Annotated in this window: 57 protein-coding genes, 1 tRNA gene and 1 riboswitch (2 of these 59 running past the window's edge); of the genes, 34 read left to right on the top strand and 24 right to left on the bottom strand. The window is 65.0% G+C overall.

Going from position 1 to position 55,296, the window contains the following annotated elements; all coding sequences use genetic code 11:
* Positions 1-994: the 5' portion of a homoserine O-acetyltransferase MetX gene (gene metX / locus GN330_RS02490; RefSeq protein WP_156711064.1), read on the bottom strand. Its footprint begins 188 nt before the window's first position; 994 of the gene's 1,182 nt are visible here — the first part of the coding sequence; it begins with the start codon at positions 992-994; its stop codon lies beyond the left edge, outside the window.
* Positions 995-1,065: 71 nt separating this feature from the next.
* Positions 1,066-1,143: riboswitch (SAM riboswitch) on the bottom strand.
* Positions 1,144-1,222: 79 nt separating this feature from the next.
* Here metX and hisC point away from each other — a divergent pair.
* Both hisC and GN330_RS02480 read left to right on the top strand, forming a co-directional pair.
* The gene (hisC, locus tag GN330_RS02485) at positions 1,223-2,323 is read left to right on the top strand and encodes a histidinol-phosphate transaminase (RefSeq protein WP_156711062.1); all 1,101 of its coding nucleotides are present in this window, start codon (positions 1,223-1,225) and stop codon (positions 2,321-2,323) included.
* A 3-nt stretch (positions 2,324-2,326) separates the two neighbouring features.
* Entirely contained in the window at positions 2,327-3,292 is a 966-nt protein-coding gene (locus GN330_RS02480) for a prephenate/arogenate dehydrogenase family protein (protein ID WP_197435001.1), read from the top strand.
* Here the strand turns inward: GN330_RS02480 and GN330_RS02475 are convergent.
* Positions 3,285-4,301: a DUF2125 domain-containing protein gene (locus GN330_RS02475; protein ID WP_156711060.1), complete on the bottom strand. Its 1,017-nt coding sequence runs from the start codon at positions 4,299-4,301 to the stop codon at positions 3,285-3,287. The two genes, GN330_RS02480 and GN330_RS02475, sit on opposite strands and share 8 nt — an antisense overlap.
* 45 nt (positions 4,302-4,346) lie before the next feature.
* On the opposite strand from GN330_RS02475, the gene GN330_RS02470 reads away from it, so the two are divergent.
* Positions 4,347-4,862 (top strand): gamma-glutamylcyclotransferase, encoded by a 516-nt coding sequence (locus GN330_RS02470; RefSeq protein WP_156711058.1) that lies wholly within the window; start codon positions 4,347-4,349, stop codon positions 4,860-4,862.
* A gap of 18 nt (positions 4,863-4,880) precedes the next feature.
* On the opposite strand, the gene GN330_RS02465 is transcribed toward GN330_RS02470, so the two are convergent.
* The 5 genes from GN330_RS02465 to ftsE all read right to left on the bottom strand — a co-directional run bounded on the left by GN330_RS02465 (position 4,881) and on the right by ftsE (position 9,270).
* Entirely contained in the window at positions 4,881-5,588 is a 708-nt protein-coding gene (locus GN330_RS02465) for an HAD family hydrolase (RefSeq protein ID WP_156711057.1), read from the bottom strand.
* A 29-nt stretch (positions 5,589-5,617) separates the two neighbouring features.
* Positions 5,618-6,424 (bottom strand): lysophospholipid acyltransferase family protein, encoded by an 807-nt coding sequence (locus GN330_RS02460; protein ID WP_156711055.1) that lies wholly within the window; start codon positions 6,422-6,424, stop codon positions 5,618-5,620.
* Between the two features lie 426 nt (positions 6,425-6,850).
* Positions 6,851-7,537 (bottom strand): YdcF family protein, encoded by a 687-nt coding sequence (locus tag GN330_RS02455; protein ID WP_156711053.1) that lies wholly within the window; start codon positions 7,535-7,537, stop codon positions 6,851-6,853.
* A gap of 112 nt (positions 7,538-7,649) precedes the next feature.
* Positions 7,650-8,618, bottom strand: a complete 969-nt coding sequence (locus GN330_RS02450; RefSeq protein ID WP_156711051.1) for a cell division protein FtsX — start codon at positions 8,616-8,618, stop codon at positions 7,650-7,652.
* On the bottom strand, positions 8,611-9,270 hold the full coding sequence (gene ftsE, locus GN330_RS02445) for a cell division ATP-binding protein FtsE (RefSeq protein WP_343040187.1): 660 nt from the start codon (positions 9,268-9,270) through the stop codon (positions 8,611-8,613). Before ftsE ends, GN330_RS02450 begins: the two co-directional genes overlap by 8 nt.
* A 179-nt stretch (positions 9,271-9,449) precedes the next feature.
* Between ftsE and GN330_RS02440 the strand changes: the two genes are divergently transcribed.
* From GN330_RS02440 to GN330_RS02415, 6 genes are all read left to right on the top strand, one after another.
* A complete protein-coding gene (locus GN330_RS02440; protein WP_156711050.1) occupies positions 9,450-10,097 on the top strand; it encodes a hypothetical protein in 648 nt (215 codons plus the stop codon).
* Complete coding sequence (gene hpt / locus GN330_RS02435) at positions 10,097-10,645, top strand: hypoxanthine phosphoribosyltransferase (RefSeq protein ID WP_156711049.1); 549 nt, start codon at positions 10,097-10,099, stop codon at positions 10,643-10,645. The genes GN330_RS02440 and hpt overlap by 1 nt, the downstream gene beginning before the upstream one ends.
* Before the next feature lie 46 nt (positions 10,646-10,691).
* Positions 10,692-11,054 (top strand): response regulator, encoded by a 363-nt coding sequence (locus tag GN330_RS02430; RefSeq protein ID WP_156711048.1) that lies wholly within the window; start codon positions 10,692-10,694, stop codon positions 11,052-11,054.
* A gap of 102 nt (positions 11,055-11,156) precedes the next feature.
* On the top strand, positions 11,157-12,461 hold the full coding sequence (gene pncB / locus GN330_RS02425) for a nicotinate phosphoribosyltransferase (protein ID WP_156711047.1): 1,305 nt from the start codon (positions 11,157-11,159) through the stop codon (positions 12,459-12,461).
* 215 nt (positions 12,462-12,676) lie between these two features.
* Complete coding sequence (locus GN330_RS02420; RefSeq protein ID WP_246188471.1) at positions 12,677-13,774, top strand: GGDEF domain-containing protein; 1,098 nt, start codon at positions 12,677-12,679, stop codon at positions 13,772-13,774.
* A 222-nt stretch (positions 13,775-13,996) separates the two neighbouring features.
* Positions 13,997-14,728 (top strand): GGDEF domain-containing protein, encoded by a 732-nt coding sequence (locus tag GN330_RS02415; RefSeq protein ID WP_197435000.1) that lies wholly within the window; start codon positions 13,997-13,999, stop codon positions 14,726-14,728.
* A gap of 30 nt (positions 14,729-14,758) precedes the next feature.
* On the opposite strand, the gene GN330_RS02410 is transcribed toward GN330_RS02415, so the two are convergent.
* From GN330_RS02410 to GN330_RS02380, 7 genes are all read right to left on the bottom strand, one after another.
* A complete protein-coding gene (locus GN330_RS02410; protein ID WP_156711042.1) occupies positions 14,759-15,634 on the bottom strand; it encodes a 3-hydroxybutyryl-CoA dehydrogenase in 876 nt (291 codons plus the stop codon).
* A 117-nt stretch (positions 15,635-15,751) separates the two neighbouring features.
* Entirely contained in the window at positions 15,752-16,681 is a 930-nt protein-coding gene (locus GN330_RS02405) for an electron transfer flavoprotein subunit alpha/FixB family protein (RefSeq protein WP_156711040.1), read from the bottom strand.
* A 163-nt stretch (positions 16,682-16,844) separates the two neighbouring features.
* Positions 16,845-17,594 (bottom strand): electron transfer flavoprotein subunit beta/FixA family protein, encoded by a 750-nt coding sequence (locus GN330_RS02400; RefSeq protein WP_156711038.1) that lies wholly within the window; start codon positions 17,592-17,594, stop codon positions 16,845-16,847.
* Between the two features lie 187 nt (positions 17,595-17,781).
* The gene (locus GN330_RS02395) at positions 17,782-18,549 is read right to left on the bottom strand and encodes a rhomboid family intramembrane serine protease (RefSeq protein ID WP_156711036.1); all 768 of its coding nucleotides are present in this window, start codon (positions 18,547-18,549) and stop codon (positions 17,782-17,784) included.
* Between the two features lie 16 nt (positions 18,550-18,565).
* The gene (locus GN330_RS02390; RefSeq protein ID WP_156711034.1) at positions 18,566-19,147 is read right to left on the bottom strand and encodes a cob(I)yrinic acid a,c-diamide adenosyltransferase; all 582 of its coding nucleotides are present in this window, start codon (positions 19,145-19,147) and stop codon (positions 18,566-18,568) included.
* A gap of 57 nt (positions 19,148-19,204) precedes the next feature.
* On the bottom strand, positions 19,205-19,396 hold the full coding sequence (locus GN330_RS02385) for a twin transmembrane helix small protein (RefSeq protein ID WP_156711032.1): 192 nt from the start codon (positions 19,394-19,396) through the stop codon (positions 19,205-19,207).
* Between the two features lie 39 nt (positions 19,397-19,435).
* Entirely contained in the window at positions 19,436-20,269 is an 834-nt protein-coding gene (locus GN330_RS02380) for an SDR family oxidoreductase (RefSeq protein WP_156711031.1), read from the bottom strand.
* 95 nt (positions 20,270-20,364) lie between these two features.
* Between GN330_RS02380 and GN330_RS02375 the strand changes: the two genes are divergently transcribed.
* Positions 20,365-21,216, top strand: a complete 852-nt coding sequence (locus GN330_RS02375; protein WP_156711029.1) for a YihY/virulence factor BrkB family protein — start codon at positions 20,365-20,367, stop codon at positions 21,214-21,216.
* Here GN330_RS02375 and GN330_RS02370 read toward each other — a convergent pair.
* On the bottom strand, positions 21,183-22,073 hold the full coding sequence (locus tag GN330_RS02370) for a DMT family transporter (protein ID WP_156711027.1): 891 nt from the start codon (positions 22,071-22,073) through the stop codon (positions 21,183-21,185). The two genes, GN330_RS02375 and GN330_RS02370, sit on opposite strands and share 34 nt — an antisense overlap.
* A gap of 178 nt (positions 22,074-22,251) precedes the next feature.
* On the opposite strand from GN330_RS02370, the gene GN330_RS02365 reads away from it, so the two are divergent.
* The gene (locus GN330_RS02365) at positions 22,252-22,539 is read left to right on the top strand and encodes a hypothetical protein (protein WP_156711025.1); all 288 of its coding nucleotides are present in this window, start codon (positions 22,252-22,254) and stop codon (positions 22,537-22,539) included.
* Here GN330_RS02365 and gluQRS read toward each other — a convergent pair.
* Positions 22,523-23,437 (bottom strand): tRNA glutamyl-Q(34) synthetase GluQRS, encoded by a 915-nt coding sequence (gene gluQRS, locus GN330_RS02360; protein WP_156711023.1) that lies wholly within the window; start codon positions 23,435-23,437, stop codon positions 22,523-22,525. The two genes, GN330_RS02365 and gluQRS, sit on opposite strands and share 17 nt — an antisense overlap.
* 195 nt (positions 23,438-23,632) lie before the next feature.
* Between gluQRS and GN330_RS02355 the strand changes: the two genes are divergently transcribed.
* Both GN330_RS02355 and GN330_RS02350 read left to right on the top strand, forming a co-directional pair.
* Positions 23,633-24,301, top strand: a complete 669-nt coding sequence (locus GN330_RS02355; RefSeq protein ID WP_343040178.1) for a DNA-3-methyladenine glycosylase family protein — start codon at positions 23,633-23,635, stop codon at positions 24,299-24,301.
* Between the two features lie 116 nt (positions 24,302-24,417).
* Complete coding sequence (locus GN330_RS02350) at positions 24,418-24,975, top strand: HNH endonuclease (protein ID WP_343040176.1); 558 nt, start codon at positions 24,418-24,420, stop codon at positions 24,973-24,975.
* Positions 24,976-25,004: 29 nt separating this feature from the next.
* Here GN330_RS02350 and GN330_RS02345 read toward each other — a convergent pair whose 3' ends face one another.
* The 3 genes from GN330_RS02345 to GN330_RS02335 form a co-directional block, all read right to left on the bottom strand.
* Positions 25,005-25,454: a PACE efflux transporter gene (locus GN330_RS02345; RefSeq protein WP_156711021.1), complete on the bottom strand. Its 450-nt coding sequence runs from the start codon at positions 25,452-25,454 to the stop codon at positions 25,005-25,007.
* Positions 25,455-25,606: 152 nt separating this feature from the next.
* A complete protein-coding gene (locus tag GN330_RS02340; protein WP_156711019.1) occupies positions 25,607-26,134 on the bottom strand; it encodes a disulfide bond formation protein B in 528 nt (175 codons plus the stop codon).
* Between the two features lie 4 nt (positions 26,135-26,138).
* Entirely contained in the window at positions 26,139-26,720 is a 582-nt protein-coding gene (locus GN330_RS02335) for a YqaA family protein (protein ID WP_156711017.1), read from the bottom strand.
* Positions 26,721-26,914: 194 nt separating this feature from the next.
* Between GN330_RS02335 and GN330_RS02330 the strand changes: the two genes are divergently transcribed.
* Together GN330_RS02330 and GN330_RS02325 are read left to right on the top strand one after the other, a co-directional pair.
* Positions 26,915-26,999, top strand: a tRNA-Leu gene (locus GN330_RS02330).
* A 122-nt stretch (positions 27,000-27,121) separates the two neighbouring features.
* Entirely contained in the window at positions 27,122-28,765 is a 1,644-nt protein-coding gene (locus GN330_RS02325; protein ID WP_156711015.1) for an AMP-binding protein, read from the top strand.
* 18 nt (positions 28,766-28,783) lie between these two features.
* On the opposite strand, the gene GN330_RS02320 is transcribed toward GN330_RS02325, so the two are convergent.
* The 3 genes from GN330_RS02320 to GN330_RS02310 form a co-directional block, all read right to left on the bottom strand.
* Entirely contained in the window at positions 28,784-30,067 is a 1,284-nt protein-coding gene (locus GN330_RS02320; RefSeq protein WP_156711013.1) for a GNAT family N-acetyltransferase, read from the bottom strand.
* Position 30,068: 1 nt separating this feature from the next.
* The gene (locus GN330_RS02315; protein WP_343040175.1) at positions 30,069-31,478 is read right to left on the bottom strand and encodes a lipopolysaccharide biosynthesis protein; all 1,410 of its coding nucleotides are present in this window, start codon (positions 31,476-31,478) and stop codon (positions 30,069-30,071) included.
* Between the two features lie 103 nt (positions 31,479-31,581).
* On the bottom strand, positions 31,582-32,454 hold the full coding sequence (locus tag GN330_RS02310) for a methyltransferase domain-containing protein (RefSeq protein WP_156711011.1): 873 nt from the start codon (positions 32,452-32,454) through the stop codon (positions 31,582-31,584).
* 112 nt (positions 32,455-32,566) lie between these two features.
* On the opposite strand from GN330_RS02310, the gene GN330_RS02305 reads away from it, so the two are divergent.
* From GN330_RS02305 to GN330_RS02290, 4 genes are read left to right on the top strand one after another with little or no spacing between them, the layout of a single operon-like run.
* The gene (locus GN330_RS02305) at positions 32,567-33,331 is read left to right on the top strand and encodes a ComF family protein (RefSeq protein ID WP_343040350.1); all 765 of its coding nucleotides are present in this window, start codon (positions 32,567-32,569) and stop codon (positions 33,329-33,331) included.
* Between the two features lie 22 nt (positions 33,332-33,353).
* Entirely contained in the window at positions 33,354-33,620 is a 267-nt protein-coding gene (grxC, locus tag GN330_RS02300; protein WP_156711009.1) for a glutaredoxin 3, read from the top strand.
* Positions 33,621-33,629: 9 nt separating this feature from the next.
* On the top strand, positions 33,630-34,496 hold the full coding sequence (locus GN330_RS02295) for a carbon-nitrogen hydrolase family protein (RefSeq protein ID WP_156711007.1): 867 nt from the start codon (positions 33,630-33,632) through the stop codon (positions 34,494-34,496).
* Positions 34,493-34,918 carry a DUF1178 family protein gene (locus GN330_RS02290; RefSeq protein WP_156711005.1) on the top strand — a complete coding sequence of 142 codons (426 nt, stop codon included), beginning with the start codon at positions 34,493-34,495 and terminating at the stop codon, positions 34,916-34,918. The genes GN330_RS02295 and GN330_RS02290 overlap by 4 nt, the downstream gene beginning before the upstream one ends.
* A gap of 70 nt (positions 34,919-34,988) precedes the next feature.
* On the opposite strand, the gene ubiG is transcribed toward GN330_RS02290, so the two are convergent.
* Positions 34,989-35,744: a bifunctional 2-polyprenyl-6-hydroxyphenol methylase/3-demethylubiquinol 3-O-methyltransferase UbiG gene (gene ubiG / locus GN330_RS02285; protein WP_156711003.1), complete on the bottom strand. Its 756-nt coding sequence runs from the start codon at positions 35,742-35,744 to the stop codon at positions 34,989-34,991.
* Positions 35,745-35,990: 246 nt separating this feature from the next.
* Between ubiG and GN330_RS02280 the strand changes: the two genes are divergently transcribed.
* The 15 genes from GN330_RS02280 (at position 35,991) to GN330_RS02210 (ending at position 54,054) form a co-directional block, all read left to right on the top strand.
* Positions 35,991-37,244 carry an aspartate kinase gene (locus GN330_RS02280; RefSeq protein WP_156711001.1) on the top strand — a complete coding sequence of 418 codons (1,254 nt, stop codon included), beginning with the start codon at positions 35,991-35,993 and terminating at the stop codon, positions 37,242-37,244.
* 75 nt (positions 37,245-37,319) lie between these two features.
* Positions 37,320-39,596 (top strand): phosphoenolpyruvate--protein phosphotransferase, encoded by a 2,277-nt coding sequence (gene ptsP / locus GN330_RS02275; protein WP_156710998.1) that lies wholly within the window; start codon positions 37,320-37,322, stop codon positions 39,594-39,596.
* A 3-nt stretch (positions 39,597-39,599) separates the two neighbouring features.
* Entirely contained in the window at positions 39,600-40,679 is a 1,080-nt protein-coding gene (gene prfA, locus GN330_RS02270) for a peptide chain release factor 1 (protein ID WP_156710995.1), read from the top strand.
* Positions 40,672-41,553, top strand: coding sequence for a peptide chain release factor N(5)-glutamine methyltransferase (gene prmC / locus GN330_RS02265; RefSeq protein WP_156710993.1), 882 nt, complete (start codon positions 40,672-40,674; stop codon positions 41,551-41,553). Before prfA ends, prmC begins: the two co-directional genes overlap by 8 nt.
* Before the next feature lie 306 nt (positions 41,554-41,859).
* The gene (locus GN330_RS24065; protein ID WP_156710992.1) at positions 41,860-42,603 is read left to right on the top strand and encodes a DUF4167 domain-containing protein; all 744 of its coding nucleotides are present in this window, start codon (positions 41,860-41,862) and stop codon (positions 42,601-42,603) included.
* 231 nt (positions 42,604-42,834) lie between these two features.
* A complete protein-coding gene (clpB, locus tag GN330_RS02255; RefSeq protein WP_156710989.1) occupies positions 42,835-45,462 on the top strand; it encodes an ATP-dependent chaperone ClpB in 2,628 nt (875 codons plus the stop codon).
* A gap of 196 nt (positions 45,463-45,658) precedes the next feature.
* Positions 45,659-46,498 (top strand): transporter substrate-binding domain-containing protein, encoded by an 840-nt coding sequence (locus tag GN330_RS02250; RefSeq protein WP_156710987.1) that lies wholly within the window; start codon positions 45,659-45,661, stop codon positions 46,496-46,498.
* Positions 46,499-46,552: 54 nt separating this feature from the next.
* Positions 46,553-47,233, top strand: a complete 681-nt coding sequence (locus tag GN330_RS02245) for an amino acid ABC transporter permease (protein ID WP_156710985.1) — start codon at positions 46,553-46,555, stop codon at positions 47,231-47,233.
* Positions 47,234-47,243: 10 nt separating this feature from the next.
* Positions 47,244-47,909 carry an amino acid ABC transporter permease gene (locus GN330_RS02240; protein ID WP_156710983.1) on the top strand — a complete coding sequence of 222 codons (666 nt, stop codon included), beginning with the start codon at positions 47,244-47,246 and terminating at the stop codon, positions 47,907-47,909.
* Between the two features lie 4 nt (positions 47,910-47,913).
* Entirely contained in the window at positions 47,914-48,699 is a 786-nt protein-coding gene (locus GN330_RS02235; RefSeq protein ID WP_156710982.1) for an amino acid ABC transporter ATP-binding protein, read from the top strand.
* 8 nt (positions 48,700-48,707) lie between these two features.
* On the top strand, positions 48,708-49,652 hold the full coding sequence (locus GN330_RS02230) for an aminotransferase class IV (RefSeq protein WP_156710980.1): 945 nt from the start codon (positions 48,708-48,710) through the stop codon (positions 49,650-49,652).
* Positions 49,645-50,364, top strand: a complete 720-nt coding sequence (locus GN330_RS02225; protein WP_156710978.1) for a GntR family transcriptional regulator — start codon at positions 49,645-49,647, stop codon at positions 50,362-50,364. The genes GN330_RS02230 and GN330_RS02225 overlap by 8 nt, the downstream gene beginning before the upstream one ends.
* 86 nt (positions 50,365-50,450) lie before the next feature.
* Positions 50,451-50,813, top strand: a complete 363-nt coding sequence (locus GN330_RS02220) for an MmcQ/YjbR family DNA-binding protein (RefSeq protein WP_156711899.1) — start codon at positions 50,451-50,453, stop codon at positions 50,811-50,813.
* A gap of 123 nt (positions 50,814-50,936) precedes the next feature.
* Positions 50,937-52,346, top strand: a complete 1,410-nt coding sequence (locus tag GN330_RS02215; RefSeq protein ID WP_156710976.1) for a L,D-transpeptidase family protein — start codon at positions 50,937-50,939, stop codon at positions 52,344-52,346.
* A 136-nt stretch (positions 52,347-52,482) separates the two neighbouring features.
* Positions 52,483-54,054 (top strand): MFS transporter, encoded by a 1,572-nt coding sequence (locus tag GN330_RS02210; protein ID WP_156710974.1) that lies wholly within the window; start codon positions 52,483-52,485, stop codon positions 54,052-54,054.
* Positions 54,055-54,072: 18 nt separating this feature from the next.
* Here the strand turns inward: GN330_RS02210 and GN330_RS02205 are convergent, their stop codons facing one another.
* Positions 54,073-55,296: the 3' portion of a M23 family metallopeptidase gene (locus tag GN330_RS02205; protein ID WP_156710972.1), read on the bottom strand. The gene runs 714 nt beyond the window's last position; only the last 1,224 of its 1,938 coding nucleotides appear in the window; its start codon lies off the right edge, out of view; its stop codon occupies positions 54,073-54,075.

Below are 55,296 nucleotides of genomic sequence, written 5' to 3'. Positions count from 1 at the left end.
ACAGCCAGTCCGAAGTGAAGGAGACGAGGCAGAAACGGGTCTCGGTGTTGCGGAAGGCGTCGGCCAGCCGCCCGCCACGATCGGCGGCGAGGTCGAAATAGTCCATCGCCCGCGTCATGTAGAGATAGGAATTGGCGTCGAAGCGGTCGACGAAGGTCATGCCCTGGTGGCGCAAATAGCTTTCGATCTGGAAATCCGCGTCGAACCCGAAGGTCAGGGTCTCGCGATCCTGCAGATTGCGGCCGAATTTGCGGTGCAGCGCGGTTTCCGACAGATAGGTGATGTGGGCGGCCATGCGCGCGACCGCGAGGCCTTTTTCCGGCCGGCGTCCCTCGTCGATATAGCGCCCGCCGCACCATTCGGGGTCGGCCATCACCGCCTGGCGGCCGACTTCGTGAAAGGCGATGTTCTGGGCGGAATGTCGCGCCCCTGCCGCGATCGGCAAAGCGGTGAACACCCTCTCGGGATAGCTCGCCGCCCATTCCAGCACCTGCATGCCGCCCATCGAACCGCCGATGACGGAAAACAGTCGGTCGATGCCGAGTTCGTCGACCAGCATCGTCTGCGCGCGCACCATGTCGCCTATGGTGACGATCGGCAGGTCGAGGCCGTAGGCGCGGCCGGTCTCGGGGTTGAGCGAGGCGGGGCCGGTGGAGCCCAGGCAGCCGCCGATGACGTTGGAGCAGATGACGAAAAAACGGCCGGTGTCGATCACCTTGCCCGGGCCGACCAGGCTTTCCCACCAGCCCGGCTTGCCGGTGATGGGATTGCGGCTGGCGACATATTGGTCGCCGGTCAGCGCATGGCAGATCAGGATGGCGTTGCTGCGCGCCTCGTTCAGCGCGCCATAGGTCTCGTAAGCGATCTGGAACGGCGACAGCACCTTGCCCGAATCGAGCGACAGCGGCCTGTCCGGTCCGAAGCGCGCGACCCGGCTCGACGGGTCGGTCGCCTCGTTAGTTGCCTTCAGCTTTCGGGCCCGCCGTGCGGCCATCCACATTACCTCATGCGGCCGGCCTTGCTCGAAGCACAAAAAAACCGGCATTGCGCGCTCGCAAAGCCGGTTACCTGATGCAAACGGCCCTTTAGCGACTTGTTTTACGTGGCTGCAAGCCGACCGGCCAAATCACCACGGGAGGCCGGTTATAATCTTGCGCAAGCCTTTGCGTCAACGGCAAAGCTTTGCTAGTCGGAAGGCGATCATCCGCGAAGGAACCCCGCCATGAGCCTGCCCGTCCGCCCAGAGCCGAAACCTGGCATCATGGATATCGCCGCCTATGTGCCCGGCAAGAGCGCGGCGCCGGCGGGCGTGGCCAAAGTCCATAAGCTGTCGTCGAACGAAAACCCGCTCGGCGCGTCGCCCAAGGCGGTCGAGGCCGTGCGGTCGGTGGCCGCCTCGCTCGAGTTCTACCCTGATGGTGCGGCGAGCAGGCTGCGCGAGGCGATAGCGGAAGTGCACGGGCTCAACCCGGACAACATTCTGTGCACCAACGGCTCCGACGAGGCGCTCGGGCTGTTGGCGCAGGCCTATCTGCAGCCGGGCGACGAAGGTGTGTTCACCGAGCACGGCTTCCTGGTCTACCGGATCTACATCCAGGCGGCGGGCGCGGTGCCGGTGGTGGTAAAGGAAACCGAGGAGACAGCCGATGTCGATGCGATCCTGGCCGCGGTGACCGACAGGACCAGGATCGTCTTTCTGGCCAATCCCAACAACCCGACCGGCACCTATGTGCCGTTCGAGGAGGTGCGGCGCCTGCATGCGGGGCTGCCGAAAAACGTGCTTCTGGTGCTCGACGCGGCCTATGCCGAATATGTGCGCCGCAACGACTACGAGACCGGCATCGAGCTCGTATCCTCGTTCGATAATGTGGTCATGACCCGGACCTTCTCCAAGGTGTACGGCCTCGGCGGCGCGCGTATCGGCTGGATCTACGCGCCGGCGCATGTGATTGCCGCGCTCAACCGCATTCGCGGTCCGTTCAACGTCAACGCGGCGGCGATCGAGGCCGGGGTGGCTGCGATCCGCGACCGCGGTCATGTCGAGAAATCGGTCGCGCATAACGACCAATGGCTGCCGTGGCTGACGGAGAAACTGACCAAGCTTGGTCTCAGGGTCACGCCGAGCATCGGCAATTTCATCCTGATCCATTTTCCCGACGAGCGCCGCTCGGCGGCGCTGGCCGACGAGTATCTGACGGCGCGGGGCTATATATTGCGCCGTGTCGCCGGCTACGGATTCCCGAATGCGCTCAGGATGACGATCGGCACGGAAGAAGCCAACCGGGGTGTGGTCGCCGCGCTCTCGGATTTTCTGAAAGACTGAGCGATGTCCGATCCGATGTTCGATCGCGTTGCCCTGGTGGGCATCGGCCTGATTGGTTCGTCGCTTGCCCATGTGATACGCCGCGAGGGGCTGGCTGGCACGATTGTGGTCTCGACACGCTCGGCCGCGACGCTCGAACGGGCCGCGGAGCTGGATCTGGGCGACGTCTATGAAGGCGACCCGGCCAAGGCGGTCGAAAATGCCGATCTTGTCATCGTGTCGGTGCCGGTCGGCGCGTCCGGCGCGGTGGCGCGCGCGATCGCGCCCGCGCTCAAGGCAGGGGCGATCGTCACCGATGTCGGCTCGACCAAGGGGTCGGTCGTCAGCCAGATGGCGCCGGAATTGCCGTCTTCGGTCCATTTCATCCCCGGCCATCCTATCGCCGGTACCGAACGGTCGGGGCCGGATGCCGGGTTCGCCGACCTGTTCGACGGGCGCTGGTGCATCCTGACGCCGTTGCCGGACACCGATCCCGACGCGCTCGCGCGGCTGTCCGGTTTCTGGGAGGCCTGCGGCTCGAAGGTGGATGTGATGGATCCGGCGCATCACGACATGGTGCTCGCCATCGTCTCGCATCTGCCGCACATCATCGCCTATAATATCGTCGGCACCGCCGACGACCTGGAAGCGGTGACCAAGTCCGAGGTCATCAAATATTCGGCGTCCGGTTTTCGCGACTTCACCCGCCTGGCCGCGTCCGACCCGACCATGTGGCGCGACGTGTGCCTGCACAATCGCGAGGCCATTTTGGAGATGCTGGCGCGGTTTTCGGAAGATCTGTCGGCATTGCAGCGGGCGATCCGCTGGGGCGACGGCGACAAGCTGTTCGACCTGTTCACCCATACCCGGGCGGTGCGGCGCTCGATCATCGAGGCCGGCCAGGACATCGACGTGCCCGATTTCGGCCGCCACGTCGTCGCCCATCCGCCACGCGATGCCAGGGAGCCGGAAAAATCCGGCTCTAGTTGAGTGGGGGTATCCGGCCGAGCGTGATGAAGGCGATCCGCGCCTGCCCCTTCGTCACGGTGAGCGGCAGGCTGGGATTGTCGCCGAGAGCGGCGAGCCCGGCGGCCACCGAGCGGATCTGATTGCCGTTTTCCGGCATGATTTCTGCCAAAAGCGCGGCAATTTCTTGCGGATTTCGCGCCGAAATCTGCAATTTTGCGTCAATAAATCCGTCCATATCGACAGAAAATGGGCCGGAAAGCGCGAAACCGGCCTTATCGGCCAGGGTAATGGCGAGATCGCGAATGACGAGGCTGATGCCGCGCAGGCTTTGCGGCCGCTCCATGGCGAGCCGCACGCCGTCGGCGACGGTGAAATCGGCCTGGAACCGCTCGGCACGGATCTCACGGCCAATCTGCGGCGGAAGGGCGGAGATCGCCTCGGCGCTGACGGCAAGATCCAGATCGGCGCCATTGCGGCGCGCATGGGCCTCGACGTGCCCGGCCTCGAACAGGACCGACGCCACGCGGCCCTCCGGGGTTGCGTCGAGCTTGACCTGTTGGGCTGTCACCGAGGCGCGCTCCGGCAGCGGGTCGGCGAGCCTTGCGCTGAAACGAATATCGCCGGCGCGGGCGCCAACCGGGTTTGGCGCGGCGAGCAGGTCGAGCCGTATCGTGTCCAGTTCGCCGACGATTTGGGCGGGGTTATAGATTTGTGCCGCCGAGCGCAGCCCGGCGGCCCTGATGGCGAAACGGCCCTCGGCGTCCTCGATTGCAGCCTCGCTGCAGAAAAGCCCGATGCGGAACGGATAGCCGCGCGCCTCGCGCTGTTGGCAGCTCGCGGCGGCGCCGCGTTCGCCCATGCGCGCGAGCCAGGTGTCGGTTGCCCGTTCCAACGTGTTCGCGGCGTAGAACCAGCCGCCCGTATAAAGCGCGATCGCGGCGACGATGCCCGTAGCGAGCCAGAAGAACCGGCGGCTGGTTCCGCCTTCGCGTTTACTTGACGTCACGCCTTCGGCCTCGCTACCCATCATGCTGCCGGTCGTTCCGGCGCATTCCTATCAGACTGGCTTGGCGATATGGGCGATTTTTGGGTGTTTGGCTACGGTTCGCTGATGTGGCGGCCCGGATTCGCCCATGTGGAGACCCAGCGCGCGCGACTGCACGGTTACCGCCGGGCGCTGTGCGTGCGCTCTTTCGTGCATCGCGGCACGCCCGCGCGACCGGGGTTAGTGCTCGGCCTCGACCGGGGCGGATCGTGCGTCGGGCTTGCCTTTCGGGTGCCGGGCGACCTGCGCGAGGAGGTGCTCGACTATCTGCGTGCCCGCGAGCTCGTCACCCATGTCTATCTGGAGCGCGTGCTGCCGGTCACGTTTGCCTCCGGCACGCGCGGCGATGCGCTGTGTTATGTCGTCGACCGCGCGCACGACCAGTATGCCGGGCGGCTCGACGCCGCGCACGCGGCCGAGGCGGTGTGCGGCGCCGTCGGCCAGTCTGGCCCGAACGAGGATTACGTGCTCAACACGGTCGAACACCTGGAGGCGCTCGGCATTCGCGACCATTGGCTGGAAGAGGTCGCGCGGCGGATCCGGTGAACCCGGCCGCCAGGTACATCAGCCGATCTCGGCTACGATGCCGGGCAGGTCGCGCAATGTGTCGATAACCCGAAAGCGCGGATCTTCGGCCGGAGGCTCGACGTGCTCCAGCACCCATGTCAGTTCGTGCGGGACATGTACGCCCCAGCTTCCCGCCGCGATCGCCGGCACGATGTCGGATTTGAGCGAATTGCCGACCATCATCGCGCGTTCGGGCCCGTCGCCTACCGCCGAGAAGATCCGCTGGTAGGTATTGCGCTTCTTGTCGCTGACGATTTCGACCGCGTCGAAAAAGTCACCGAGCCCGGACTGGGCGAGTTTACGCTCCTGGTCGAACAGGTCGCCTTTGGTGATCAGCACGATGCGGTGCGTCGCGGCCAGCCGCTCGAGCGTGTCGGTGACATGCGGCAGGGTTTCGACCGGATGGTCCAGCATCTCGCGCCCGGCGGCAAGAATCTGCTCGATGACACGCGCCGGCACGCGCCCGTTGGTGACCTCGATCGCGGTTTCGACCATCGACAGCGTAAAGCCCTTGATGCCGAAGCCGTAGCTGCCGAGATTGCGCTTTTCGGCCGCGAGCAGCCGCTCGCTCAGGCGGTCAGGTTCGGCGTGATCGGCGAGCAGTTCGGCAAAACGTCGTTCCGTCAGCCGGTAGAACTGTTCATTTTGCCAAAGCGTGTCGTCGGCGTCGAAACCGATCGTCGTCAGATTGGCGGATTTCGGCATGGTTCCTCCCTATCCGGCCGGTCGCCCGATCAAGCCGGCACGGAAGCGGGCGGATCGCCCTTCAGCTTCTCGAGCCGCCGGCGCGCGGTCTCGGGCAAGGGCGGGGCGTCGCGCGAGCTGGCAGCCTCGACCAGCAATTCGTCGACGGCCTGTTCGGTCGTGGAAATCAGGCGGTGCATGAATTCCTCCTTGCTGAGGCCCGTGGGGATCGGCGCGAGGAAGCGCGCCTTGATCGTGCCGGGATAGCGCAGGAACTTGCGGCGCGGCCAGTAGAGGCCGGCGACATGGGCGACCGGGACGACCGGCAGGCCCAGTTCGGTGTAAAGTTCGACGATGCCCCATTTATAGGCCGGGTCGTCGCCGGGCGCACGGCGTGTGCCTTCGGGATAGATGATCAATTGGCGCGGATTGCGCGCCAGTTCGGCCTTGGTCAGCCGTATCACCGCTTTGAGCGCTTTGGAGCGGCTGCCCCGGTCGACCGGGATCATGCGCATCTTCAAGACATACCAGCCGAAGAACGGAATCCAGGTCAGTTCGCGCTTCAGAATGTAGAGCGGATCGCGCAGATAGGGAAAAAAGGCGATCGTATCCCAGAACGACTGATGTTTCGGCGCGAGGATGAAGGAGCCTTCGGGCAGGTTCTCAACCCCGGTGATCTCGCTGCGCGTGCCGGCGATGGCGTTGTAGAGCCACAGGCTGGAGCGCGACCAGAATTTCGGTACGAACCAGGCCAGGTAGCGGGGCGCGAGGAAATAAAAGGGTGTCCAGAAAATCATCTGGACGATCAGGTTGGCGTAAAAGGCGACGTTGAACGTCAGCGATCGAATCACTGTCATAAAGCGTGTCCGGTGTCCCGTGGCAATTCCGGTCGATGGGTTCCGTTCCTAGAGCCGTTCATTTTTAAACGGAATCGTTTGACCGACGGGATTTCGCGGTCCGGCCAGGAGCGCGTGGCGATGCGGTGCAGGCACCGTGAGCCGGGCGCGACGCTGTAAGACGTGCGAAAGACCCAGGTCGGGCGATTGCGGTTTGACGGGCGATATCAAAACCATAGGCGCTCCCCGGCTTGGAGGGCTTTTCCGCCCCTGCGGCGTCGAAGCTCTTGCCCGATATTGATATCGCGCTGCGAACTTCTCCTCGCCGGAGCGAAAAATCCATTCCATCAACCCGCCTCCAGTTAAAGATGAATGGCTCTAGGTATCATCGGCCACGGCGGAGGAAAACCGCGGATTGCGCATCGCGCCGCGCGGGAGGCCTTTCGTTCAGCGCCGGGCGAGGTCGCTTTTCGGGTCGGCGCCGTCGCCGCGCGGCCATGCGCCACGAGCAAGGGCGCCGAGATATTTCACGTATTCAGTAAAAAGCACCCGCAACGCGTCAGGTTTGGTCAACAGGACGCCGTCTTCGGCGTTGTTGGCGACCACTGGATAGGGCAACAGCGCCGTCTTGGCCAACAGGCGGCGCATTTCCAGCAGGCTGCGGGGCATATGGTAGTTGTTGGTGACCACGATGATCGTCTTATAGGCGTGCGCGCGGATCCATTTCGCGCTCTCGGCGGCATTGCCGACCGTGTCGAGCGCTAGCCGATCTATGTCGATGCAGCATGAAAACAGCGCTTCCTCGGCGCCGGTTGCACGGCGCAAGTCGCCGGCGCGTGCGACCGGATTGACACCGGAGATCAGCAACCGCTCGCCCTTGCCGGCCTTGAGCAGGTCGACCGCCGCGTTGAGCCGGAAATGGCCGCCGGTCAAGACCACGATTGCGTCGGCATCAGGCAAATCGGCCGGCGTTTTCATCAGCCTCACCTGATTGGCGAACCAGGCGAAGCCGCCGATGAAGACCAGCACGGCAAGCAGGGCTCCCGCGAGGCCGAACCGGCCGGCGCGGCCGCGCGCGCCGGCTTGCCGGTCGCGGGCGGGCTGCGGTTCGGTTTCGCGGGGCGCTTCTGCCATGGTGGTTGCTTAGCGCCGAATTGCGGCTGGCGGTAGATGCGGCGCCCGCACCGCGACATTTTTCGTGTTGCGCGGTCTTGTGGCGCGAAGCGGCTGGCTTCGGGCGACGCGCTCACAAATGGTCGGCGGTGCCAATATCGACCCCGTTGAGATGCGCGACCACGGTCGCGTGTGAGGTCGCCGCCGTCAACGCGGCGACGAGGACGACCACCACGCCGACGCCGAGATAGCCAGTCGTGCCAATGGCGAAATTACCGAACAGCGCCGTCGCCTGGTCGGCTTCCGGCGTTGCCATGTTGCGCCCCGACCACCAGCCGAACAGGATGAAGACCACGATGGCGGCGAGGCCTCCCGCGGCTGCGCCCTTGATACCCGTCAGCAGGAAGTGCCGGCGGAACTGGGAGGCGATGAACCGCGCCTCGGCGCCGACATAGTGCAGGACCTCGATGACGTGTCCGTTGCCGGCCATGGCGCCGCGCGTGGCGAAAACGACGGTCAGAACGGTCGCCGACAGCATCAGGATCAGGACCGCAAAGCCGATGGTCACCGTCGTCCGGGCCATCGAGACGAGGCGGTCGACCCAATTGCGATGGTCGTCGAGACTGGCATTGGGCACCTGCTTGCCGATCGCCGCGCGCATGGCGGCGAAATCAGGTGGCGCGGCCTCGTCGATCGTGACGATGACGAGGCGCGGCACCGGCAGTTCGTCGAGATCGAGGCCGGTGCCGAGCCATGGTTCGAGCAGGCGCGCGGTGGCGGCGCTGTCGACGACGGTTGCCGCACGCACGCCGGTGAAGGTTTCGGCGATCGTCTTGGCCGCCTTGAGCGCGGCCTCCATGTCGAGGTCGTCGCGGGGACGGATCTGGATCGTCGCCTCGCGGGCGATCTGGCTTTGCCAGACGCTGGCGGTGTCGCGCACCAGGGTGACCGCGCCCACGGTGAGGCAGGCCAGGAAGGTCATGATCGCGATCACGGCGATCAATGCGTGCCCGGCCACGGTCTGGGCCGGCACGATCGGCGCCATGCGACGACGCTTGCCGTCGCGCGATCGGACCAGGGACTTGAGCGTGAAGTCAGTCATGGATCGCCAGCCTGCCGTCGGCGAGCACGAGGCGGCGCGCGTCGACCTGATCCATCAAGGACAGGTCGTGCGTGGCGATGAGGACGGCGGTTCCGGACCGATTGAGTTCGATGAACAGGCGCAGCAGCCGCCGGGCGAGCGGCGGATCGACATTACCGGTTGGCTCATCGGCAAGCAGGATGTCGGGCTGCTCGATCAGCGCACGGGCGATCGCGGCGCGCTGCTTTTCGCCGCCCGACAGGATGGGCGGGTGTGCATTCAGGCGCTCGCCGAGGCCGACCCATTTGAGCAACTCGGTCACGTCGCTGCGATAGCTCGCCTCCTCGCGTCCGCGCACACGCAGCGGCAGGGCGACGTTTTCATAAGTCGTCATGTGCTCCAGAAGGCGGAAATCCTGGAAAACGACACCGATCTTGCGGCGGATATGCGGCAGCTCGTTGCGCCGAATCAGCGCGCGATCCTTGCCGAACACCTTGATCAGTCCCCGGGTCGGCGCCAGCGACAGGAAAAGCAGGCGTAAAAGTGTCGTTTTGCCGGCGCCCGAAGGCCCGCTGAGAAACTGGAACGAGCGCTTGGGGATATGAAAGGAGATGTCGCGCAGGATTTCCGGCCCCATTCCGTAGCGCAAGCCAACATTTTCGAAATGGATCACTGTCGTGCCCGGCCTCGGCTGGTTCGATATCCGTCGATTGCGGCGGACCTTGGTTTTCCATGGTTAACGGACGGTAAAATTCCCGCCTCGTCGCACCGCGCCTGTGCCGCTCGGCAGCAAATCATTAACCAATTCCCTTTACCCCGTGTCAGGGTTTTGCAAAAGGACGGCGCCCTTCCATGGTCGATGCAGCGAACGTCCGCCCGGTCTCGGGCGAAATCATGGCGGGCGGGCGCTCCAGGGCGGCACGGACCGATTTCGCCAGCGAGATCGTCGATGCCGACTATATTACGCTGGACGATCCGTCCATGGTCCGCGACAATTCCCGCAGCGCGCCCAGGGTCGAACCGGGGTCCTCCGGGATTTCCGGCATGGACATGCTCAAAAACCATGGTCAACATCCGGCAGGCCGGCGCGAACGCCGTGCCGGGCCGTTGTTTTGGGCGGTGGGAGCAATGGCCGCGCTGGCGGCCTTCTGGATATCGGGTGGGCATACGCTGCGTGGCGCCCTGTTTTCCGCGGCGCCTGCGAGCGCGGCCGATGCCATGCGGCTTGTCGCGCTGCGGTCGCATCTGGACGCCAGCGGCGTGCGCGGGATCGTGCATGTCGACGGCGCCGTTGCCAATAACGGCGCCTCGGCCGAACAGGTTCCGCGCCTGGCTATCGAGGTCAGGGGTGACGGCGGCGCCGTCACCCGCTACATACTCGATCCGGGACGGGCCCGGATCGGACCCGGAACGCGGTTTCCCTTTTCCAGCCGCGTCAACGCGCCCGAGGGCGGCGTTGCCGGCATATCGGTGAGCATGATTACGGAGGGCGGCGGCTGATGCCGGTTGTACGCGGCAAGGAAATCGAAGTCCTGTTCAGCGCATCGACGATCGCGCGGCGTAATCTCGAGCTGGCCAAGGAGATCGCCGGGCGCGATTACCATGACCTGCTGGTCGTCTCGATCCTCAAGGGCTCCTTCATCTTCGCCGCCGATCTGATCCGAGCGATGCATGACACGGGAAGCTCGCCCGAGGTCGAGTTCATCTTCATCTCCAGCTATGGCGCGGGCACCGTCAGCGGTGAGGTCAAGGTGCTGCGCGATATCGACAACGACGTCGCCGGCCGCGATATCCTGTTGATCGATGACATCCTGGAATCGGGCAAGACGCTGAAATTCACCCGCGACCTGATGGTATCGCGGGGAGCGCGCAGCGTTTCGATCGCGGTTTTACTGGACAAGCATACCCGCCGGCAGACCGAGCTGAACGCCGATTATGTCGGCTTTGAATGCCCGGATTATTTCGTTGTCGGATATGGCATGGATGTCGCGCACGCCTTCCGGGAGCTGCCCTTCGTGGGTGTGGTGAAAGGAGATGCGGCCGGTTGAACCGGTCCCGTCAGGGACCGCGATAAGACCGGGCATTGTCGGCTCAATGGCTAGAATCCTGATTGTCGAAGACGACGAACCGGTTCGCTCCCTGGCGGCGCGCGCGCTGGCGCGCGACGGCCATAGCGTTGAGACGGCGGAGGACGGCGAGGCAGGGCTGGCGCTCATCCGGCAGGCCGAGGGCGGCTATGATCTGGTCGTCTCCGACATCCGCATGCCGGGCATGGACGGGATCGCCATGGCCGAAGAAGCCGTGCGGGACTACCCCGAACTCAAGATCATGCTGGTGACCGGGTACGCGGACCAGCGCGAACGGGCGGCGGGACTCGACAAGGTGATCGTCGATGTCGTCCAGAAGCCGTTCACGCTGTCCCAGATTCGCGAGAAGGTGCGCGAGCATCTTGCCTGACCGCGGCGGGTCGGCCGGGCGGTTTCCTTGCCGGATGCTGTATTTCATCCTAGACCACGACGCCGTTGCCGGCGGCGGCCGGGGCGAAACGGGAAGGGCAAGATGACCAAGACCGACATTGCCAAGCGTGTCTACGATCATACCTGGAAGCTCGATCCCGTGATCCGCAGCCTGCTCGACACGGATTTCTACAAGCTGTTGATGCTGCAGATGATCTGGGGGCTCTATCCGCAGGTCGACGCGACCTTCTCGCTGATCAACCGCACCAAGACGGTCAGGCTCGCCGACGAAATCGATATCGCCGAATTGCGCGACCAGCTCGATCATGCGCGCAGCCTGCGGTTTTCCAAGAAGGAGATGATCTGGCTCGCCGGCAACACCTTTTATGGCAGCAAGCAGATATTCAGGCCCGACTTTCTGGCGTGGCTGAGCGAGTTCCAACTGCCCGAATACGAGCTGGCGCGCCGGGACGGACGGTTCGAACTGCGTTTCCACGGCCGCTGGACCGAAACCAGCATGTGGGAAATTCCCGCCCTGGCGATCATCAACGAATTGCGGTCGCGCGCCACGATGAGGTCGATGGGACCGTTTTCGCTCGACGTTCTCTACGCGCGGGCGAAGGCCAAGGTATGGTCCAAGGTCGAGCGGCTGCGCAAGTTGCCGGATCTGCGCATATCGGACTTCGGCACCAGGCGGCGGCATTCCTTCCTGTGGCAACGCTGGTGCGTGGAGGCTTTGAAAGAGGGGCTGGGCGACGCGCTGACGGGAACCAGCAACGTCAAGCTGGCCATGGATACCGACCTGGAGGCGCTGGGCACCAACGCGCACGAACTGCCGATGGTGCTGGCCGCGCTGGCGCCCGACGACGAGGCCCTGCTCGAAGCGCCGTATCAGGTTCTGCGCGACTGGAACCAGTATTATGGCGGCAATCTGTTGATTGTGCTGCCCGACACGTTCGGGACCGAATCGTTCCTGCGTGGCGCCCCGGATTGGGTGGCGGACTGGACCGGGTTTAGGCCGGACAGCGCGCCGGCGATCGAGGGCGGCGAAAAGATCATCTCGTGGTGGAAGGAGCGCGGCCGCGACCCGCGCGAAAAGCTGCTGATCTTTTCCGATGGTCTCGACGTCGACACGATCGAGAAGGCCTACCATCATTTCCATGGCCGGGTGCGCATGGCGTTCGGCTGGGGCACCAACCTGACCAATGATTTCGAGGGCTGCGCGCCGGTCGAGATATCCAGCCTCAACGCGATATCCATCGTCTGCAAGGTCAGCCACGCCAATGGCCGGCCGGCAGTCAAGTTGTCGGATAATCCTGAAAAGGCGACCGGGGCGCCTGGGGAGATCCAACGCTATCTTGCGCTTTTCGGCGAGACCGGGCGTGTTGCCAAGCCCGTAAAAGTTTAGGCAGGATCCCTGGTCTTGCGGTTATTTGTGAGGAATTGTCCGGGTTTAACGGACAATTAGCGCGATTGGCTTACCTGTACGTCAGGCTGATGTCAGATGTGGGTGGGACTTGCATTGAAGGACGACGGGTCAATATCGTTCAGAGGTGGCGGCGGCAGGTTTGTCGCGGATCGTTTTGGTCGGGCGCTTCGGTCCTTGCCGAGGGGAGGGCGCAGATGAACATGCAGCTTTCCAATATATCCGGTGGCGGCAATACCCCGTCCGGACCGGTCACGGATGTCGCCGCCAAGATCGCGCTGGCGATGCGTGCAATGGGCGTGGTGGGCCTGCCGCGGAACTACGAAATCTTCTACGAAGTGTTCGCCGGCGCCAATCCCGAACTCAACGCCGAGCTCGGCAAGCTCGGCAATCGGCCGCGCCAGGACGACCTGGACCGTCTCAGCGTCAAATATTTTGCCCAGGCGAACGATCAGCTTGCCGTTGAGGACATTCGCAACCATCTCTCCGACAAGGTCGAGGAGGTGATGAAACTGTTCGAGAAGGAGCGGGTCCAGCTCGAGCGCTACGGTTCGATCCTCAACCAGACGTCGGACGGGCTGCATAAGCGCAATCTGGTCACGCAGGAAATCCTGCACCGGATATCGAGCATCATGTCGGCCGCCACGGACACCAAGATCGAGCAGGGCAAGCAAATTGTCTCCTCGATCGAGGACAAGTCGGCCGAGTTGGAGGAAGTAAAGACGAAGCTCGAGGAATATAAGAAGCTCGCCGACACCGACCCGTTGACCCAACTTTTCAACCGCCGCGCCTTCGACAAGGCGATGGCGCGGATCTACGACGACAAGAAGCGGGTGCTTTACAGTTGCCTGGTGATCGTCGACATCGACCGCTTCAAGCAGATCAACGACCGCTTCGGCCATCCGGTCGGCGACAAGATCATCCAGCACATCGCCGGTGTGGTTCAGTCGTCCGTCCCCGATGGCGTGATGGTTGCGCGGACGGGCGGCGAGGAATTCGCCGCGATCGTGGAAGGCATGAGCGAGGACGTGGCGGCAGAGGTCGGCGAAACCGTACGCAAAACGGTGGAAAAGCTGGCCGCGACGAATAACGGGACGGGCCTTTCCAGCGGCTCGATAACGGTCTCGGTGGGGATCTGCATGGCCGTTCAGGCCGAAAGCGCCGACGATCTCTATGTCAAGGCCGACCGCGCGCTTTACGTGTCGAAGGCGAACGGACGCAATCGCTGCACGCGATTTTCCGAGTTGCCCGACATGAAATCCCCAAAAGGCTGGCGCATCTATAGCCGCGACTGATGCCACCGCTCCGGGTCCGTACTCGTCGCCGATTTTACAGATCGTAAACGTTCGGTGTCGGCGGACTGACGAATGCCGCCGATTTTCCTAACCCGGTCTTTAAGGGCTGCGGCTAGCTTCTTCTCTCGTGATGAGGGGGTTGCATCGATGGCTGACGCGTTCAGGCGGCATCTCAGTATGATTGTGTCCCGGTTGGGGCAATCCAGTCTCTTGCGCTGGACAATGGCGGGCACGATCTGGTGCCTGTTCATCTCGTTGAGCTACCAGGCCGTCGCGGCGGCTGGGATCGGCGGTGAAGAACTCCGCAGCGGGCTGCCGGTCGCGGCGGTCTTGTTGCTCGTTCTGGCGGGTCCGATCTTGTTGTTTCTCGGCTACAAGCTGCGCGAATTGGCGCTTGCCAACCAGAAGCTGGGTCTGGTCGCCTCGACCGACAGCCTGACGGCGTGCCTCAATCGTGGCGCGTTTTCGACGCGGGTCGACGAAAGCCTGGCCGATGCCGGGCGTGGCACCAAGCGCATCAAGGGCGCCCTGCTGGTGATCGACGCCGATCACTTCAAGTCGATCAACGACAGTTACGGCCACGATCTCGGCGACGAGGCACTCAGGGTGATCGCCGCGGCGATCCGCGGCCAGGTGCGCAAGGACGACCTGGTGGGGCGTCTCGGCGGCGAGGAGTTCGGCGTTTTCCTGCCTGGCGCCTCGCAGGAAAACGCGGTCGGCGTGGCCGAGCGCATCCGCCGCAGCATCAGCGAATTGTCGTTCCGGCCGATGGGCAAGCCGCACCGGCTGACCGTCAGCGTCGGCGGCGTCAGCTTCGAGGATCAACTCGGGTTCGTGGAACTCTTCCGCATCGCCGACCGGCGACTCTACCAGGCCAAGAATAGCGGCCGCAACCGGATCGAGCTCACTCATATCCAGGCCTACGACATGAACGATCTGCCGGCCCTGCACTGATCGTTGCATGGCCGGCAGCAGGTCCCCGCCTCAGCGGGTGGGAACCGGGTGTTCGCCGCGGTAGTCGTAGAAGCCGCGGCCGGCCTTACGCCCCAGCCATCCGGCCTCGACATATTTAACCAGCAGCGGGCAGGGCCGATATTTCGAATCAGCCAGCCCGTCATAAAGCACCTGCATGATCGACAGACAGGTGTCGAGGCCGATGAAATCGGCGAGCTGGAGCGGGCCCATCGGATGGTTCGCCCCGAGCTTCATGGCCGTGTCGATCGCCTCCACCGATCCGACGCCTTCGTAAAGCGTGTAGATCGCCTCGTTGATCATCGGCAGAAGAATGCGGTTGACGATGAAGGCGGGGAAATCCTCGGCGACCGTGATCGTCTTGTCGAGGCTGCTCACGAACGCTTTAGCGGTCTCGAAAGTGGTGTCCTCGGTGGCGATGCCGCGAACAAGCTCGACCAGCTTCATCAGCGGAACCGGGTTCATGAAGTGAATGCCGATGAAACGCTCCGGCCTGTCGGTCTGGGCGGCCAGTCGCGTGATCGAGATCGAGGAGGTGTTGGTCGCCAGCAACGCCTCGGGATTGAGAAGAGGGCAGAGCTGGGCGAAGATCTTGCGCTTGATGGTTTCGTCTTCCGTGGCCGCCTCGATCACCAGGTCGGCGCCAGCGAGATCCTCCAGCTTGCTCGCGCCGGCGATGCGGGCGAGCGCGGCGGCGCGCTCCTTGTCGTCGAACTTTCCGGACGAGACCTGCCGCGCCATGTGGCCGTTGATCGTCGCGATGCCGTTTTCGACCTTCTCCTCGGAGAGGTCGTAGAGGAGCACCTGATAACCGGCCAGGGCGCAGACATGTGCGATGCCGCCTCCCATCTGCCCGGCGCCGATGATGCCGACGGTCTGGATTGTCATTTTCGTTTACCCGTGGAAAGCGGTTGCGCCCAAATTGTGCAGTTGCGAAAAATAGAAGCCGGGGTGGATTTCGTCCACCCCGGCTTTATCTCGTTGCCGCCTATGCGCGCTTTGGCCTCACAACGCCTTTTGAAGCTCGGGCAGGACGGTGAAGAGGTCGGCCACGAGGCCGTAATCGGCGACCTGGAAGATCGGCGCTTCCTCATCCTTGTTGATGGCGACGATGACCTTGCTGTCCTTCATGCCGGCCAGGTGCTGGATGGCGCCGGAGATACCGACGGCGATGTAGAGTTCGGGCGCGACCACCTTGCCGGTCTGGCCGACCTGCCAGTCGTTGGGCGCGTAGCCGGCATCCACGGCGGCGCGGGACGCACCGACGGCCGCACCGAGCTTGTCGGCGACCGGCAGGATCACCTCCTGGAACTTTTCCGCCGAGCCGAGCGCGCGCCCGCCCGAGATGATGACCTTGGCCGAGGTCAGCTCGGGACGGTCGCTCTCCGACAGCTTGTTCTCGACAAAGCGCGACAGACCCGGATCGGCGGCCGCGTCGACCGTCTCGACTGCTGCCGAACCGCCGCCGGCGGCGGCCTGGAACCCGGCGGTGCGCACCGTGATCACCTTGGTGGCGTCGCCGGACTCCACCGTCTGGATGGCGTTGCCGGCATAGATCGGCCGCTTGAAGGTCTTGGCGTCGACCACCTCGACGATGTCGGAGACCTGCATCACATCGAGCAGGGCCGCGACCCGCGGCATCACGTTCTTGCCCATCGTCGTGGCCGGCGCGACAAGCGCGTCATAGCCGTCGGCGAGCGATACGATCGTGGCCGCAAGCGGTTCGGCCAGGCGCTCGGCCAGCCCGTCGGCCTCGGCAAGCAGGACCTTGCGCACGCCCGAAAGCTTGGCCGCCGCGTCGGCGGCCGCCTTGGCGCCCTTGCCCGCGACCAGGATGTCGACATCCGAGCCGAGCCCGGCGGCGGCCGACAAGGCCTTGGCGGTCTGGTCGGACAGGGTGTCGTTGTCATGTTCGGCAATCAAAAGAGTGGCCATCGTCGTCGTCCTTGCCTTGCTTGTCCCGCTCGCTCCGGTCCGAATTCGGATCAGGCCGTGGCGAAAGCGGTTGGGTTCGAGAACCGGCGCGGAGCGTATTTGGATACGTGAGCACCGGAAGCACAGAGACCGGCCGCTTGCAGGCCGGCCTCAAGCGAATTCATTACAGCACGCCGGCTTCGTTCTTCAGCTTGTCGACCAGTTCGGCCACGTCCTTGACCTTCACGCCCGCCTTGCGGCCGGCCGGCTCCTCGGTCTTCAAAACCTTCAATCGCGGCGCGGTGTCGACGCCGTAATCGCCGGGCGTCTTTTCGTCCAGCGGCTTCTTCTTGGCCTTCATGATGTTGGGCAGGGAAGCATAGCGCGGCTGGTTCAAGCGCAGATCCGTCGTCACCACCGCCGGCAGCGACAGTTCGACCGTCTGCAACCCGCCATCGACCTCACGCGTCACCGTCGCCTTGCCGTCGGCGATCTCCACTTTGGAGGCGAAGGTGCCCTGGCTCCAGCCCAAAAGCGCCGCCAGCATCTGGCCGGTCTGGTTGGAATCGTCGTCGATCGCCTGCTTGCCAAGGATGACGATCTCCGGCTTTTCCTCCTCGACGATCGCCTTCAAAAGCTTGGCCACCGCCAGCGGCTCCAGAGCCTCGTCGGTCTTGACCAGGATGCCGCGGTCAGCACCCATCGCGAGCGCCGTACGGATCGTCTCCTGCGCCTGCTGCGGGCCGGCGGAAATCACCACGATCTCCTCGACCGTGCCAGCCTCCCTCAACCGGAGCGCCTCCTCGACCGAAATCTCGTCGAACGGGTTCATCGACATCTTCACATTCGACAATTCCACACCCGAACCGTCCGCCTTCACACGAGGCTTCACATTCGCGTCGATCACACGCTTGACCGGGACGAGGACTTTCATGCGCTCACAACCTTTCTGATGGATCGGATTTCGCGGCCTTTACCATTTGCGCGGCCATCTCGGCTAGTCCGATGCCGACACGCATCCCGAAAAACCGGCTTGGTCCGGGATGGAGGTGCGGCGACCGGCCGTCATGGGGTCTAGTGGCGATTGACGTGCACGTCAATATTGCCGGGATACAGGTATGTCATTGCCGGCCCCAGCGTGGCTTGTCGGTAACGGCGGGACCGTCGGGCGCCGTGGTTTCGGCGGTTTCGACCGCCTCGGGCGTGACGATTGCGCGGTCGAACAGCGGGACGCCGCGGCGGCGCATGATCAGCACCAGCGCGGCTCCGGCGACGATGCCGCCGACATGAGCGCCCCACGACACCTGGGAATCGTCGCCCACAACCAGCATCGCGAACTGGAACAGCACCCACAGGACGAGCGGGATGAAGGCGGGAATGCGCAGCGGGATGCGACCGAAGGCCAGCACCCACACTTTCACGCGCGGATGCAGGATCAGGTAGGCGGCGACGATGCCGGCGACAGCGCCCGACGCGCCGATCAGCGGCGCTTCGGAGGATGGCGCGATCGCCCCATGCAGCCAGGCGCCGGCGGCGGCGCAGGCGAGATAGAACAGCAGGAAGCGCCAATGGCCGAGCGCGTCTTCGACATTGTCGCCGAACACCCACAAAAACAGCATGTTGCCGCCGACATGGAAGACGTTGCCATGCAGGAAGGCATAGGTGAGATAGGTCAGGTCTTCCGGCACCAGCACCAGTTGCGGTGGCAACTCGGCGACGTCGTTGACGACCGCCGGCACATAGCCGAGGCCGTAGGCGGCCGCATGCATGGTCGTGTCGGACAGCGCGGTAAGGAAATACACGATCACGTTGATCGCGATCAGAGCGATCGTGACATATTGAAGCTTGATATGTTTCAGGCTGTTGGCGTCGTGCAGCGGAATGAACATCGCCGGCCCCCCACCGTCAACGATTTGCCCCGGGAACCCATAACACGTCGGTTGCGCCATTGTCATTGACCGCGCGGGCGGCCACGAACAGAAAGTCGGACAGCCGGTTGATGTAGCGCAACGCCTCGGGGCTGACGGTCTCGCCAGGCACCGACGATAGCGCCACCATCAGCCGTTCGGCCCGACGGGCGACGGTGCGGGCCAAATGCAGATGGGCGGCCGCCGGCGCGCCGCCGGGCAGGATGAAGGAACGCAGCGGCGCGAGCGCGGCATTCAGGCCGTCGATCTCGGTTTCGAGGCGCGTCACCTGGGAGGCGACGATGCGCAAGGGCTCGAAGTCGGCCTTCGCACCGGTGTCGGGTGTTGCCAGGTCGGCGCCGAGATCGAACAGATCGTTTTGGACGCGGGCCAGCATGACGTCGATGTCGGCGCCATCCTGCCCGATGTGGAGGCGGGCGAGGCCGACGCAGGCATTGGCCTCGTCGACCGTGCCGAAGGCCTCGATACGCGGATCGGATTTCGGCCGGCGCGTGCCGGCTACCAGCCCGGTCGTGCCGTCGTCGCCGGTGCGGGTGTAGATCTTGTTGAGTTTGACCATGTTCGTTGCGCTCTTTCCTTGTCGTCGGACGACGGGTTTTGGTGATCGGCGCCGGGCTCAGCCGCGGCTGAAATAGAGCGCGAGCACGATGAACACGAGCGCTATGAACTGCAGGATCACGCGTGCCTGCATCAGCTTGTTGGAAGTGCTGCCCGACCCTCCGCGCATCATATTGATCAGGCCGCGCAGAAGCACGAAGGCGACCGCGACCATGAAGACGATGGCCAGAACGTTGAAGACGGAAGACATGATCGTTTCTCCGAAAGGTCGGCGGTGCGGCCCGAGGGCCTAAGATTGGCTCGCCACGACGCGGTAAAACAAGGAGGCGGGCAGGAGTCGCTTCAACAGCAGTCCGGTTCTGGCCGGCAGTGTGACCGGATAATGCGGTTTCGGGCGCGGGCTGTCGAGCGCGTGCGCCAGAACGGCCATCACCGCGTCCGGCTCCAGCTTGAAGCGCGAACGCGTGCCGCCGGCGCGCATGCGGGCGAGTTGTGCCTGGTAGGCGCCGCGATGCGGCGAGTTTTCCACAGCGATGTTTTTTTCGAACCAGCCCAGCGCGGTGGTGGCGAAGCGCGAGCGAATCGGGCCGGGCTCGATCAGCGAGACATGGATGCCGGAGCCGGCAAGTTCGGCGCGCAGACACAGCATCAGCCCCTCGAGCGCGTATTTGGACGCGACATAGGCGCCGCGATAGGAAGCCGGCACCAGACCGAGGATCGAGGAGCAATGGACGATCCGGCCCCGGCCCTGCCGCCGCATCGCCGGCACCAGGCGCCGCGTGAGATCGTGCCAGCCGAAAAAATTGGCCTCGAACTGCTCGCGCAGCGCCTCCACGGGAAGGTCCTCGACGGCGCCGGGCTGGGCGTAGGCGCCGTTGTTGAACAACGCATCGATCCGTCCGCCGGTTCTATCGGAAACGGCTTCGGCCAGGGCCGCGATCGAATCGGGTTGGCGGTAGTCGAGGTAGAACGCCTCGATGCCGGCCGCTTCGAGAGCCGCGATATCGGCCGGCTTGCGCGCGGTGGCGAAAACCCGCCAGCCGCGCCTCGCGAGCGCGGCCGCGCAATGGGCGCCAATGCCGCTCGAGGCCCCGGTCACGATGATCGCGCGCGCGTCCTCCATCCGGCTTTCATCCTCTTGTGGCGACAAACACGGCTTGCCAATAGCGTCGGAGGCTTCACATATTCGGGGGCGGGAAACAATCGCGGGAAGGATTTATGCGTAGAATCGTCGCCGCGCGACGCATCATGAACGACGCCGTGGGCCATTTCGACGCCGATGACGGCTGGTCGATGGCCAGCCATCTCGCGCTGTCGGCGCTGATGGCGCTGTTTCCCTTTCTGATCTTCGCCACCGCGCTGGCGAGCTTTCTGGGCGCCAGCGCGTTTGCCGAGACGGCGGTGCACCTGGTCTTCGACACCTGGCCGCAGGAGATCGCCGAACCGATCGCCCGCGAGGTCTTCAACGTGCTGACCATCCAGCGCGGGGACTTTCTGACCGTCAGCGTGATCGCGGCGGCGCTGTTCGCCTCAAACGGCATCGAGGCGTTGCGCGTTTCGCTCAACCGGGCTTATCGGGTGACGGAGACGCGGTCGTTCCTCTATCGGCGCCTGCAGAGCTTCGCTTTCGTGCTGATCGCGACGATGGGTTTCCTGGCCATCAGCGTGCTCCTGGTGCTGGCGCCGCTGGCCGCGCGCATCGCCGAGCGGCAATTCTCGTGGATCGGACCCTATATGGGCACCATCACGCTGTGGCGTTACGTGATCGCCTCGTCGGTGATCGTCGTCGGCCTCGTGGCGGTTCATTTCTGGCTGCCTGCGAGCAAGCGGCGCTTCCAGGACGTGATCCCCGGCATCGTCCTGACCCTGTTCGGCTGGCTGGTCGGCTCGACGTTGTTCGCGGCCTATCTGGAGCGGTTTTCGACCTATGTGTCGACCTATGCCGGGCTTGCCTCGATCATGATCGCGGTTATCTTCCTTTATATCGTGTCGGTGATCTTCATCATGGGCGGCGAGGTCAACGCCGCCATCCGTCGCTATCGCGAGGCCCGGGCGCGTATTCGCGGCTGAGCCGTCGCCAGCCCGACACCGGCCGCCGCGATCGCCATGCCCGCGATTTGGATCAGGGACAATTCCTCGCCGAACAGCGCCCAGGCAAGCAGGGCCGTTACCGCTGGAACCAGGTAGAACAGCGACGCCACCTTCGACACCTCACCCTGACGCAACAGATACATCAAAAGGAAGATCGCGCCGATCGACAGGACCAGCACGAGCCAGGCGAAGGCGAAGATCAGTTCGCCGGTGACGACGAAGGTTCCGGTCTCGAAGGCGACGGCGACGAGCGCCGTCAACAGCGTGGCGCCGAGATATTGGTAGAACGCGCCGGTCGCCAGATCGAGATTGGTGACGAACCGCTTTTGCCAGACCGTGCCCGCGGCCATGCCGATAACGGCGACGAAGGCGGCCGCCAGATTGACCGGCGTAACGCCGCCGCCGATCGCGCCGAGCCGCGGCCCGAGCACGATCGCCACGCCGACGAAGCCGATGGCGAGGCCCAGCCAGTGGCGGGGCATGACCCGTTCTCCCAGGAAAACACCGGCCATGATCGCGGTGATCAGCGGCTGAAGACCGACGATCAGCGCTGTCAGCCCCGCCGGTAAACCGTTGCGGATCGCCCAGAAAACTCCGCCGAGATAGATGCCGTGCATCAGCATGCCGGCAACCATGGAATGCCAGGCCTGGGCCCCGGGGCGCAGCCGACCCGTTTCCAGGAAAGGCAACATCGCCGCCAGAAGCAGAAAGGTGATCGCCGAGCGCACCGCCAGGAAGCCGAACGGTTCCGACCAGGGCATGGCGTAGCGGGCGCCGATGAAACCGGTGGCCCAAAGAACGACGAACAGGGCGGGCGCGAGGCGTGAAATTGGCATTGGCGATTTATTGTCCTCGTCGGTGAAGGCCGGTTTGGGAATCGGCTCCGTTGATCTGACCATCGGTATTACGCGCCAGGGTCCTGACCCTAAGCAATTCGAAAGCAATTGCGACTAGGCTCAACCAGCCGCATACCACCGATCCAGCATGGCGGTGCGCGGGCACGGAGATCGGACGATGATCTGGAATCTCAGTTTCGGATGGCTGTTCATGGCCGTTGGTGCCGTGTGCATTCTTTCCTTCATTTTCGCGCTGGCGCTCAACGCCATCATCGGCCGCGACGGTTTCGGCCCCTTCGGCACTATGGCGGTGCTGACCGGCGGCTTCTTTGCGTCGATCTACGCGGTCAATGCCTACGGTATCAGCCTGCGCGAGGTTCAGGAGGCGGCGTTCGCCGGATTGAGCGGGGCTTTTGTCATCCTGCTGTTTCTTCTGCTGGTCAAGGGCGTCATTCGCCGGATTTGAGCGGGGCTCCGCCTGCCGCGTGCGGCAAGCCGACCATCCGCCTGATATCATCCGGCCGGGCGCCGCCGGCGCGCAAGGCCCGCAACGCCGTGTCGCCCCGGCTTTTCGACAGCTTGCGGCCGTCGGCGTCGAGGACGAGTTCATGATGCAGATAGGCCGGGACGGGCAGGCCAAGCAGATCCTGCAGCAGGCGGTGCACGGCGGTGGCGTAAAACAGATCGCGGCCGCGCACGACATGGCTGACGCCCTGGATGGCGTCGTCGACCACCACGCACAGATTGTAGCTCGCCGGGCTGTCCTTGCGCGCCAGAACGACATCGCCCCAGGCCGCAGGCTCCGCGCGCACGCGCCCGGTTTCGCCGTGAGGTCCGCCGCCATCCTCCATCCATTCAAGCGGGGCGGACAACCGGTCAAGCGCGGCCCGCATGTCGAGACGCCACGAAAAGGCCTGGCCGTCGGCCATGCGCCTTTGGCGCTCTCTGAGTGACAGTGTCTTGTCGCTCGGCGGATAAACGGGCGCGCCGTCGGGATCGCGCGGCCATGGCTTGTGCCCGATCTCGGCGTCGGCGATGAAGGCGCGCACTTCTCCCCGGCTCATGAAGGCGGGGTAGACCAGTTCCGCGTCGATCAGCCGGTCGAGCGCGCCGCGATAGTCGGGAAAATGGTCCGACTGACGGCGCATCGGCTCCTCCCACGACAAGCCAAGCCACGCCAGGTCGGCCAGGATCGCGACCTCATATTCGGGCCGGCAGCGCTCGGTGTCGATGTCTTCCATGCGCAAAAGCATGCGGCCGCCGCTCGCCGCGCACAGATCCGCATTGAGCAGCGCCGAATAGGCGTGGCCCAGATGCAGCGCGCCATTCGGGCTCGGCGCGAAGCGGAAGACCGGGACTGTCATGAGGCTTTTGTCGGCGGTTGGACGGACATGATGGCGATTGCTAGACTATCGTGCGTCAAACCGGAATGGGCGCGATGGGCGTTTTTCCACGTGCGCAGCGTGGTTCAATCAAGCCGTGAAGGCCCCCGAAGGCCGGATACGCGGCCAAAGCCGGCCGCCGGCGCGCGGTTCGGCTTCTGGCGAGGGGGAAGCGCCGTGCGCCGCATCAGTTCAATGGACGACGTCATGGCGGGTCTGGAGGCGCTGTGCGCCCTCGATCCGCGCCTGCGGGACGTGCGGGCGGCCGCCGGCGAGGTGCCGCTGCGCCGCATAGCGCCGGGCTTTGCAAGCCTGGTGTCGATCGTCGTGTCGCAACAGGTCTCGCGCGCCAGCGCGGATGCGATCTTCGGACGGCTCGCCGCTCTCGTGCGGCCGATGACCCCGCAGGCTCTCGGCGGCGCGAGCGACGACCTCTTTCGCGAGGCGGGCCTGTCGCGGCCGAAGCAGAAAACGCTGCGCGCTGTCGCGGGCGTGTTCGCTGAAAACGGGTTCGATCTCGACGCGGTGTGCCGACTCGATGCCGAGGAGGCGATCGCGCGCATGACGGCGCTGCACGGCATCGGCCCGTGGACGGCCGAGGTCTACCTGCTGTTCGCATCCGGCCATCCCGACATTTTCCCGGCCGGCGACGTGGCGCTGCAAAGCGCCGTGGGGCATGCTTTCGCCATCGACCCGCGGCCTGCCACCCGAGCTGTGGCCGAAATCGCCGAATCGTGGCGTCCCTGGCGCGGCGTCGCGGCGCGCCTGTTTTGGGCTTATTATCGCGAAATGAAGGGGCGCGATGCACTGCCGCCAGCCGTCAAACCCGCAATTATCGTGCGATAGGATGATTGGCGCGGCTTTCCGGCAACAGTTCTGTCACAATAGAAGCTTCACATTCCTGACATGTGTCGCTTAGATTATCCGCGCCGTTCAGGTCCTCAGGAAAGGAGACGACGGACGTGACGATTTCGGTGTCGCCGGACAGTCTGCCGGCCCTGGTGCTTAACGCCGACTACCGCCCGCTCAGCTACTTTCCCCTGTCGCTGTGGTCGTGGCAGGACGCTATCAAGGCGGTGTTCCTCGACCGGGTCAACATCGTCGCCGAGTACGAACATGCCGTCTCATCGCCTTCGTTCTCGATGCGGGTGCCGAGCGTGGTATGCCTCAAAGCCTATGTAAAACCTTCGCGCCATCCCGCCTTTACCCGGTTCAACGTCTTCCTGCGCGACCGTTTTCAGTGCCAGTATTGCGGCGCGCGCGAGGAGCTGACTTTCGACCATGTCGTGCCGCGCCGCTGCGGCGGGGCTACGACCTGGGAAAACGTGGTCGCGGCATGCTCGCCCTGCAACCTGAGAAAGGGCGGCATGATGCCGTCGCAGGCGCGCATGTGGCCGACCCAGACCCCTTTCCAGCCGACGGTTCACGATTTGCACAACAACGGACGGTTGTTTCCGCCCAACCATCTGCACGAAAGCTGGATGGATTATCTTTACTGGGACGTCGAACTGGAGCCGTAGGTTTCCGGGCGCGGTGTCCCCGCGCAATCTCAGCGTCCTGCGCCGGTGCCTCGCGAACGAACCGGAGAGGCCGGCAGCGGGAACACCACATCATACGCCCAGTTGAAGACGAAGGCGTAGACCATGTAGAAAACGGCGAAAGAGACGTCCATCATCAGAGCCTGCAGCACGCCGACGCCCAAATACCAGGCGATGAACGGCAGCAGCACCAGAAGAAGCCCTATCTCGAAAAGTACGGCGTGGGCCACCCGTATTGCCGGCGATTTGCGGACATCGCCCGCGAGGCGCAGCATCGCGTGGTCGAAGAGCAGATTGTAGAGATAGTTCCACAAGGTCGCGATCGTCGCGCTGACAAGCGCGACAATGCCGATATCGTGGATCGGCATGCCGAACGCCCAACCACCGAGCGGCGTGACAATGATCAGGCCGATGATCTCGAAGCTGATGGCGTGACGGATACGGTCCTTGGTGGTGCGCATTTTGAACCCCCATTTGATACTTCGGGCCGTCCCGAACAGGCGTCCCGGATGGGGGAGGTCGTCCTCGCTTCGAGCGTCGATATAGGATCGCGACCCGGCGATGCAAGAGCGTCGTGTTCCCGGTCGGGCGCTGGATGCGCCGCCGGGCCGCATTATCCACGATTGTCAGGCGCACCCTTGATCGCGGCGCGCAGCGCGGCAGCGGCAAGCATCAGGCTGGCGATCGCGTTCCATCCGGCGAAGGACAGCCCCAGAACCCTGAGCGAGGCCTTGTCGCAGGAGGGCGGGATCACGGTGTTGATCGCGTCGAGAATGCCGCCCTCGCTCGAGGGTGGCGCGGCGACCGCGCCGCAATCGGCCGGCCCGGCCCACCAGCCCCATTCGACACCGGAATGGTAGACGGCGAGATAGAGCCCGTAGACCATCAAGAGACCGCCGGCCGCGATCAGCAGCCGCGCGATCCAGCCGGGTGCGCGCATCAGCGCGGCGAGGCCGGCGACGGCCATCAACGGCGCGCCGATATAGTAGGGCATGCGCTGTTCGAGGCAGAGCTTGCAGGGAATGTAGCCGCCCAGATGCTCGAAGCCGAGCGCAGCGCCGACGACGACCGCCATCGCCGCGAGCAGGAAAAACGCCGTCGCCGCCAATCTGTTGCTGCCGTTGGTCATGGTGGTGGTCATGGGATCAGAAGATATATTTCACGGCGACGAAACCACCGATCAGGAGCACCATGAAAAGGGTGAAAAGAAGGCCGAGATTGCGCTCGATGAAGGTGCGGATCGGCTCGCCGAAGCGGTAGAGCAGCCAGGCGACGAGAGTGAAGCGCATGCCGCGGCCGATAATCGACACGATCAGGAAGGTCAGGAAATTCAACCCGGTGAAACCGGAAAAGATCGTCAGCACCTTGTAGGGAAACGGCGTGACGGCGGCGAACAGCACACCCCAGCCGCCCCAGCGGTCGTACCAGCCCTGCACCTTGGCGAAGGAGTCCTCGGCGCCGTAAAAGGCAAGGATCGGCTGTCCGAGAAGGTCGAACAGGAATGCGCCGATCAGATAGCCGAGCACGGCGCCGGCCACCGAGGCCACCGTGCACAATGCGGCGTAGCGCAGCCATTTCGCGCGTTCGGCAAGCACCATCGGTATCAGCAGGACATCCGGCGGGATCGGAAACACCGAGCTTTCGATGAAGGAGACGCCGGCGAGCGCCTTTTCGGCGTCGCGCGTCGCGGCCAGCGACATGGTCCAGTCATAGAGTCGGCGAAGCATGGAAAAATCCCGTGAGCCAGTATGGGTCGATCCGTTCAGCAAAGGCTCTAGAGCCGTTCATCCTCAAATGGAAGCAGTTTGCGCGGCGCCGGCCCCGCCTTTTGGAAACAAGGTTTCCGGCGTCGGGCAGTTGACGGACAGGGCCCCGGCCGTATAGTCCGCAGCCGTCCGGCTCGTGGCCGGTCGCCCTATGGGCCCCTGTGGCGGAATTGGTAGACGCGCGCGACTCAAAATCGCGTTCCGCAAGGAGTGCTGGTTCGATCCCGGCCAGGGGCACCATTTTCCACACTCGCGCATGAGATGCGTGGAGTCTGTTCGAAGTCCCCGAGTTCTGGCAAAACCGGGTCCCGCCTTGGGGGCGGGACGGGTTTTGTATTGTCGAATGGGGCATATCAACCACGATGCTTGAACGCGGCGAAGATTACGACCGGCTTTACGCCCGGTTCCGTTGGCAGACCCCTGCCCGGTTCAATATCGGCGTCGCCGTGGCCGACGCGTGGGCGGCGCACGCGCCGGACCGGATCGCGCTGATCGACGATGCCGGCGACGAGGTCGCGGCGACGATGAGCTATCGTATGCTTGCGGAGCGCTCGAGCGCGTTCGCCAACGCGATGCGCGCGCTCGGCGTTTCCCGCGGCGACCGGGTGGCATTGCTCCTGCCGCAGAGCTTCGAGACCGCGATCAGCCATGTCGCGATCTACAAGCTCGGCGCCATCGCCGTGCCGCTGGCGCTTTTGTTCGGGGTCGAGGCGCTGGAATACCGGCTGCAGACGGCCGGGGTGTCGGCGGTGGTGACCAACCATGCCGGCCTGGCCAAGCTGGCGCCGCTGCGCGCACGCTTGCCGGCGTTGCGCAGCGTGATCGTGACCGGCGACGCGGGCGAGGGGGCGGTCTCCTTCGACGCGCTGGTGGCGGGCGGGTCGGCGCGGTTCGAGGCCGAGAAGACCGGACCCGACGATCCGGCGATGATGATCTTCACCTCCGGCACCACCGGGCCGCCCAAGGGCGCGTTGCACGGCCACCGGGTGCTGCTCGGCCATGTGCCCGGCGTGCAGATGCCGCACGAATTCCTGCCGCAACCCGGCGACCGGCTCTGGACGCCGGCCGATTGGGCCTGGGCCGGCGGTCTGCTCAACGTGCTCTTGCCGGGCCTGCTTCTCGGCGTGCCGGTGGTGTCGTCGCGCGCGGAAAAGTTCGATCCGGAGGCGGCGTTCGCGCTGATGGCGCGCCGCCAGGTGCGCAACGCCTTCATACCGCCGACCGCGCTCAGGATGATGAAGGCCGTGCCGGACGTACGCGAGCGGTTCGCGCTCGATTTGCGCACGGTCGGCTCGGGCGGCGAGGCGCTCGGACGGGAAACCTATGACTGGGCGCGCGGCGCGCTCGGCGTGACGATTAACGAGTTTTACGGCCAGACGGAGTGCAATCTGGTGTTGTCGTCCTGTGCCGCGCTCGGCGTCAGCCGTGCCGGCGCGATCGGCAAGCCGGTTCCCGGCCATCAGGTCGCGATTGTCGATCATGACGGCAATCCCCGCCCGGTCGGCGAGGCCGGCCAGATCGCGGTGCGGCGTCCGGACCCGGTGATGTTCCTCGAATATTGGCAGAACCCGCAGGCGACCGCGCAGAAATTCGTCGGCGACTGGATGCTGACCGGCGACCAGGGTACCGCCGACGGCGACGGCTATATTCATTTCTTCGGCCGCGACGACGACGTCATCACCTCGGCCGGCTACCGGATCGGCCCGGGCGAGATCGAGGACTGCCTGACCGGCCATCCCGCGGTCGCGTTGGCGGCGGCGGTCGGCAAGCCGGACGCGATCAGGACCGAGATCGTCAAGGCCTATGTGGTTCTGAAGGACGGGCATGCGCCCTCGGAGGCGCTGAAATCGGACATCAGTCTGTGGGTGCGCGAACGGCTTTCCGCGCATGAATATCCGCGCGAGGTCGAGTTCGTCGATTCGATGCCGCTGACGACCACCGGCAAGGTGATCCGGCGCATCTTCCGCGACCGCGCCGGCCGCGAGGCCCGATCCGGTCCGGATTGACCCTGATGGCTGAGCGGCTCAGCGTCTGCCGATCAGCCCCTTGATGCGTCGGCGCAGAATGCGCGCCAGATTGCGGGTTTCGCGGTTCAAATGGATCTGGCCGGCGGCCTGGCGGGTCTGCCGGTCCGTGTCCGGCGCCAGCCCGACGACCATCGTGCCCATCTCGCGCCGTTCGCTCCACAAACGGCTCATGATCGGGTGATCGGGCACGGCGCAGGAATCGGTGGAGTCGATATTGGGATCGTCCAGATGCTGGCGCGTGACCTCGATCATCAGCAGCGTGCCGGGGGAGTAGGCGGCATGGTTTTCATCATAGGCCGTCTTCCACGTATAGGCCTGGCCGGCCTCGACGAACACGATCAGGCTGGCGATCGCGGCGCCGTCGAGGCTGAGCGTGTGAATCCGGCACAGATCACGCTGCGCGAGCCGGTTGATCGCCTCGCGCGCGAAGGCGGCCCGGTAACGGTCGATCACCATGGCCGTGCGCTCGCGACCCTTCCAGCCCGAGGCCTCCAGCGCCAGGAAGGTCTCCAGCGCGTTGCGGATCTCGTCAGGCTGGCGCGCTACCGAATAGACGAGATCGCCGGTTTCGGCGAGCCGGCGCTTGAGGCGGCGGAATTCGCGGAAATGATGCGATTTGAGCGATGTGCGCAGATAGGTCTCGGCATCCAGGTCGCTGTCGAGGAAAGGGCGCATGCTGCGCGCGGTGGTCACCACGGGTAGGTCGAGCCCGATGGCGGCGGTGCGGATCAGGCGGGCGACCGGACCGTCCATGCGCAGGTCGGGCAGGATCAGCACCCTGGGCAGGTTCAGATGCTTTCGGCCCAGCATGGAAAAGAAATCCTCGAGCACCCCGACGGGGTCGTCACGATCGACCAGCGGTGTGCCGAGCGGGCCGAACGGGCTCGACCAGGTCCGCATCACCGGCACGCTCAACGGGACCGCGGGTTTCTCCACGGAAAAGGGAACGAGCAGGCGCAGCCGGTTCTTATCCCTGTCGCCGTCGCGGATGACGGCCAGCCGCACCTCGCGGTCCTCCAGCCTGGGCATGGCCGGCGCCAGAAAGCGCGGATTGAAGAAGATGTTGGGCTCGACCGTGCGTACGCACAAAAAATCCAGCTCCTCGACCAGGTCGAAACCGGCCGAGGCGGGATAGACCGCCAGACGCCGCGGCGCGGCGCCGGCGGCCTGGATTTCCACCTCGACCTGCTGCAGCGCTTCGCCGCTCACGCCGGCGAGGTTGGCGATCAGCGGGCTCGAGGCGCTCGTACTGGTTTCCTCGATCAGGGGAATGGCGGCCATATCAACCTCGCGCTTCGTGCGATGACGGCAAAAACACCAGCATGACGATGCCGAGGCGGCGCCATACGGTGAAGGACAGGGCGAGCGCCTCGAACGCCATGGCGATCGCCGTCGCGATCGCCGCGCCCCACAGCCCGAATTCGGGGATGAGGATGAAGTTGAGCGCGATGTTGAGCGACAGCGCCAGGGCGTAGACCATGGCGCACACATTCTGGTTGCCGGTCATGGTGAGCAGGCTTTCAGCCGGGCCGACCGCCGCGCGCGCCACCACGCCGCCGACGAGCACGAACAAAAGCGGATAGCCGGCGACGAATTCGGGCCCGAACAGGGACAGCATAGGCTTGCCAAGCAGAAGGACGGCGACCGCCATCGCCAGCGACGGCCAGAAGGTCCACGAGGCGGTCTCACGGGCAAAGGCGCTCAGCAGTTCGGTGTCGCCGGTATGGGTGATGCTGGCGTAACGCTGGGCGACGCCGGCCTTGACGGCGAAATAGACGAAATGAACCAGCGCCAGCGTTTTTACCGTTGCGAAATAGACGGCGACCTGGTCCGGCGGCATGAAACGTCCCACCATCAGCACATCGGCGTTGGTGAGCAGGAAGAAAAAACTCTCGACCAGGAAGATCGGCATCGAAACCAGGATCCACTGACGCAGCAGGAAGGTCCGCGGGCCGGGTTCCAGGCGCCGGTCCACCCGGCCGGTCACCGACACGAGTTGGATGATGGTGGTGGCATAGGTGGCCATGATGGCCGCGATGATCGCGGTGACTGCGCAGGGCTGGAAGCCGGCCAGAAGTGACCCGCCCATGAAGACCAGGATGAGCACCGGCCGGATCAGATAGGTCGGCGAGAGCGCGGAGATCGCCCAGGCATTGGCGCGTGAGATGCCCTGGAGCGCATCGGACAGCGAAATCATCGGCAGGCAGACGATGCCGAGATAGAAGGGGACGACGTAGTAGGATTCGATCGCCGGGGCGAACAGCCAGATGCCGGCTGCGCCGATCGCGGCCACGATCGTGGAGGCGATCAGGACGAAGAGCCGGCTGGCCAGAAGGATGCCGCGCAATTCGGCCAGCCGCCCCTTTTGGCGGTATTCGGGAATGAAGCGGATGATCGAGGTGTGGAAGCCGAGACAGGAGAGGTTGCCGACGATCACCATCGTGACCCAGACGAGGACGAAGATCCCGTATTCGAAACTGCCCATCCAGCGCGCGAGCAAAACCTGGCTGACGAAGGCGATGACGGCGTTGACGATGCGGATGAAGAAGGCGATCAGCGACATGCGCCCGGCCTCGCCACGCGCGTCGGCTCCCGAAAGAACGGAGTCGATCAAGCCCAGCAAGGGACGCGCGCGGAGCGCCAGGCGCTCCGGCAAAAGCCGTTCCGCAGTGGTGGCGGCGGAAAATCGCACGCACTACATCTCCGTTTTCCGTCCTCCGTTGCATAAAGGACAACCTTTAAGAAACGGTTCGGCGGCGCCTTCGGGACAGGCGGCGAGCGGGTGCGGCCGGCGGCTATTTCCGGTCCTGGTCCTTCAGCGCCTGGGCGAGCGGCATCGTCGCCGAACCCGGCCTGGCCGGTTTCGGTTGCGAGGCGTCCGGCGCCCAGCCCGACAGCCAGATTAGCGAGAAGGTGGCGCGCAGGCGTCCGTCCGGATCGGCAAATCGCTCGGCGTAGAGGTCGGCCGCGCGTAGGAAGACCTGCTTGCGGGTCGGCCGTTTCAGCCGGCCGAAAAGCGTGTTGGTGGCGCCCATCTGGCGCAGATCGCGCAACAGCGCGAACATGTCGGAATAACGCACGGTGATGGTTTCGATGTCGGCGACCGGCAGGGCGAAGCCGGCCCGCTGCAGCAGGGCGCCTGCCGCCCGCACATCGGCGAAGGGCAGGACCCGGGGGCTGGCACCGCCGGTGATTTCGGTTTCGGCGACCAGCAGGCAATGGCGCAATTCCTCCAGCGTGCCGGCGCCGGCGAAGGCGGCCAGGAACAGGCCGTCCGGGCGCAGGGCGCGGCGGATCTGGATCAGCGCGCCCGGCAGATCGTTGACCTCGTGCAGGCAGAGCAGGGAGACGGCGAGATCCAGGCTTTCAGGTTCGAGCGGCAGGCGTTCGCCATCGGACACGAAGCCGGCGCCGCCTTCGAGGAAGGCCGGATCGGGCTCAACGCGCACGACATTGCCGGCGCGGCCGGAGGCGCGCATGGCCAGCGCGGCATGCGGTGTCAGGCATTGGATGGCGGCACAGTCGACGAAACGCCGTTCCACGGTCGCCAGCCGGTCGCCCAGTTCCTCGGCCGTGCGTTCCATCAGGAAGGTCGCGATCGGCCGGGTCCCGGCCAGCAGACGCTTCTTGCGCGCGATCGAGAGGTCTAGATCAAGGATGTCGTCCATCTGGTCATGTTTCTCGCGTCGGCCGGTTCCGGTCGGGGGAATGGCTGACGCCGCCTGATTTTGGTAATTTGCCGGTCATGGGACCAGCGTGGTGAACTATAGGCTCGGCGAGATCAAGCGTGTGGTGCGCGGCGGCGCCGCCCTGTTCGGCGCGTTCGCCTTCCCGCCGACATGCGCGGGCTGTCGCAAGCTAGTGGTGGAACCCGGTACGCTGTGCGGCGAGTGCTGGCGCGACCTGGCTCTGATCGAGCGTCCCTATTGCGAGGTGCTGGGCATTCCGTTCGTCTGCGAGATGGGTGACAAGGCGGTTTGTCTGGCCGCGATCGCGGAACCGCCGCCCTTTGCGCGTGCACGCGCCGCGGTCGCCTATGCCGGCGTGGCGCGCCGGCTGGTGCAGGGGCTGAAATTTCGCGACCGAACCGACCTCGCACCCTGGATGGCGGGATGGATGATACGCGCCGGAGTTGAGCTTCTCGGCGATGCCGACATGATCGTGCCGGTGCCGCTGCACCGGCGGCGCTTCCTTGTCAGGCGCTTCAACCAGGCGGCCGAATTGGCCCGCGCGATCGCCGCTCGCGCCGAGATCGCGTTCGAGCCGGAGCTCGTCCTGCGTGCGCGCAGCACGCGCCAGCAGGTCGGGCTCGGCCTCAACGAACGCCGGTCCAACGTGAGGGGCGCGTTCGCGGTGCCGGCGGGGCGGCGGGCGATGATCAAGGGCCGGCGGGTATTGGTCGTCGACGATGTGTACACCACCGGGGCCACGGTCAGCGCGGTCGCCCGCGCTCTTGTCCGGGCCGGGGCGGGGGCGGTCGACGTGCTCACATTCGCGCGGGTTTTGTCGGAGGACTTCCGGGACGATGCGGCTGCGCCTATATAGGGGGCGGAAACCGGAAGCGATCATGGTTGATGTGACGATCTATACCCGCGCGATGTGCGGCTACTGTACGGCGGCGAAGCGGCTTCTCGACAGGAAGGGCGTTGGCTATGTCGAGCACGATGCGAGCTTCTCGCCGGAATTGCGCAGTGAAATGATGACGCGTTCAGGCCGCGCGACCTTTCCGCAAATCTTCGTCGGTGACGTCCATGTCGGCGGCTGCGACGAGCTTTTCGCGCTCGAAGAGGGCGGCAAGCTCGACATGCTCCTCGCCAATGGTTCGTTCGTCTGAGGGGCAGCGATGAGCATTTTTAAAGCCGCCGCGCTGCAGATGCGATCGGGCATGGACCCGGCGCGCAACGCCGCCGATTTCGAGGCACTGGTCCGCGATGCCGCCGGTCGGGGCGCTACTTATGTGCAATCTCCGGAAATGACCGGCGCGCTGGTGCGTGACAGGGAAACGTTGCGGCGGATCGTCAAGGACGAGGCCGGCGACCTTCTGGTCGCCGCCGCCCGGCGGCTTGCCGCCGAACTCCAAATTGCCGTCCATCTCGGATCGACCGCGATCGCGCTGCCGGGCGGCAAGGTGGCCAACCGGGCGTTCGTGTTCGACAGGACCGGCGCGTTGGTTGCGACCTATGACAAGATCCACATGTTCGACGTCGACCTCGATAATGGCGAGAGCTGGCGCGAATCGGCGACGTACCAGCCGGGCGAGCACGCGGTCGTGGCAACGCTTGCCGGCGTCCCGTTCGGGCTGGCGATCTGTTACGATTTGCGCTTCCCGCATCTTTTCCGTGCCGAGGCGCTGGCGGGCGCGGCGGTGTTGAGCGCGCCGGCGGCTTTCACCCGCCAGACCGGCGAGGCCCACTGGCATGTGCTGACACGGGCACGGGCGATCGAGAACGGCGCCTGGTTGGTCGCGGCGGCGCAGGGCGGGCTCCACGAGGACGGCAGGGAGACTTTCGGCCATTCGGTGATTGTCGATCCCTGGGGCGCGGTGGTGGCCGAGATCGCCGGCGACGAGCCGGGCATCGCCCTTGCCGAGATCGACCCGCGCGCCAGCGCCGCCGCGCGCGCGAAAATCCCCAACCTGCAGAACGCGCGCGAGTTCGGTGTCGACGTGGTCGCTGACGACGACGCTTCGGTGCGGAGAGCGGCGTCTTGATCCGGTTTTCGCTTCATTGCGATACAGGCCACGACTTCGAGGCCTGGTTTCGCGGCAATGACGATTACGACGCCCAGGCCGCGCGACATCTCGTGGCCTGTCCGCAGTGCGGGTCGACCAAGGTCGAAAAGACCCTGATGGCGCCGGCCGTGTCGACGGGCCGCCGCAAGGAGAAGCTGGCGCTGGCGGCCAATGCCGAGCAGAAGAAGGCAATGGCCAAGCTGAAGGAACTGGCGCACAAGATGCGCGAGAACGCCGACTATGTCGGCGACAAATTCGCCGAGGAAGCGCGCAAGATCCATTTCGGCGAAACCGAAGCCCGTGGCATCTATGGCGAGGCGACGGCGGAGGAGGCCAAGGGGCTTGTCGAGGACGGGGTCGAGTTCATCCCGATTCCGGATTTTCCCGACGACAAGAACTGAGCGGGACCGCCGTCGGATCGTTGCCGCGCACCGCATCGAGCGGGGCGGTCGAGATGCGGTATGTCCTGTCTCAGTCGTCCGCAGGCTTCTTTTCGGCTAGAACCATGTAGTTGACGTCCATGTCGCGCGAGCGCTGCCAGCGGTCGCCGAGCGGATTGTAGACGACGCCGGTGCGGTCGATAACGTTCATGCCGGCCGCGTTCAACGCGGCTTCCAGCTCGGCGGGCCGCACCAGCTTGTTGAACTGGTGCGTGCCGCGCGGCAGCCAGCGCAACACATACTCCGCGCCGAAGATCGCCAGGCCGAGCGCCTTGAGCGTGCGGTTGATGGTGGCGACCACCATGATCCCGTCGGGTTTGACCATCTGGCTGCATTTGGCGAGGAACAGGTTCATGTCCGAAACATGCTCGACCACCTCCATGTTGAGGACGACGTCGAATTCCTCGCCCGCCTCGGCGAGCGCCTCGGCGGTGGTCGCGCGGTAATCGATCTTCAGATTGCCTTCCGCGGCATGCAGCTTGGCGACCTCGATATTGGTTTCGGAGGCGTCGGCACCCACCACTTCGGCGCCGAGCCGCACCATCGGCTCGCACAGCAAGCCGCCGCCGCAGCCGATATCGAGGATGCGCAGGCCCTGGAACGGCCGCGACGAGCGCGGATCGCGCCCGAAACGGACCGCGATCTGGTCGCGGATATAAGCCAGGCGAACCGGGTTGAACTTGTGCAGCGGGCGGAACTTGCCCTTCGGATCCCACCATTCCGCGGCCAGGGCGGAAAAGCGTGCGACCTCGTCGGTGTCGATCGTCGTTGGTTGCGTCTCGGGCATCCGGCGGTCTCCTCTACGCCGGACATCAAGTCGGGTCCGAGGCGGCCAAAGTCAAGACGCCAAAATTGTCACAGCGACAAGACGAGTCCGGTTGCCGGCGCGAAGGCATGGCGCGGCGTTGGCTTGCGGACCCACCCCCTTTGCATTATGGAAACCGCGCATCGCGCCCCGTTCTACGGACGCGCGTTCCTTTCAAATCCGCCCGCAGGCAGCCGGGCGCATTCCGCTACAGGGTTCGACGGTTTCATGGCGCGTATCGTGATGAAATTCGGCGGGACGTCCGTCGCCGACATCGATCGCATCCGCATCGTTGCCCGCCATGTCAAACGCGAGGTCGATGCCGGGCACGAGGTCGCGGTGGTGGTGTCGGCCATGGCCGGCAAGACCAATGAACTCGTCGCCTGGACGCGCGAGGCCTCGCCGCTGCACGACGCGCGCGAATATGATGCGGTGGTGGCGTCCGGCGAGCAGGTGACGGCCGGATTGCTGGCGATCACGCTGCAGGCGATGGGCGTGCATGCGCGCTCCTGGCTCGGCTGGCAGATTCCGATCCGCACCGACAACGCCCATGGCGCGGCCCGCATCACCGAGATCGACGGCTCGTTCCTGATCAAGCGCTTCGGCGAGGGCCAGGTGGCCGTGATCGCCGGCTTCCAGGGCATCGGACCCGACAACCGGATCGCCACGCTCGGACGCGGCGGCTCCGACACGTCGGCGGTTGCGATCGCCGCGGCGGTGGGCGCCGACCGGTGCGACATCTACACTGACGTCGACGGCGTCTACACCACCGATCCGCGCGTGGAACCCAAGGCGCGCCGATTGGCGCGCATCTCGTTCGAGGAAATGCTGGAAATGGCCTCGCTTGGCGCGAAGGTGCTGCAGGTGCGCTCGGTGGAACTCGCCATGGTGCACAAGGTTAGAACATTCGTCAGGTCGTCGTTCGCCGATCCGGACGCGCCCGGCATGGGGGATTTCGACAATCCGCCCGGCACGCTCATTTGCGAAGAGGATGAAATCGTGGAACAGCAGGTCGTCACCGGCATCGCCTATGCCAAGGACGAGGCCCAGATTTCGCTGCGGCGGGTCGCCGACCGGCCCGGCGTCGCCGCCGGGATATTCGGTCCGCTCGCCGAGGCCAGCATCAATGTCGACATGATCGTCCAGAATATCTCCGAGGACGGTTCGCGCACCGACATGACGTTTACCGTACCGTCGAGCGACGTCGACAAGGCGCTGGCGGTGCTGAACAAGGTGCGCGAGACGATCGGCTTCGACGCGGTTCAGCACGAGGCCGGCATGGTCAAGGTGTCGGTGATCGGCATCGGCATGCGCAGCCATGCCGGCGTTGCCGCCACGGCCTTCAAGGCGCTGTCGGAAAAGGGGATCAATATTCGCGCGATCACGACCTCGGAGATCAAGATATCGATCCTGATCGACGGTCCCTATGCCGAACTCGCCGTGCGTACTTTGCATTCCGTCTACGGGCTGGATAAGCAGTAGACCAATGATTTGAGCGCGACCCGGCCGCCGTGGCGATGCCCGCCCGGCGGAGAAACGGTCGTTGGAGAGACGCCGATGCGCGAAATCGCCGGCAGCCCGCGGATATTGCTGAAGCGACTGCGCGAGCTCATGGCCGAAGCCGTGGAGCCGCAGGAGCGGCTCGACCGGATCGTGCGCGAGATCGCCGCCAACATGGTCGCCGAGGTGTGCTCGCTTTACGTGCTGCGCGCCGACGCGGTGCTGGAACTCTACGCCACGGAAGGCCTCAATCCCGGTTCGGTCCATTTGGCGCAACTGCGCCTCGGTCAGGGCCTCGTCGGCACGATCGCGGCGAGCGCGCGTCCGCTCAATCTGTCCGATGCGCGCAACCATCCCGCCTTCACCTACCTGCCGGAAACCGGCGAGGAGATCTACAATTCCTTCCTCGGCGTGCCGGTGCTGCGGGCTGGCCGCACACTGGGCGTGCTCGTCGTCCAGAACAAGACCAACCGGCAATATGGCGATGACGAGGCCGAGGCGCTCGAAACCACGGCGATGGTGATTGCCGAAATGATCGCAACCGGTGATTTGCGTCGGCTGACCCGGCCGGGCATGGAGCTCGACCTGAGCCGGCCCGTCAGTCTGACCGGGGCAGGCTTCAATGAGGGCGTCGGGCTCGGCCATGTCGTGCTGCACGAGCCGCGCATCGTCGTCACGGAATTGTTCAACGAAGATGTCGACCTGGAGCTGAAGCGGCTTGAAACCGCGCTCGGGTCGCTGCGGCTTTCGATCGACGACATGCTGTCGCGCCGCGAGGTTGCTTTCGAGGGCGAGCACCGCGCGGTGCTGGAAGCCTACCGTATGTTCGCGCATGATCGCGGCTGGGTGCGCCGGCTTGAGGAGGCCATCCGCAACGGCCTGACGGCGGAAGCGGCGGTGGAGAAGGTTCAGTCGGATATGCGCGCGCGCATGCTGCACATGACCGACCCTTATCTGCGCGAGCGGATGAACGATTTCGATGACCTCGCCTACCGGCTGCTGCGCCAGCTCATGGGGCGCGGTCCCGAGGAGATTGCCGCCTCGCTGCCCAAGGACGCCATCATCGTCGCCCGCTCGATGGGCGCGGCCGAACTGCTTGACTATCCGCGCGGCAAGCTGCGCGGGCTGGTGCTCGAGGAAGGCGCGGTGACGAGCCATGTGGTGATCGTCGGCAAGGCGATGGGCATCCCGGTCGTCGGCCAGGCCAAGGGCGCGGTGTCGATGGCCGAGAACGGCGACGCGCTGATCGTCGACGGTGACGACGGCAAGGTTCATCTCAGGCCGCAATCCGATGTCGAAGCAGCCTATGCCGAAAAGGTTCGTTTCCGAGCCAAGAAGCAGCAGCTTTATCGCGAATTGCGCGACCGGCCGTCCGTGTCGAAGGACGGGATCGCGGTCGAATTGATGATGAATGCCGGCCTCGCGGTCGATCTGCCGCAGCTCGCCGAAGCGGGCGCGGCGGGGATCGGGCTTTTCCGTTCCGAACTGCAGTTCATGGTGGCGGCGACCTTTCCCCGCGCCCAGGAGCAGGAAAAGCTTTATCGCGAGGTGATCGAGGCGGCCGGACCGAAGCCGGTGACCTTCCGCACCATCGATATCGGCGGCGACAAGGTGCTGCCCTATTTCCGCGGTGCGGAGAAGGAGGAGAACCCCGCGCTGGGCTGGCGGGCGATCCGGCTGACGCTCGACCGCCCGGGATTGCTGCGCACCCAGTTCCGGGCGCTGCTCAAGGCGGCTGCGGGCCGCGAGTTGCGGGTGATGCTGCCGATGGTGACGGAGATCGGCGAGATCACCAAGGCGCGCGGCCTGATCGAGCGCGAGGTGCGGCAGTTGGCGCGGTTCGGCTACGCGCTGCCGACAAGCCTGAAGCTCGGCGCCATGATCGAGGTGCCGTCGCTTCTGTTCCAGCTTCCCGAATTGATGCGCGCGGTCGATTTCGTGTCGATCGGCTCCAACGATTTGTTCCAGTTCATGACCGCGACCGACCGTGGCAACGGCCTGTTGGCGGGGCGTTTCGACCCGCTTTCAGTGCCGTTCCTGCGGGTCCTGAAATCGGTGCTCGACGCTGGGCGGGACGCGGGCAAGTCGGTGACACTGTGCGGCGAACTGGCCAGTCGGCCGATTTCGGCGATGGCGCTGGTGGGGCTCGGCTTTCGGGCGATTTCGATGTCGCCGGCCGCGATCGGACCGGTGAAGGCGATGCTGGCCGACCTGCCGGTCGGTGAACTCGAAGGGCTGATGATCCAACTGCTCAAGGAGAGCGCCGTTGACATGGACGTGCCGGCCCGGCTTCGCGCCTTCGCCGACGAATTCGACATTTCCTGCGAGACCTGACCAATGAACTTCGTTTCGTCCGAGAGAATGGATCAGGTCTTGAAACGCTTCGAGATGATCGAGGCGCAGATGGCCGCCGGCCCCGAGCCGGAGGCCTATGTACGGTTGGCGTCTGAATATGCCGAGCTGGAAAAGCTCGCCGTCGAGATCCGGGCGCTGCGCGGCGCGGAAGCCGAACGCGACGGGCTGGAAACCATGCTTGCCGACACATCGACCGATGCGGAGATGCGCGCGCTGGCCGAGGCCGAACTGCCGGAGATCGAGCAGCGCATCGAGGCGTTGCGGCAGGAGATCCAGATCCTGCTTTTGCCCAAGGACGATGCCGACGACAAGAACGCGATCCTGGAGATCCGGGCGGGGACGGGTGGCGACGAGGCGGCGATCTTCGCCGGCGACCTGTTTCGCATGTACGAACGCTACGCCGCCGGTCGCGGCTGGCGCGTCGAGCTCGTCTCGGCGAGCGAGGGCGATGCCGGCGGCTACAAGGAAATCATCGCCACGGTATCGGGCAAGGGGGTATTTTCGCGCCTCAAATTCGAATCCGGCGTGCACCGTGTGCAGCGGGTTCCCGAAACCGAGGCGAGCGGTCGCATCCACACATCGGCGGCCACCGTGGCCGTGCTTCCCGAAGCCGAGGAAATCGATGTCGAGATTCGCAACGAGGATATCCGTATCGACACGATGCGTGCCTCCGGAGCCGGTGGCCAGCACGTCAACACCACCGATTCGGCGGTACGGATAACGCATCTTCCGACTGGAATCATGGTGATGCAGGCGGAAAAGTCACAACACCAGAACCGCGCCCGCGCCATGCAGTTGCTGCGCGCCAAGCTGTTCGACATCCAGCGGACAAAGGCGGCCGATGAGCGCTCCGAATCGCGGCGATTGCAGGTCGGGTCGGGCGATCGCTCGGAGCGGATCCGTACCTATAATTTTCCGCAGGGCCGGGTGAGCGATCACCGCATCAACCTGACGCTCTACAAGCTCGACCGGGTGATGGAGGGCGATCTCGACGAGATCATCGACGCGCTGATATCCGATCATCACTCCGCGCTCCTGGCCGACATGTCGCAGGATGGCTGAAGACGATAGCCCGGCGTCGGCGCCCGATCTTGGCACGGTTCTGGCCGAAACCCGCCGCCGCCTGGCCGGTGCGGGGATTGGCGAGGCGGCGCTCGACGCCAGGCTGATCGTCGAACATTTTTCCGGCACGCGGCGCATCGACGCGCTGCGCGATCCCGCTTTGGGTCTCGACGCGCTGACCGTCGGGCGTATCGAGGACGCGGTCGGACGGCGGCTGGCCGGGATGCCGGTCCACCGCATTCTCGGCTATCGCGAATTCTACGGTCTGCGGCTCGACCTGTCGCCGGAGACGCTGGAACCCAGGCCGGATACCGAAACGTTGGTCGAGGCGATGCTGCCGGACCTTGCCGGGATCGCCGCGCGCAAAGGGGCATGTTCCATCCTCGATCTCGGCACCGGGACGGGCGCGGTTGCGCTTGCGCTGCTGAGCGCGCTGCCGCAAGCGCGCGCGAGCGGCGTCGATTTGTCGGCCGGGGCGGTGAAGACCGCGACCGAAAACGCCGGCCGCCTCGGACTGGACGGGCGGTTCACGGCATTTGTTTCGGACTGGTATCGGGATGTGATCGGTGTTTTCGATGCAATCGTGTCCAATCCTCCCTACATCACGACTGTGGAGATGAGGGCCCTGCCGGTGGAAGTTGCCGGGCACGATCCCCATCTTGCGCTTGATGGCGGTCCCGACGGCCTCGACGCCTATCGCGTCATCGCGGCGGGCGCCGGCGGGCATCTCGATCGCGAGGGGCTTGTCGGCGTGGAAATTGGCAGCCGGCAAAAAGCCGATGTCGCGGCCGTGTTCGCGGCCCAAGGCCTGCGGCTGCGATCGGTGGCGCGCGATCTGGGCGGCCACGATCGGGCGCTGGTGTTTGGCTTTTAGGACGCCGTTTTGTGCCGTGCGAAAAAATACTTGGCAATGGTGACGAATATCGCTAGTTTCCGGCCACCGGATGAGACGAAGCAGGCAGTGCTGTATCGGTTCGGTTCCAATGGAAACAAGCTGCCAATCGCGTGACGCGAAAGCGCTTCGTGTGGGGATCGTTCGGCCAGGTAGCGCAACCGAAAGCGAGTTGGCAGCCAGCGGCCGAACGGCGGTAGCTCGCCCATGCTCGATGGTAAGGCGGTCGCGACAAAGAGCGAAACCGCGTTCCCCTGTGTTCACGATGATTGCAAAAAAGAGAAGCGGATGAGGCCACAACAGCAGAATAGGCGTATGCGCGGTCGCAACAACAACAACCGCAAAGGCCCCAATCCTTTGACCCGGTCCTACGAAAGCAACGGCCCGGACGTGAAAATCAGGGGGTCCGCGCAACAGGTTGCCGACAAATACACGACGCTGGCGCGGGACGCGCAAAGCGCCGGCGACCGGGTGATGGCCGAGAACTATCTGCAGCATGCCGAACATTACAACCGCATCATCGCGGCCGCTCAAAGCCAGTCGGCGCAAAACAACGCTCCCCGCGACCAGCGCGACGATTTCGACGACGACGACGCGGATGAGCGTCAGGGCAATCAGAACAATGCACCGGCGCAAACGTCGGCCGACAACCAGTCCAGGGCAACGCATGACGGCCAGCAGGACGAGCGGTCCCCGTCGCCGCGCGGCGGCGCCAAAGATGACGGTTCGGGGCCGCAACCGGTGATCGAGGGCACGCCGGTCGAGGTCGCGATCGAGCAGGAAACGATGAAGACGGCCGCGGACAAGCCCAAGCGGTCGCGTCGCGCCAACGGTTCGCCCGCGGCCGAGGAAGCCGGCAAGGATGGCGAGGAGGCGGCGCCGCGTCGCGCCCGTCGGCCGCGCCGCCCACGCGCGAGCGATGCCGAAACCGCCGATGCGGCCGCGCCGGTCAAGGCGCGCGCCGAAGACGAGGCGCAGGCGGCGTCCGAAGACGGTCAGGGCGACCTGCCGCTGCCCGCAGCGGCGCAATAGCCGGGCGCTGCGTCGGCTCCGTGATGTTGGAAGGCGGCGTTCGCGCCGCCTTTTTTCGTTGGGCATCGGTTTCGACTGTTTTTCTGACACGAAGTCCGCACGTTAGCCGCTTGAGTGCGGTGGTCCGCATACCCATATCGGATGCGAAGGGGTTCGCTTCTTGAGAAGGGACCCGTCACCTCAACCGATCCGGGGCCGCGCAGGCGGGCCGGCAAGGAAACGGAGACGCAGATGAACGTGGAAAAATATTCCGAGCGGGTGCGTGGTTTCATCCAGTCCGCTCAAACGATGGCGCTGTCGCGCAATCACCAGCAATTCACCCCCGAACACATGCTCAAGGTCCTGGTCGACGACGAGGAGGGCCTCGCCGCCTCGTTGATCGAACGGGCCGGCGGACGGGCGCAGGACGTGCGGCTCGCCGTTGACGCGGCGCTGGAAGCCCTGCCGCGCGTGGAAGGCGGCAACGGCCAGCTCTATCTCGCCCAACCGCTCGCCAAAGTGTTTTCCACCGCCGAGGAACTGGCAAAGAAGGCTGGCGACAGTTTCGTCACCGTCGAGCGGCTGCTGACCGCGCTGGCGATCGAAAAGTCCGCCAAGAGCGCCGACATCCTGGCCAAGGCCGGGGTGAGCGCGCAGGCGCTGAACCAGGTCATCAACGATATCCGCAAGGGGCGCACCGCCGATTCAGCCAATGCCGAGCAGGGTTTCGACGCGCTGAAGAAATATGCGCGCGATCTGACGGCGGATGCGCGTGCCGGTCGGCTCGATCCGGTGATCGGGCGCGACGACGAGATCCGCCGCACCATCCAGGTCCTGTCGCGGCGCACCAAGAACAATCCCGTGCTGATCGGCGAGCCCGGCGTCGGCAAGACGGCGATCGCCGAAGGCCTGGCGCTCAGGATCGTCAATGGCGACGTGCCCGAATCGCTCAAGGACAAGCGCTTGATGGCGCTCGACATGGGCGCGCTGATCGCCGGCGCGAAATATCGCGGCGAGTTCGAGGAGCGGCTGAAGGCGGTGTTGTCGGAAGTTACCGCCGCCGAAGGCGAGATCGTGCTGTTCATCGACGAGATGCACACGCTGGTCGGCGCCGGCAAGGCCGACGGGGCGATGGACGCATCCAACCTGTTGAAGCCGGCCCTGGCGCGCGGCGAATTGCACTGCGTCGGCGCTACCACGCTCGACGAATACCGCAAGCATGTCGAAAAGGACGCCGCGCTGGCGCGCCGTTTCCAGCCGGTGTTCGTCAACGAGCCGGCGGTGGAGGACACGGTGTCGATCCTGCGCGGGCTGAAGGAGAAATACGAGCAGCACCACAAGGTGCGCATCTCCGATTCCGCGCTGGTCGCGGCGGCGACGCTGTCGAACCGCTACATCACCGACCGTTTCCTGCCGGACAAGGCGATCGATCTGGTCGACGAGGCCTCGTCGAGGCTCAGAATGCAGGTCGATTCGAAGCCCGAGGCGCTCGACGAGATAGACCGGCGCATCATGCAGCTCAAGATCGAGCGCGAGGCTTTGAAACTGGAAAAGGACGACGCCTCCCGCGACCGGCTCGACCGGCTCGACAAGGAATTGTCCAAGCTCGAGGAGGAATCGTCCGGGCTGACGGCGACCTGGGCGTCGGAAAAGGAAAAGCTCGGCCTGGCCGCCGATCTCAAGCGCCAGCTCGACGAGGCCCGCAACGCACTCGCCGGCGCTCAGCGCAAGGGCGAATTCCAGAAGGCCGGTGAACTGGCTTATGGCCTGATCCCGGATCTGGAGCGAAAACTCGCCGAAGCGGAGACGCGTGACGAGACCGGGTCGATGGTTGAAGAAATCGTCACGCCGGACCATGTCGCGCATATCGTGTCGCGCTGGACGGGCATCCCCGTCGACAAGATGCTGGAAGGCGAACGCGACAAGCTGTTGCGTATGGAGGATGAACTCGCCAGGCGTGTCGTCGGCCAGGGCGAGGCGGTTCAGGCCGTGTCGCAGGCCGTGCGGCGCGCGCGCGCCGGGTTGCAGGATCCGAACCGGCCGATCGGCTCGTTCATGTTCCTGGGTCCGACCGGCGTCGGCAAGACCGAACTGACCAAGTCTCTGGCCGATTTCCTGTTCGACGACGAGACGGCGATGGTGCGGGTCGATATGTCGGAATTCATGGAAAAACATTCCGTGTCCCGGCTGATCGGCGCGCCGCCCGGCTATGTCGGCTACGAGGAAGGCGGCGTTCTGACGGAAGCGGTGCGGCGCCGGCCCTATCAGGTCGTTCTGTTCGACGAGATCGAAAAGGCCCATCCCGACGTCTTCAACGTGCTGTTGCAGGTGCTCGACGATGGCCGCCTGACCGACGGGCAGGGCCGCACGGTCGATTTCCGCAATACGCTGATCATCATGACCTCCAACCTGGGGTCGGAGTTCCTGGTCTCGCTTGGCGAGGGCGAGGATGTCGACAAGGTTCGCGATGAGGTGATGGCGGTGGTGCGGGCCTCGTTCCGGCCGGAATTCCTCAACCGCGTCGACGAGGTGATCCTGTTCCATCGGCTGCGCCGGCAGGACATGGGCCGGATCGTGGAGATCCAGCTCGCACGGCTCGAAAAACTGCTCGCCGACCGCAAGATCACGCTCGATCTCGACGACGGCGCGATCGCATGGCTGGCCGAAAAGGGCTACGATCCCGCCTATGGCGCGCGCCCGCTGAAGCGGGTGATCCAGAAGGAGTTGCAGGATCCGCTGGCCGAAAAGATCCTGCTTGGCGATGTCCGCGACGGCCAGACCGTTGCGGTGACGGCAGGCTCCGACCGGCTCACCTTCCGCGCCGGTCCCGCGTCCGTCGACGACGAGGCCGGAGCCGAGGCGGAGGAAGCCGCGGCCTGAATAGCGATCGACCTATCCGGCCCCGGCCTGGTGCCGGGGCGCGACAACAGCGCTCCTCCCCATCGGGGAGGGGCGTTTTTCGTTCGCCGGGGCGTAAGGCGAGGCGGGTGACTGTCGGCACGTTGTCGTACTGATTGATTGTTGACAATCCTACAAAATCATTGAACTCTGAAGACCGTCAATGGGAGCAACGATCATGATCCACCACCTTCAATCCCGGCTGGCGGCCGTCGCTTTGGCGATTGTTGCCATGCTGGCCGTCTCGGCCGCGGCCTTTTCGCAGGAAAAATCGACCTGGGACACGATCCAGGACAATGGGACGCTTCGCATCGGCGTGACGCAGGCGCCGCCGTGGTTCTTCAAGAATCCCGCCACCAACGAATGGACCGGTCTCGGCGTCTCCGTCGGCAATGCGATGGCCGAGGCGCTGAACGTGAAGCTCGAGCCGGTCGAAGTGACCTGGGGTACGGCGGTGTCGGCCCTGCAGGCAGACCAGATCGACGTCATGTTCGTGCTTGACGCCACGCCCCAGCGCGCAGTCGCGGTCAGCTTTCCGGCGCAGCCCTTGCTTTATTACGCGCTGGCGGTTCTGGCCGACGACGAGTTGACGATCGAGACCTGGGACGATCTCAACAAACCGGACATCAAGATCGCCGTGACGCAGGGCACGACAATGGACAGCTACGTCTCCCGGCGCCTGGACAAGGCGGAAATCCTGCGTTTCCCCTCCAACGGCGAAGCGGTCGCCGCCTTCCAGTCGAAGCGCGTCAACGCGGTGTCGCTGTTCCATCCGCCGCTGATTGCGATGCGCCAGAAGATCGGACGCGGCCAGATCGTGCTGCCCAAGCCGATCCGCCAGTCGACCTCGTCGGCCGGCGTGCGCCTGGAAGCCGACACCCGCTTCCGCGACTGGGTGAACACGGCCATTTCCTACTATTACCAGACCGGCCAGACGCAGGAATGGTACGAGCAGTTCCTGACCGAATACGGCGTCGACCCGGAAACGGTGCCGGCGATCCGTCGCGAGGACTGGTAACGCGGCCAAGCGCGGGGCGCTGCGGCGCCCCGTCGCCACGGGCAGGAGGTGACGATGGGATATGAGTGGGACTTTGCGGTGGTTTTCCGCAATTCCGACCTCTTGCTGCTCGGCCTGGTCAACACGCTCAAGGTCACGGGCCTGGCCCTGCTGTTCGGCGTGCCGCTCGGCCTGCTGCTTGCGCTGCTGCGTCTTTACGGCAACCGGGCCGTGCGGCTTCCCGTCGGATTCGTCATCGAATTTCTGCGCACGACCCCGCCAATTGCGCAACTGTTCTGGTTCTTTTTCGCGATGCCGATCCTGATCGGTGTCGAAATCGACCCGTTTCGGGCCTCGGTCTTGACGTTTTCGCTGCAATCCTCGGCATTTTTCGCCGAAGTTTTCCGCGGCGGCATCCAGTCGATCGATTCGGGCCAATGGGAGGCGGCCAAGGCCATCGGCATGAACCGCAACCAAACGCTCGGCCGGATCATCCTGCCTCAGGCTGTCAAACGCATGATCCCGGCGTTCCTGGAACGCGCCATCGAACTGATGAAAACGACGACCCTGGTCAGCACGATCTCCTATGCCGACCTGCTTTACCAGGCCAACAGCATTGCCCAGTCGACCTACCGCACGATCGAGGTCTTCACGGTTGCCGCGGCGATGTATTTCGTCGTCATCCTAGCCTGTTCGATCGCAGTCCGGCGCCTGGAAATACGCCTCGCCCGAAGCGGCGAGACGATCGTGAACTGAGGCGAGCGGCATGGATCACAATTGGGACTTCGCCTCCGTTCTCGCCAATAAGACGCTGCTTTTGATCGGCCTGCAAAACACGCTGATCCTGGGGTCGGTCTGCCTCGTGCTCGGCCTGTTCTTCGGCCTGTTCGTCGGCGCGGCCCGGTTTTCGCGAAAGAGTTGGCTCTATTATCCGGCCACGGCCTTCGTCGAGCTGTTCCGCAACACGCCCGTCCTCGTCCAGATCATGTGGTTCTTCTTCGCGTTTCCGATCATCGCGCCGTTCAGGATCGACGCCTTCACCGCCGCGACGCTGGGCCTGACCCTCAACACGGTGGCGTTTTCGTCCGAGATCTACCGCGCCGGCCTGCAGTCGATCCACAAGGGACAATGGGAGGCCGGAAAGGCGCTGGGAATGAGCTACTGGCAGCAGATGCGCCGGGTGGTGCTGCCGCAGGCCGTGCGCCGGATGCTGCCGGCGTTCATGAACCGGGCGGTCGAACTGTTCAAGATGACCTCGCTCGCCTCGGTGATCGCCTATGGCGAATTGATGTACCAGGCCAAGGTGGTGTCGACGATCTCGTTCAATCCGATCGAAATGTATACCAGCGTGGCGCTGATCTTCTTCCTGGTGCTTTTCCCCGCAACGATCCTGGTGCGCCGCTTCGAGGCGCGCGACACATTCGAACGGTGATGCAATGAAAGAGGTTCTACGGATCGAGGGCTTGCATAAGTCCTTCGCCGAGCTGGAGGTTCTCAAAGGGATCGACCTGTCGGTCGACAAGGGCGAGACCGTGGTGCTCTTGGGGGCGTCCGGCTCCGGCAAGTCGACCCTGCTTCGCTGCGTCAACTTCATGGAAATCCCCACCAGCGGCCGCATCCACCTGGAAGGCAAGGCCATCGGCAGCGCCCGCAACGGCCGCATCGCCTACGGCGAGCGGGAGTTGACGCAGCTCAGGTCGCGCGTCGGCATGGTGTTCCAGCATTTCAATCTGTTCCCCCACATGACCGCGCTTGAAAACGTCATGGAGGGGCCGCGCACGGTGCTGAAATGCGATGCGTCCGAATGCCGGCGCCGGGGCGAGAAATATCTCGACAAGGTGGGTCTCGGCTGGAAGGCCGACGCCTATCCGGCCCAGCTCTCGGGCGGCCAGCAGCAGCGTATCGCGATCGCGCGGGCGCTGGCCATGGAGCCCGAAATCATGCTGTTCGACGAGGCGACTTCCGCGCTCGACCCCGAACTCGTCGGCGAGGTTCTCGAAACGATGAAGGAACTGGCCGAGGAAGGCATGACGATGCTGATCGTCACGCACGAATTGGGATTTGCCTATACCGTCGCCGACAAGGTGCTGTTTCTGTCCGAGGGCAGCATCCTCGAGCAGGGCACGCCCGCCGAGGTGCTGACCTATCCCCGGCAGGACGCCACCAAGAATTTCCTCCGCGGCCACAATATGTTCCGCTTGCCCGAACCCCAGATTGACTGACCCTGACCATGAACACCATCGATCGAATCGACAGCCGCACCACGCACGATGCCGACGAGGACATCCGCAATCGCGATATCAAGATCTACGTCAATGGCGAGATCGTTCCGCGCGACGAGGCCAAGGTCTCGGTCTATGATTCCGGGTTCATGCTCGGTGACGGAATGTGGGAAGGCATGCGCCTTTACAAAGGCAAATGGGCGTTTTTCGATGAACATATGGACCGTTTCTTCGATTCCTGCAAAGCGGTCTCGCTCGATGTGGGCACCGACAGGGCCGGCATTCTGGACGCCCTGACGCGGACGGCTGAGGCGAACGGGATGACCGACGACGTGCATTGCCGGCTGATGCTGACGCGCGGCGTCAAGGCGCGGCCGTTCCAGCATCCGCGCCTGTCGCGGTCGGGCCCCACGCTGGTGATCATCATGGAGCACTCGAAACCCGTCGACAGCCTGCAGGGCAAGGGCATCCGGCTGGCCACCGTTGCCCAGGTGCGCGGCCTGCCAATGTCCCAGGACGCCAAATATAACAGCCATTCCAAGCTGAATTGCGTGATCGCTGCCCTTCAGGCCGAACAGGCCGGCGCCGACGAGGCGCTGATGCTCGACCCGCACGGGTTCGTCAACACCACCAATGCCTGTAATTTCTTCATCGTCCGCCGCGGCGCGGTGTGGACCTCGACCGGGGATTACTGCATGAACGGCGTCACCCGGGCCAAGGTGATCGAGGTGTGTCGCGACAACGGAATCCCGGTTCTGGAGAAGAATTTTTCCCTTTACGAGGCCTATGGCGCCGACGAGGCGTTCTTGACCGGAACATTCGGCGCCCAGACGCCGGTCGCCTCGATCGACGGCAAGCCGATCGGCGACGGCACCCGGCCGGTCATGGCTCGCATCCGCCAGTTGTACAAAGAGCTCGTGGAGCGGAACGTCTCGGACCAGTCGCATGATTGACAACGCGCTGATCAAACCGGTCTCCGACAGCACCTTACGCAGTCGCACGGTCGACCAGATGAAGCTGCTGATCGTCTCGGGCGAGTTGCCGGCGGGCAGTCGGCTCACCGAAACGCGTCTCGCTTCGGCGCTGGGCATCAGCCGGGGGCCGCTGCGCGAGGCGATTCGAGAACTGGTCGATATCGGCCTTCTGGTCAGCAAGCCCTATAAGGGGCTGTTCGTGCGCGAGGTCACGCGCGGCGATCTGGAGGAGATCTACTCGCTGCGCACCGCGCTGGAGCAGTTTGCGTTCAAGGAATGCTGGAGCAAACGGACCCCGGCCGCCCTCACCGATCTGCGCCGGCGCAACGAAGCGCTGGCCGCCACCATAGAGGAGGGGACCAATCCGCTCGGCGCGATCGAGGACGAACTCCATTTGCACAGCTGGTGTTATGAAATGTCGAACCATCAGCTCTTGTTGCAAAGCTGGAACCGGCTGAAGCCGAACCTGCAGTTTTATTTCGCGATGCATCAGCAGGCGCATGCCCGTCGCGGCCCTTCGCGCCAGGCCCACGACACCTATATCCGCCTGGCCTCCGGCAACGATCTCGACGCGATGCTGGACCATCTCGCCGACCATATGCGCCAGGGCCTCCAGACCACGATCGGGTTCATCGAATCCGGCGAGCCGGGCCACGATACCGCGAAGACCAGGTCCCATGTTGTCGACTGACTGGCGCTCGGCTTGCGGACCGGCTCGGTGAACGGCTTGTGCCTGCGCGCCAGTCGAGAGATAGTTCGCCCGAGAGGAGACCGCCCCTGACGCTCGATGAGTATAACGGCTTCTGCGCCGCGCTGCCCGCCACCACCCATGTCGTGCAGTGGGGCGGCGCGCATGTGTGGAAGGTCGGCGGCAAGGTATTCGCCATCGCCGGCTGGAGCGACGGGCGGGACTTCGCCGCCACCTTCAAGGTGTCGGAGCTGGCCTACGAGATCCTGCGCGAACAGCCCGGCTGCCGTCCGGCGCCCTATCTGGCCTCGCGCGGCATGACGTGGATACAGCGGGTTTCGTCCGAGAGCATGGATGATGCGGCGCTGATGGACTATCTCGCCGAAAGCCACCGTCTGGTGGCGCGCAAGCTCCCGAAAAAGACGCAGCAGGCCCTGGGCCTCGATAGGTGATCGATTTTCCCGGCGTGGCGTCTTCCGCCATCTTCATGTCGGGTTCATCTGGAAAAAGCCAGACTGCCGGCCGGATGCCGTGCCCGCATGAAGCGGAGCGATTTGTCGGAGACTGTTTTGTCCATGCCTGGAACGAGCCCCCTTCTCGCCGCCCTTGCCGTCGTTTTTCTCGCGCCACTATCTCCGGCCCTGGCGTCCATGCCGCTGGCCGGGCTTTCCGGCGATGAAAAGCGCTCTGTCGCGGCGCCCGGTCTCCTACTGGCGCAAGGCGGTGATGTCGAGATCTTCTACGATCGGGCGGGCAACCGCGTCATCGTCGACGCTTATACCGGCGAAGTGATCGCGATCGAGCGACCGCGCCGACTGCCCTTGCGCGAACGGTCCCTGCCGCGGCGCGCCGGGCCGAGCGTCAACGACCCCGACGCGTTGGAGCGTTACCGGCGGTATCGCGAGCGCCAGCTCGGGCGGCCGCTGGAGCCGCTGCCGGGCGAGCAGGCGCGCGATTACCGACAGCCCTTTCCCGGCGAGGACGATTTCATCGACCGGCGCCGGTTGCCCGCGATCGGCGAGGACGACGATGTCGCGCGCCGTGAACCGGCTCCCCGGGACCGCTCGTCGGATGGCCCGATTACCGGATCGACGCCGCGCGACGACGGCGGCGTGGAAGCGGGCGCGCGCGGGACGGCGGGCGCGAGCGAGGACGTGGCGAAGTTGCAGGTGCTTCTCGACCGGGCCGGCGTGTCGCCCGGCGTCATAGACGGCCGGATGGGCAGCAATGTGCGCAAGGCGCTGGATGCGCTCGCCGAGATGACGGGCGAGCGGCTCGACCCCACCGATAAGGCGTTGGTCGAGGCCGCGCTCGCCGATACGGGCGGGCCGGCCTTTTCGACCTACACGATCACCGCCGCCGACGCGGCCGGCCCGTTCGTGGCCTCGATCCCCGCCGATTACGGCGACAAGGCCCGCATGGAGCGGCTCGGCTTCACCTCCACCGTCGAGATGCTGGCCGAGCGTTTTCATATGGACGAAAACTATCTGCGCTCGCTCAATCCCGGCGCCGACTTTTCGCGGCCGGGCACCCGGATCAAGGTTGCCGATCCGGGCAAGCCGCGCGCCGGCACGGTCACCCGCATCGTTGCCGACAAGGGACGCGAGCAGGTCAGGGCCTACGACGCGGCGGGCAATCTGGTCGCTGCCTACCCGGCGACGATCGGCTCGACCGATACGCCTTCGCCGTCCGGCACGGTGAAGGTCGAGCGCATCGCCTTCGATCCCGAATACACCTACAATCCCAAAGTCAATTTCAAGCAGGGCGACAACGACAAAGTGCTGACCATTCCGCCGGGTCCGAACGGGCCGGTCGGCACGATCTGGATCGCGCTGTCCAAGCCGACCTACGGCATTCACGGCACGCCGGAGCCGGCCCGCATCGGCAAGACCAACAGCCATGGCTGCGTGCGGCTGACCAATTGGGACGCGCACGAACTGGCCAAGATGGTCACAAAGGGCGTGTGGGTGAGTTTTTCCGAGTAGACCCTCCCATCCGCCCCGGCCGCGGGCCTTGCGCGGGCGTTGCGGCGGCGCGCCCGCCACGCGACCGCCAATTCCGGGTTATTGGGTAGTCGCCGGCTTCCAACTTCGATAGAGCGGATTGGAAGGAAATCCGCCGATGGAAACCCCTGCCCTCGACAACGCCGCAGACGAAACGAGCGCAACGCAGCGGGTGTTCTGCCCGCCGGGCGCCCGCAAATTCGTTCTCGTCTCCGCCATTCTCGCCTCCTCGATGGGCTTCATCGACGGTTCGGTGGTGTCGCTGGCCATGCCGGCGATTCGGGCCGATCTCGGCGGAACGCTGGTCGACGCGCAGTGGATCAGCAATTCCTATATGCTGTTTTTGTCGGCGCTGGTGCTGATCGGCGGCGCGGCCGGGGACGTGTTCGGCGTGCGCAATATTTTCCTGGGCGGCATCGGCCTGTTCATGGCGACCTCGCTGTTCTGCGCGCTCGCGCCCGACACCGACACATTGATCCTGATGCGCGCCCTGCAGGGCGTCGGCGCCGCGCTGATGGTTCCCGGCAGCCTCGCCATCATCGCCAAATCCTACCCGGCCAACGAGCGTGGCGCGGCGATCGGCATGTGGGCGGCCTATTCGTCGCTGACGATGGCTGCCGGCCCGTTCCTCGGCGGCATGCTGTTGTCTTTCGGCGAAGACTGGATGTGGCGCCTGATCTTCGCCATCAATGTGCCGATCGGCCTTCTCACCATCGGCATGCTCGTTGTGCGCGTGCCGCGAGACCGGCCCTCCGAACGCCGCGCGCTCGACATTGTCGGCGCGATCCTGGCGACGGGCGGACTTGGCCTGATGGCCTGGGGGCTGACCGCGCTCGGCCTGCCGCCGGCCGAGCGCGCGGCACCGCCGCTGACGTGGATCGGCGCCGGCGGCGTATTGTTTGTCGCCTTCGTCGTCTGGGAGGGGAGGGCGCCCGCACCCATGGTGAAGCTGGAGCTGTTTCGCTCGAAGGCCTTTTCGGGCGCGAATCTCTACACGCTGGCGCTGTTTTTCGGCTTCGGCGCGGTTCTCTTCTTCCTGCCGATGACCCTGGTGTCGGCCTGGAACGCGGCGGAATGGCAGGCAAGCCTGATGTTTCTGCCGCTTTCGCTGCTGATTGCGGGGCTCTCGGGGCGCGCCGGGCGGTGGGCGGACCGGATCGGGCCCCGCCTGCCGCTGGCGATCGGCGGGTTGCTGGTGGCGCTCTCGTTTTCCGGACTTGCCGCGACCATGCCGCTGCGCCAGATGTGGGTCGTCACATTGCCGGTGCTGACGCTGATGGGACTCGGCATGGCCTTGCTGGTCTCGCCGCTTTCCGCCGCGGTCATGCTGGCCACCCCCGATGAGGATACCGGGCTTGCGTCCGGCATCAACAACGCCGTCGCCCGCGCCGCCGGGCTGATGTCGGTCGCCGCGCTCGGGGCGGTGGCGGGACTGGTGTTCGCGGCGCTGGCCCCGCAGGGCGCGGATGTCGCGTTCGGCGCGCTGCCGCCGGTTCGGCTCGCCGCCGCCGCCGAACTGCAACGCGTCGAGGCCACCAATACGGCCTTTCAGGCGGTCGCGGCGATCGCGGCCGCGCTTTGTCTCGCCGCCGCGATCATCGCCTGGCTGACACAGCCGCACTGGGCCGCCCGCGAGCGCTCCGTCGTCGAAGCGGAGGGACGAGCGGCGAATGAAGGTTTTGGGCGTTAGGAATGGCGCCGACGCGGGTCAGCGACTCGCCAGTTTCAGCGCGTCGCCGGTTTCGTCGGCCAGAAGCGCGTCGATGCGCTCGCGTTCGCGGTTGAAGGCCGCGAGCTCTTCCTTCTTCAGCACGCGCCCGGTCGGCAGACGCACGCGCATCGGATCGACCTTGGTGCCGTTGACGATCAGTTCGTAATGCAAATGGGGCCCGGTCGACAGGCCGGTGGAGCCGACATAGCCGATCACCTGGCCCTGACGGATGCGCGCTCCCGCCCGCACGCCTTTGGCGATCGCGTTCTGGTGACTGTAGGAGGTCTTGTAACCATTGGCATGCCGGATGATGGTCTGGCGGCCGTAGCCGCCGGCCCAGCCGGCCTTTTCGACCTTGCCGTTGCCGGCCGCGATGATCGGGGTTCCGCGCGGCGCAGCCCAGTCGACACCCGTATGCATCTTGCGGTAGCCCAGAATGGGATGGCGACGGCCGCCGAAGCCGGAGCGGAAACGACCGTTGGGCACGGGGTTACGCAACAGGAACTGACGCGCGCTGCGGCCCTCGGCATCGAAATAGTCGACGGTGCCGTCGCTCATCGAGAACCGGTAGAAGGTTCGCGTCGTGTCGCCGAACGTCGCCTTGACGTAGAGCAGTTCGGAATCCTCGGAGGCGGTGTTGTCTTCGTCGGGTTGGGAGAAGAACACCTCGAGCCGGTCCTTCGGTGAGACCCGCGACTGGAAATCGACGTCGGCGGCAAGCAGCTTGACGAGGCGCTGGGTCATTTCGCGCGACATGCCGTAGGAATAGGCGGCGCGGTAGATACCGTCATAAACGCGCGGCAGATCGCCGCGAACGCGCACGACCGGCCGATTCTCGTCGAAGGCGGCCGCGACTTCCGGGTTGTCCTCCGGCGCATCGGCAGGAACGAACTGGTCGCTGTCGTCCACTGCGATGGTCAGGATATGCGTCGCGCTTTCATAGACGCTGGCGCGCATGATCCGGCTTGTCTGCGGCGTCGATTCGATCCCCAGCCGCAAAACCGCACCGGCCTTCAGGTTCGGCGCGTTGAGGATGCGGCTGATCGCATCCGCCATCGCCGTGCCGCTGTCGTCGCCATAACCGGCATCGGCGAATATCTCGGCGACCGGCCGTTCCTGGCGGACAGCGACGATTTCCTCGTTGAAGACCGGCGCGTCGACCTGCGCGTCCTGGAGGGCGACCGACACGTTCTCCTGAACGATACGCACGCCGTAGGACGC

Source organism: Nitratireductor arenosus (genome assembly GCF_009742725.1).
GTDB lineage: Bacteria > Pseudomonadota > Alphaproteobacteria > Rhizobiales > Rhizobiaceae > Mangrovimarina > Mangrovimarina arenosa.
This window is presented reverse-complemented; position numbering and strand designations above follow the sequence as displayed.

Excerpts from the sequence above, each read along its gene's own strand:
- hisC (WP_156711062.1), top strand. The coding sequence starts at position 1,223 with ATGAGCCTGCCCGTCCGCCCAGAGCCGAAACCTGGCATCATGGATATC.
- GN330_RS02480 (WP_197435001.1), top strand. The coding sequence starts at position 2,327 with ATGTCCGATCCGATGTTCGATCGCGTTGCCCTGGTGGGCATCGGCCTG.
- GN330_RS02475 (WP_156711060.1), bottom strand. The coding sequence starts at position 4,301 with ATGATGGGTAGCGAGGCCGAAGGCGTGACGTCAAGTAAACGCGAAGGC.
- GN330_RS02470 (WP_156711058.1), top strand. The coding sequence starts at position 4,347 with ATGGGCGATTTTTGGGTGTTTGGCTACGGTTCGCTGATGTGGCGGCCC.
- GN330_RS02465 (WP_156711057.1), bottom strand. The coding sequence starts at position 5,588 with ATGCCGAAATCCGCCAATCTGACGACGATCGGTTTCGACGCCGACGAC.
- GN330_RS02460 (WP_156711055.1), bottom strand. The coding sequence starts at position 6,424 with ATGACAGTGATTCGATCGCTGACGTTCAACGTCGCCTTTTACGCCAAC.
- GN330_RS02455 (WP_156711053.1), bottom strand. The coding sequence starts at position 7,537 with ATGGCAGAAGCGCCCCGCGAAACCGAACCGCAGCCCGCCCGCGACCGG.
- GN330_RS02450 (WP_156711051.1), bottom strand. The coding sequence starts at position 8,618 with ATGACTGACTTCACGCTCAAGTCCCTGGTCCGATCGCGCGACGGCAAG.
- GN330_RS02440 (WP_156711050.1), top strand. The coding sequence starts at position 9,450 with ATGGTCGATGCAGCGAACGTCCGCCCGGTCTCGGGCGAAATCATGGCG.
- hpt (WP_156711049.1), top strand. The coding sequence starts at position 10,097 with ATGCCGGTTGTACGCGGCAAGGAAATCGAAGTCCTGTTCAGCGCATCG.
- GN330_RS02430 (WP_156711048.1), top strand. The coding sequence starts at position 10,692 with ATGGCTAGAATCCTGATTGTCGAAGACGACGAACCGGTTCGCTCCCTG.
- pncB (WP_156711047.1), top strand. The coding sequence starts at position 11,157 with ATGACCAAGACCGACATTGCCAAGCGTGTCTACGATCATACCTGGAAG.
- GN330_RS02420 (WP_246188471.1), top strand. The coding sequence starts at position 12,677 with ATGAACATGCAGCTTTCCAATATATCCGGTGGCGGCAATACCCCGTCC.
- GN330_RS02415 (WP_197435000.1), top strand. The coding sequence starts at position 13,997 with ATGGCGGGCACGATCTGGTGCCTGTTCATCTCGTTGAGCTACCAGGCC.
- GN330_RS02410 (WP_156711042.1), bottom strand. The coding sequence starts at position 15,634 with ATGACAATCCAGACCGTCGGCATCATCGGCGCCGGGCAGATGGGAGGC.
- GN330_RS02405 (WP_156711040.1), bottom strand. The coding sequence starts at position 16,681 with ATGGCCACTCTTTTGATTGCCGAACATGACAACGACACCCTGTCCGAC.
- GN330_RS02400 (WP_156711038.1), bottom strand. The coding sequence starts at position 17,594 with ATGAAAGTCCTCGTCCCGGTCAAGCGTGTGATCGACGCGAATGTGAAG.
- GN330_RS02395 (WP_156711036.1), bottom strand. The coding sequence starts at position 18,549 with ATGTTCATTCCGCTGCACGACGCCAACAGCCTGAAACATATCAAGCTT.
- GN330_RS02390 (WP_156711034.1), bottom strand. The coding sequence starts at position 19,147 with ATGGTCAAACTCAACAAGATCTACACCCGCACCGGCGACGACGGCACG.
- GN330_RS02385 (WP_156711032.1), bottom strand. The coding sequence starts at position 19,396 with ATGTCTTCCGTCTTCAACGTTCTGGCCATCGTCTTCATGGTCGCGGTC.
- GN330_RS02380 (WP_156711031.1), bottom strand. The coding sequence starts at position 20,269 with ATGGAGGACGCGCGCGCGATCATCGTGACCGGGGCCTCGAGCGGCATT.
- GN330_RS02375 (WP_156711029.1), top strand. The coding sequence starts at position 20,365 with ATGCGTAGAATCGTCGCCGCGCGACGCATCATGAACGACGCCGTGGGC.
- GN330_RS02370 (WP_156711027.1), bottom strand. The coding sequence starts at position 22,073 with ATGCCAATTTCACGCCTCGCGCCCGCCCTGTTCGTCGTTCTTTGGGCC.
- GN330_RS02365 (WP_156711025.1), top strand. The coding sequence starts at position 22,252 with ATGATCTGGAATCTCAGTTTCGGATGGCTGTTCATGGCCGTTGGTGCC.
- gluQRS (WP_156711023.1), bottom strand. The coding sequence starts at position 23,437 with ATGACAGTCCCGGTCTTCCGCTTCGCGCCGAGCCCGAATGGCGCGCTG.
- GN330_RS02345 (WP_156711021.1), bottom strand. The coding sequence starts at position 25,454 with ATGCGCACCACCAAGGACCGTATCCGTCACGCCATCAGCTTCGAGATC.
- GN330_RS02340 (WP_156711019.1), bottom strand. The coding sequence starts at position 26,134 with ATGACCACCACCATGACCAACGGCAGCAACAGATTGGCGGCGACGGCG.
- GN330_RS02335 (WP_156711017.1), bottom strand. The coding sequence starts at position 26,720 with ATGCTTCGCCGACTCTATGACTGGACCATGTCGCTGGCCGCGACGCGC.
- GN330_RS02325 (WP_156711015.1), top strand. The coding sequence starts at position 27,122 with ATGCTTGAACGCGGCGAAGATTACGACCGGCTTTACGCCCGGTTCCGT.
- GN330_RS02320 (WP_156711013.1), bottom strand. The coding sequence starts at position 30,067 with ATGGCCGCCATTCCCCTGATCGAGGAAACCAGTACGAGCGCCTCGAGC.
- GN330_RS02310 (WP_156711011.1), bottom strand. The coding sequence starts at position 32,454 with ATGGACGACATCCTTGATCTAGACCTCTCGATCGCGCGCAAGAAGCGT.
- grxC (WP_156711009.1), top strand. The coding sequence starts at position 33,354 with ATGGTTGATGTGACGATCTATACCCGCGCGATGTGCGGCTACTGTACG.
- GN330_RS02295 (WP_156711007.1), top strand. The coding sequence starts at position 33,630 with ATGAGCATTTTTAAAGCCGCCGCGCTGCAGATGCGATCGGGCATGGAC.
- ubiG (WP_156711003.1), bottom strand. The coding sequence starts at position 35,744 with ATGCCCGAGACGCAACCAACGACGATCGACACCGACGAGGTCGCACGC.
- GN330_RS02280 (WP_156711001.1), top strand. The coding sequence starts at position 35,991 with ATGGCGCGTATCGTGATGAAATTCGGCGGGACGTCCGTCGCCGACATC.
- ptsP (WP_156710998.1), top strand. The coding sequence starts at position 37,320 with ATGCGCGAAATCGCCGGCAGCCCGCGGATATTGCTGAAGCGACTGCGC.
- prfA (WP_156710995.1), top strand. The coding sequence starts at position 39,600 with ATGAACTTCGTTTCGTCCGAGAGAATGGATCAGGTCTTGAAACGCTTC.
- prmC (WP_156710993.1), top strand. The coding sequence starts at position 40,672 with ATGGCTGAAGACGATAGCCCGGCGTCGGCGCCCGATCTTGGCACGGTT.
- GN330_RS24065 (WP_156710992.1), top strand. The coding sequence starts at position 41,860 with ATGAGGCCACAACAGCAGAATAGGCGTATGCGCGGTCGCAACAACAAC.
- clpB (WP_156710989.1), top strand. The coding sequence starts at position 42,835 with ATGAACGTGGAAAAATATTCCGAGCGGGTGCGTGGTTTCATCCAGTCC.
- GN330_RS02250 (WP_156710987.1), top strand. The coding sequence starts at position 45,659 with ATGATCCACCACCTTCAATCCCGGCTGGCGGCCGTCGCTTTGGCGATT.
- GN330_RS02245 (WP_156710985.1), top strand. The coding sequence starts at position 46,553 with ATGGGATATGAGTGGGACTTTGCGGTGGTTTTCCGCAATTCCGACCTC.
- GN330_RS02240 (WP_156710983.1), top strand. The coding sequence starts at position 47,244 with ATGGATCACAATTGGGACTTCGCCTCCGTTCTCGCCAATAAGACGCTG.
- GN330_RS02235 (WP_156710982.1), top strand. The coding sequence starts at position 47,914 with ATGAAAGAGGTTCTACGGATCGAGGGCTTGCATAAGTCCTTCGCCGAG.
- GN330_RS02230 (WP_156710980.1), top strand. The coding sequence starts at position 48,708 with ATGAACACCATCGATCGAATCGACAGCCGCACCACGCACGATGCCGAC.
- GN330_RS02225 (WP_156710978.1), top strand. The coding sequence starts at position 49,645 with ATGATTGACAACGCGCTGATCAAACCGGTCTCCGACAGCACCTTACGC.
- GN330_RS02215 (WP_156710976.1), top strand. The coding sequence starts at position 50,937 with ATGCCTGGAACGAGCCCCCTTCTCGCCGCCCTTGCCGTCGTTTTTCTC.
- GN330_RS02210 (WP_156710974.1), top strand. The coding sequence starts at position 52,483 with ATGGAAACCCCTGCCCTCGACAACGCCGCAGACGAAACGAGCGCAACG.